The following is a 42,424-nucleotide window of genomic DNA, read 5'->3' on the forward strand; positions in this document are numbered from 1 at the left end:
GCACGACTCCCGATCTGACTTGCTGTCCGTCCCGAGAACTCGTGCTGGTGCCTTTTTCGCGGGACGATATCCGCCAGCCTCGCGTCCAGCCGCGTGAGCGCGTCGCGTTTCTCGCTCAGGTAATCGTATCGGTAGTTGACCACGCCCACGCCCGGGTCGGTGTCATGAAAATCGACTGCCAAACGACTGCCAATCACGACCGAACAGGACCGATCAGCACCGACCTCGATTCCAACAAAGTCCCCATTTCTCGCGGGTTTCGTTGCGTCGTGATCGATGGTGATCGCCTCGGAGCTCTTTCGTAATTAGCAGGTCGCCGGTTCCATGGCGCTGGCTGCGTCATCACCGCGGCCGGCCGCGGTCGCCAGCTCGGATGCTTCCTGACCGGCTCAGAGGTGTCCAACAAGTGTCCACGACCAGCCAACCTGGCATAGGCGGAGGTAACCTCGTAATCGAAAAAAGCGCGATTCTGTAAGCAAGATAACCGGACATATACCTCAGCTTACTTGCCTCGCGGGCTTCCTAATCCTGGGGCCGTGGGTTCGAATCCCTCAGGGGGCACCAAATTTTCCCGTCACCTACCTCGAGGCGCCCGGCTCTCGATTCCGTCATCCTGAGCGCAGCCGAGGGACGCCGGATCTTTTCCCGACTCCGGTTCTCTCCGATTAATGATTTGCACAACAGCGCACCGCAGCCGCGAAATCCCACCCCCGCCGCATCGACGGACGCAGGAGCGTCCGTCGAGATTCTTCGCTTCAGCAGCTTTCGCTCAGAATGACATAAAAAGGTCCGACGTTTTCTCCGTCATCTTGAGCAAAGCGAAGGATCTCGCGCGCGCAAGCGCGTGTCTCTGCAACACCGCCCTCCGCGAAATCCTGCATCGGCAGCGTGATGCGGGACAGTAGCCTTGGTCCGCGATCCGTGTCGGCATAGCCTGTCAGCATCGATCATCATGAAAAAAGCTGTACCGAAATTCAGGACCGAAGATGCCGAGCGCGAGTTTTGGGCGTCGCACGACTCGACGGATTATATTGACTGGCGCAAGGCCAAACGCGTAACGCTGCCGAACCTGAAGCCGTCGTCCCAAACCATCTCGATTCGCATCCCGAAGCCGATGCTGGATCGCTTGAAGCTCCTGGCCAACAAGCGCGACGTGCCCTATCAATCGCTGCTGAAGATGTTCGTCGCTGAGCGGCTGAAGGCCGAATTCAAATTCTGAGCTCAATCCCGGTTAATCGGAGGGAAATTCTGATGGTCGGAATGTTGCAGATTTTAACGTATTTGCTGGCTCTCTATCTGGTGATGAAGGGCTTCGAAATCCTGCAAATCGGGTTGGCTTCAGGGCGTCCGGACCGCTCTGGCGTCATCACTATCGGGGCCCTGTCGCTGATTGTGTGCATTGTCGGTGCTGTGGCTTTTACCACAATGCAGGACAGTCAAGCCCGGTCCGTGAGTAGTTCGATCTCGACGCCTCACCTTCCGTAGAGGTGTTCGGGGATTTCTGGTGAGGGGGAGCGCTAAACCGCGCGCGAAAGGCTATCGCGCCGCCGGTTACCGCGCGGAAGGCTCGACCAGGTTGCACGAGTAGGTCTTGATCACCAGCCAGACCTCTTTTCCCTCTTCGATTCGCAACGCATCGATTGCGCCCGGCGTCAGATGAACCTCGAAGGTCGCGCCCGCCGCATCGATCATGACTACTATCCTCGCGCCTTCGCGGCGCATCGATAGGACTCGTCCCGGAAAAGAGTTGCGCGCACTTAGCCCATGCGGTTGCTCGCCCGCAACGATGATATCGCCGGCGCGAATCGCGATCCGCACCCGCGCTCCCGTTTCCGCGTGGCCCAGCGGCACTTCCAGGCGAGTCGTGCTCCCGTCCAACTGACACAGCATCGTGCCCTGAGTCTCCGCGATCGATCTCACCGTCGCGTCGAAAACATTTTCGAAGCCGACTACCTGCGCGATCGTTTCGTGCCGCGGCGTCGCGAGCACGTCATGCGGCATCCCTTGAGCGAGGATGCGTCCGGCTTCGAGCACCAACACCCGCTCGCCTAGCGCGAATGCCTCCTCGGGCGAATGGGTGACGTAGAGGATTGGAATTTCGTGGGCCGCATTCCAGGCGCGCAAGTCGTCGAGAATCTTCGACCGGGTCGCGTGGTCGAGCGCGACCAGCGGCTCGTCGAGCAGGATCGCCGCCGGATTCGTCACCAGCGATCGCGCGAGCGCCACGCGCTGGCGCTCGCCGCCGGAAATCTCGCCGGGCTTACGAGCGATCAGATTCGCGATGCGAAACGACTCGAGCATCGTCATCATTCGCGCGCGCCGCTGCGCGGCCGGCATCCTCGCGATCCCGTATTGAACGTTCTGCGCGACCGTCAGATGGGGAAACAGCGCGAGATTTTGAAACACGTATCCCAATCGGCGCTCCGCCACCGGCATGTCGATGCGCGCATCCGAATCGAACAGCACTCGCGCACCGAGCGATATCCTGCCGGCATCGGGCTGCGCGAGTCCCGCAATGCAATTCAGGATGGTCGTCTTTCCGCCGCCCGACGGCCCCAGGATCATCGTGAAGCCGGCCGACGCCTCGAACTCGGCCTCGAGCATGAAGCTGTTCGAGGTCCGATACGCGATGCGGACCGACAGACGCCCGTCGCTTTCGCCACTGTTGCCGGATGCCATCTGTTGCAACCGCCCCGGCTAGCGATGCATCGGCCAGACCGCCCAGATTCGGCGGTTGAGCGAATAGGTGATCGACAGCGTGACGAACGAAAACGCCATCAGGATAAGCGCCATGCGATTGGCGCCGGCGTAGTCGAGCGCCTGCACATGATCGTAAATCGCGATCGAGACCGTGCGCGTCACGCCTGGGATGTCGCCGCCCACCATCAGCACCACGCCGAACTCGCCGAGCGTGTGCGCGAAGCTCAGCACGAAGCCGGTGACCACGCCGCCTATTGAAAGCGGGAGCACGACGCGAATGAAAGTGCGAATCCGCGAGGCGCCGAGTATCGACGACGCGTTGATCAAGTTGCGATCCACCTGCGAGAACGCCGCCGCCATCGGCTGTACCGCAAAGGGCAGGCTGTAGATGACCGACGCGATCGCCAGGCCTTCGAAGGTGAACGGCAACCCGTGGCCGGTTAAAGATTGATACCAGCGGCCAAGCGGGCTGTTCGAACCCATCGCGACCAGCACGTAGAAGCCGAGCACGGTTGGCGGGAGCACGAGCGGCAGCGCGACGATGGATTCGACGAAAAATTTCCATCGCCAGCGGGTGAAGCTGAGCCACCATGCGATCGGCGTCGCGACCACCAGCAAGATCGCGCAAACGAGCAACGCGAGTCGTAGCGTCAGGAAAATCGCGCTCCAATCCATCGGTGGTCAGCGCGGCGCGGACACTTTGCTTTCGTTGTGCCCCACAGTTGCGTCCTTCGGAATCGAGAAACCATATCGCGCCATCAGCGCCACAGTTTCGGGCTGCTTGAGAAATTTCATAAACTGATTCGCCAGTTGCTTGTTGCGCGACGATTTCAGAATCACGCCGGCCTGGATGATCGGCGGATAGTCCGTCGCCGGGATTTCGACGTATCGTCCGGCGTTCTTCATCGCCGGCGCGAGCGCGAGCGAGAGCGCGAGGATGCCGGCGTCGGCATTGCCGGATTGAACAAACTGGGCGGTCTGCGAGATATTTTCGCCGAGCACGAGCTTGCTTTTGATCTTGTCATAGACGCCCGCGTGGCGCATCGCCGCAACCGCCGCGATCCCGTACGGCGCATGTTGCGGATTGGCGATCGCAATCTTTCTGATGCCGGGATCGAGCAGCACCGCAAGACCGCGGCTCAAGTCGAGCTTCGACGCGTTGGGAGCCCACATCACGAGTTTTCCGCTCGCATATTCGTAAATAGTGCCGGGTTCAATCAAGCCCGCGGCCTCGAGCCTTTTCGGATAGTCAACGTCGGCGGAAAAGAACAAGTCGAACGGCGCGCCATTTTGAATCTGCGCGAAAAAATTTCCCGATGAACCATACGTGAGTTTAATCTTGCTCCCGGTTTGTTTCTGAAATCGGGAGGCAACGTCCTGGAACGCAAAGGTCAAATCCGACGCCGCAGCGACCTTGATTTCCGCAGCGCCGGCCTGGGCAGGGAGCCACATGCAAAGAAAAGTCGCGAGCGCGAAAAGCGCCCGCAAAACGATCCTTGCGCGCTTCCGATCAAGGATTAGGTTCACGAATTGCGCACGGTTCCCCGATTTCCGAAGGTTATGATTCGCCATAATACTTGTCATAGCGCTTGAATAATGGCACACCGCTGGACGCTCGCACAGTGGCGGCGGCGGTCTCACCAGGGCCGGGCGAGGATTGATTCACGCCGGTCCTCATCGTTAAGTAGGCAAATGGCGAACGAGAACAAAATCGCGACATTCGGCGCCGGATGCTTCTGGGGTGTGGAATCGGCTTTTCGCGCGGTCGAGGGCGTCGTCGAGGTGGTCGTGGGATACGCGGGCGGCACGGTTCCAAAGCCCACCTATCGAGCGGTTTGCAGTGGCAAGACGGGACACGCGGAAGTCGTGCAGGTGGAGTACGACCCGGCGCGGGTATCGTTCGAGCAACTGCTGGAAGTGTTCTGGCAGATTCATGACCCGACGACGCTCAACCGGCAGGGCCCCGACACCGGCACTCAATACCGCTCAATAATTTCCTATGCCGATGACCATGAGCGGATGGCCGCCGAGGAATCGAAACGGCGGCTCGAGCAGTCCGGCAAACTCGCGCGCCCGGTCGTCACACAGATAGTGCCTGCCGCGGAGTTCTACCGCGCCGAGGAGAATCACCAGCGCTATTACGAGCGGATGGGTATCGCGCCGAGCTGCGCAATACACGGACGAATCGATTGAGGCTATGATTCTGAAGGATCAGAGGAACTCCCGAACAGGCTGGCGATGGATGGTCGCGCGAAAATCGATACCGCCGGAAAATCCGTCACGGTAACGATGTCCACCACGGCCCCTGACGGTCGCTCGGGCTTTGCGCACCGGTTCACCAGCTGGCTTCGCGACCCCTCCTGGCTGACGGTTCAACGCGTCACATTTTATTCGGGCGTTCTGCTGCTTGCATATCTGGCTGCGGCGATAGCTCAACTCTTCCACGCTCATCACCTGATATTTGCGAGTGGCGCCGGCGTTGGAGGCGACTTCGTAAATCCCTACGCGGCTTCGATCGCGGCGCTTAAAGGCGATCCCGCGTCTGTTTACGACATTCATCGCCAGCACCTGCAGGAAGCGGCGGTAATGGGAGGCAAGGATTTCGGTGTCCTCGGGTTCCACTATCCGCCGATGTACCTTCTGATCGTTCTGCCGCTTTCGATGCTGCCATTCATCGCGTCATGGGTCGTGTTCGAGACCGTGACGCTTGCGGGCTATCTTGCCGTACTTCGGCGCATCGCTCCCGTTCCTCTCGGACTTTGGCTCGCGATCACATTTCCGGCGGTCATCATCAACTTCATGTGCGGGCAAAACGGCTTCCTGACCACCGCGCTTATCGGGAGCGGTCTGCTGCTTCTGGACCGATGGCCGGTGCTTGCGGGGTTGCTGTTTGGCTTGATGGCCTACAAGCCGCAATTCGCGATATTGATTCCGCTCGCACTGATCGTAGCGCGCCGATGGCGCGCACTTATTGCCACTGCCGTCAGCACGATTCTGTTCGCGGCAGCTTCGCTCGCCGTCTTTGGCGCATCGACGTGGCGCGCGTTTATCGGCAGTATCCCGTTCACACAGAAAATTGTCCTGGAACGGGGTGCGATCAATTTCCCAACCCTGCAAAGCATTTTTGGCGCGATCAGGATGTGGGGTGGCAGCGTCGAGGTTGCGTATGCGTTCCAGGCGCTGGTGGCGATATATGCGGCGTCCGCGGTGGTTTGGGTTTGGCAAACCAGCCGTCCGTTCGCGCTCAAAGCCGCCACCCTGGCGGTTGGCTGCTTGATGGTTTCCCCATACGTCCTGCAATACGACCTGGTGTTGCTCGCGCTACCGATAGCGTGGCTGGCAATGGAGGGTTTCGAGAAGGGGTTCCTGCCCTACGAGAAGGCCGTGCTTTCGGTCGCGTGGATTCTGCCCCGCGTCTCATTGCCGGTCAGTCAGGGCGCCAAAATCCCACTTGCCCCGATCGTGATCATCGCACTCATGACGGCGATCCTACGGCGCGCCAGCCGTCGCGAGCCGCCGCTCACCTGCAGCAAGCACGCCACCCCGCGCGTTTCGAGACGCCCGCCCCATTGGTCCCGCCCCGGCTTGGGCAGTCGTCCTGAGAGTTCAACTTGACACCTGACGCGGGTGCGCTCTCAAAATGATAGCGGGGAGAGACGGAGGCTGGGCAGCTACAGCAAATCTATTGGCTCGCGCTCTTGCAGTTCGCGGTCGATCGACCGGCGCGGCGTCTGGAGACCGTAGTTTCCATTCCAGAATGGGCGAAATTTAAGGAGGAAGCGGCTCAATCTTCCAGGGGGCGAGGATCTTGCCTGTCTTATCTCATGTTCCGAATGGCGGATTCCAATTGACGTCGTTGGCAGCATCCTCGCGCCCTCCCAGTGCGTTGATACCCCTCCTCCCGCTCATCCGACCCGCCCCCTCGCTAGGGCAAGCAATCAATGTGCCACGGGCGATTGAACAAAAACGCCCCGAACAGGCGGCACGCTCCCACCATCAGTCAACCAATGGCTACACATTGTAGATTCGATGCAACAATTTGTCACCGACACTGTTTCGTTCCTGAGTCAGCATAGGCGCGCATCCGCCCAATCAGCCGATTCCAAAGACTCCAGGAATCAAGCAAGCCCGGCTTGCGGCATCAAGGTCGCTTACATCGATCAGCGCCTTGGCTCCGAGCGGAGACTGCGGCACGCGAGCGACGGAATTTGCCGTGAGGCCAAATGCCTGCCAATTATCAAGCCGGCCCGGACCGCCTGCTCAGATTAAATCGGTGCCGGCCGGTTCCTCGATCACCTTGTTTTCGAGCTTGCCGATTTTCTCGATCTCGATTCGGACCACGTCGCCCGCCCTGAGCCATTTGGGAGGATTCATCCCGGCAGCCACTCCGCCGGGCGTGCCGGTCGAAACGATCGTCCCCGGCAACAAGGTAAACACCGTTGACAGCGTCTCGATCTGTGCGAAGCAATCGAAGATCAGATTCCTGGTGTTCGAATGCTGGCGCTGTTCGCCGTTGACGAACGTGCGCAGGTCGAGCTTGTGCGGATCGCCAATCTCGTCCGGCGTTACGATCCATGGGCCAACCGGCCCGTGCGTATCGAACGACTTGCCCAGCGTCATCGTCGGCGCGCGGCGCTGCCAATCGCGCACGCTTACGTCGTTTACGATCACGTAACCCGCGATTACCTCGCGGGCGCGATCGCGCGGCACGTGACGGCATCGCCGGCCGATGACGAACCCGAGTTCGCCTTCGTAATCCAGCGCCGACGAGGCGCGCGGCAGATGAATCGGATCGTACGGTCCGGTCACGCAGCTCGATTGTTTGTTGAAGAACATCGGAAACTCGGGACGCTTCATTTTCGTTTCTTCGACGTGGTCCGCGTAGTTAAGGCCGATGGCGAGAAACTCCGGGGGGCGCGCGATCGGCGCCTCGAGCTTGACGCTCGCAAGCGCAATCCGGCGGGTGGAATTCTTCGCCGCGCCAATCGCGCGCTCGGCGGCGGGCGCCCCCGCCACGATGAAGGCGGTCATGTCGCGCGGCAACTCGGGCGCCGCGGCCGCAAGGTCAACGATCGAGTCATCGACGACGACGCCGATGCGCGTCGTGCCGCCATGGGTGAATGTTGCAAGTTTCATTGGACTACAGCCGTTATTGCAATGATTGACCCGCCAGACAATGGCCGGCGAGCGTTTCAGGATGGCAACGGCGCGGCATTCGACCGATGTCCCCCGGGGGCGGATCGGGCAATCTTGTACCGGGCGTCCACAATCGGCACAGTCTTCTTAACAGGGGCGCCGGCATGGGCGGCGGATGCCGAGTAGATTGCCGCGCGGCGCCCAAGGGAAACGACGTGACCAGGAACGGAAACTTTTTCAATCTCTACAATCACGATTTCGTCAGAATCGCGGTTGGAGTGCCGTCGGTTCGGGTCGCCGATCCCGCTTACAACGCCGAACATACCGTCGCGCTGATCCGTGAAGCCGCCGAGCGCAAGGCGGTGCTCGCACTGTTTCCGGAATTGGGGCTGAGCGCCTATTCGTGCGACGATCTGTTTGGGCAGCGGGCGCTGCTCGACGCATGCCTTGACGCAATCGCCGCGGTGGCCGAGGCGACGGCGAAGCTTTCGATCGTCAGCGTGGTCGGAGCGCCGCTCCAGATCGATCATCATCTGTATAACTGCGCGATCGTGATTCATCGCGGGCGGATTCTCGGCGTGGTGCCGAAGACGAATCTGCCCAACTACCGCGAGTTCTACGAACCGCGGCAATTTGCCTCGGCCGACGCCGCGACGCGCGACGAAATCGAGCTGGCCGGGACTCGCGCGGTTGCGTTCGGCAACAACCTCATCTTCCAGCACGAGCAGCAGCCGGGACTTACGATTCACGCCGAGATTTGCGAGGACTTGTGGGTTCCGATTTCGCCGTCGTCATACGCGGCGCTGGCGGGAGCGACGGTGCTGCTGAACCTGTCGGCGTCGAACATCACGATCGGCAAGGCCGACTACCGCCGCTCGCTGGTCACCGGCCAATCCGCGCGATGCATCGCGGCGTATGCATATTGCGCCGCCGGAGCGGGTGAATCGACGACCGATCTCGCCTGGGACGGCCACGCATTGATCGCCGAGAACGGCAACCTCGTCGCCGAGTCCGAGCGCTTCAAGGATCGGCCGCAAGTGGTCACCGCGGAAATCGATCTCGAACGGCTGTCGCAGGAACGGATGCGTCAGAACACGTTCGGCGACACGGCCGAGCGCGAGCGCGAGCGAGTGCGGCGCTTTCGGCGGATTTCATTTTCGGCGGAATTGCCGCGGCGCGCGAAGATGCTGCTGCAGCGGCGCTACGAGCGGTTCCCTTACGTGCCCTCGGATCCCGCAACTCGCGACGAGCGATGCGCCGAAGTCTTCGACATCCAGGTTCAAGGCCTGGCGACGCGGCTGCGCTCGACCGGCCTGGAACGAGTCGTGATTGGAATTTCGGGCGGAATCGATTCTACCCACGCGCTGCTGGTATGCGCGCGTGCGATGGATCGGCTCGGCTCGCCGCGCAAAAATATTCTTGCCGTCACTATGCCCGGCTTTGCCACCGGCGCGCGAACGCTCGATCAGGCGCGCCGCCTGATGAAGTCGCTCGGCTGCGCGACCGATGAAATAGACATTCGGCCGAGCTGCATGCAGATGTTCAAGGACATCGGGCATCCCTATGCCAAAGGCAAGAAAGTTTACGATGTCACGTTCGAGAACGTGCAGGCGGGCGAGCGCACCAGCCATCTTTTTCGATTGGCAAACCTGCGCGGCGGGCTGGTGGTCGGCACCGGCGACTTGAGCGAGCTCGCGCTGGGATGGTGCACCTACGGCGTCGGCGATCACATGTCGCATTACAGCGTCAATGCGAGCGTGCCGAAGACATTGATCCAGCATGTGATTCGATGGCTCGCGCAAACTGAAAGCCTCGGCCGCGAAACCAGCGCGACGCTGCTCAAGATTCTCGCCACTCCAATCAGCCCCGAGCTGATCCCCGGCGCCTCGGCGGACGGACATCCCAGCCACGACACCGAAGCGACGCTGGGCCCCTACGAGCTGCACGATTTCTTTCTCTACTACACGCTGCGCTTCGGATATCCGCCGCCGAAGGTCGCGTTCCTCGCTTACAACGCGTGGCGCGACAAGGACGCGGGCGAGTGGCCGGACATTGGGCGCGATCGCCGCAACCAGTACGACATCGCGACGATCAAGGGACATCTGCATACGTTTCTCTACCGCTTTTTTCAGTTGAGCCAGTTCAAGCGCAGTTGTATCCCCAACGCGCCCAAAGTCGGTTCGGGCGGATCGCTCTCGCCGCGCGGCGACTATCGGGCGCCCTCGGACAGCGAAGCGACCGCATGGCTCGAGCAATTGAAGTCGATCCCCGACAAAGAATAATCTCGCCATCGGTTTCGCGGACGGCTTGCAGGCGCTTCGCGATTCAGTGAAAGGTGAAAAGTGAAAAGTGAAATTGATCGACGACTTGAATTTCGAGTGGCACCGTGCGTGCACTCTGCGATGAGGGAGTGAGATGCCAAAGCCTTCGGGAACAATCTTTGCCTTACTGGCGCTGGCTGGCGCCGCCGCGCTCGCCACGCCGGCCGTCGCGCAGGAGTCCGCCGCTCCACAGGAATCGCCGTGGGCGATGCGTGCGCCGGCTGCTGTGCCGCAAGGGGCGCCGACCCATTCGGCCCAGCAAGTGGCGGCTGAGAAAGAGGCTGAGAAGGGTACGCCGCAGCAGCGGGAATTGGCGCACAAGCTGGTTTACGCCATGTACGCGAAAGATTTCGCCGCGATCAAGCAGCTGATCGCGCCATCCACGATGAAATGCATCGGCCACAACCAGAATTTTCTTGACGACCGGATAAGGAAGCAACTCGACCTTCCAATCAGCAAGAACTATCACCTGACGGTTACCAAACTGCCGCCGAATTTGATCAATGCGACGAAGTACGCCACCTACCCGATGCCGCCGACTCATCTGATGGGAATGGAATTTGTCACCGAGGACGGCGGCACCGCCACGGTGAACGAAATGATCGGCCAGGAAGATGGCAAGTGGTACGAGGCGCAGCCGTGTCCGACGGAACTTGGGATGCAACGGTTTGCCAAGCAGCAGCAGATGCGCGCTGCCGGCCGCGAACGGGCCAAGGCGGCGCTGGCGCGCATCCAGGAGCCGCTCAAGTCGCAACTGCTGGCGCTTATCGCCAAGCGCGATAATGCCCAAGCGTGGACGCTCTGCATGAAATCCCTGCACGTTGACTATCCGACCGCTCGGGGAATAGTCGATTTGCTCGCCGGTGGCGAAGCAGACTGAAGCCGGGGTGAAGTTTCTCGATCGCTTCGACGCTGAAGCTCGCCCCCGGCTCGCATAAGCGAACCCGCCGACGACTTGCCCGCGGCGCGAACGCTCTGTAAACTCGTGTCGCTTTCACTAGCGATGTAAAGGGTTCTCGCGTTTAGAGCAATCATCGCATCGCTTGTGCCGCTCGGACAAGTTGCAATTCGTGAAAAAGACGATCTCGACGCGATCCGTCGTAGTCGCATCCAAGGACCAGATTTCCTGCGATCTCGAGGGTGAGGCCGCCATTCTGAATCTCAAGAGCGGGACCTACTTCGGACTGGACCCGGTTGGCGCCACGATTTGGAGCTTGATTGTGCAACCGCGCCGAGTGGCCGAGATTCGCAACGCATTAATCGATCAATTCGACGTCGAAGCCGAGCGATGCAGCCGCGATCTGCTGCAACTGCTTGGCGAACTCCACGCGCATGGCCTGATACAGGTCCTCGACGAGCTGGCGCCGGATGATCGGGGCTCGGATGAACAAAATAGCTAAGTTCTTCGCGTTGCCCGCGCCGGATCGGACGCTTCTGTTTCAGTCGCTGGCGGCGATTGTGGCGATGCGTGCCGGCGTGTGGACGTTGCCGTTTGGTCGTGCGCGCCGGCTGGCTGACGCGATGAGCCATCCGATGCGCGCAAACTCCGACGCCGCTCGCCCGTCACCTGAAAAAATCGCGTGGGCCGTCGCCACCGCCAGCCGGGCCGTCCCCAGCGGCGGCAACTGCTTGGTTCGCGCGCTCGCGACCGGCATCGTGCTCAAGCGCTACTGCTATCCCAGCGAACTCAAAATCGGGGTGATGAAACCGGCCGATGGCCATTTCGGCGCTCACGCATGGCTCGAGAGCGGCGGCGTCGTGGTGATCGGAGATTTCGAACTTGATCGATACATGCCGCTTGGCGGGCCGGACTCCGTTGGCCGATAGCCCCGCAAACCCGCCGGCGAAGGGCACGCTTGCGGCGTATCTCGCGATGCTGGTGCGGGTTTCGCGCTGGCATTTGATCGCTGTGGTCATCGTGATGGTCCTGTTTTCGTTGAGCGAGGGGATCGGCTTCGCGCTGCTGCTTCCCACCCTGCAAGTGGCCGGCTTTAATCTGGCCGGACAGGGCCAGGCCGGACGCTACGCGGCGATCGTTTCCAACGCCTTCATTGCGGTGGGGCTGCGCCCGTCGCTGATTCTTCTGCTGGGCGTATTCGTGATGCTGGTTGGCGCGCGAACGGTGCTGGGGCAGATGCAGAACGTGTGGACTTATTCGGTCCAGCAGGAAGTCGAGCATCATCTGCGCCGTCGCCTCTACCGTGCGATTGCGGATGCGAACTGGTTGTTCGTATGCCGTAGCCGGGCTTCGGATTTCACTCACGCGCTGACCTCTGAAGTCAGCCGAATCGGCAACGGCACGAATTTCGCCCTGGTATTCACCGGCGAAGTTGCGATCGGGATGCTCTACATGGCGATCGCGTTTGCGCTGTCGGCCGGAATGACGGCATTGGTGCTAATCTCCGGCGCGCTTCTGGCGTTCGCTTTTCGCGGCCGCACGCATGCGATCGAAAGCCAGGGCGAGGAGGTCTCCGCAACCAACAAGTCGCTCTACGCCGCCACCATCGAGCATTTGCAGAGCCTCAAAGCGGCCAAGACCTATGGCGCCGAAGCGCGTAATTTTTCGATTTTCTCCGAGCTGAGCGCCGACGTTGCCCGAGCCAACGTGGACGGTACGCGTCAGCAGGCGATCGCCGCGACCTGGTTCGAGCTGGGCTCGGTGGTAATCCTCGCGGTGGTGCTGTTCGTGTCGATTCAAATCCTGGCGGTGCCGCCGGCCTCAATTCTGATCCTGTTGCTGCTGTTCGCGCGCGTGATGCCGCGAATCATGAGCGGCCAGTATCACTACCGCGCCTTCGTCAACGCGCTGCCATCGTTCGCCAACCTGCTGGATATCGAAACCCGATGCGCCGCCGCCGCCGAGCCGGCGGTGCATCCGCACGATCGGCTCTCGCTCACGCGCGAACTTGCCGCTGACGGCGTATCGTTTACCTACAGCGAGGGACGCGTGCCCGCGGTCAAAGATTTGAGCCTGGTGATTCCGGCGGGGAAGATCGTCGCGCTGGTGGGGCCGTCGGGCGCCGGCAAGAGCACCATCGCCGACATTCTGATGGGCCTCGTCGCGCCCGACTCGGGGACGCTCAGACTCGACGGCCGGACGCTCGGACCCGAAGGCGTGCGCGGATGGCGCGATCAAATCGGCTACGTGGCGCCCGACACGTTTCTTTTTCACGACACGATTCGTGCAAACCTCAAATGGGCGCGCCCCGACGCCAGCGAGGAGGAAATGCTCGCGGCGCTTCGACAGGCGTCCGCTTTCGATTTCGTCGCCGGACTAAGCGACCGGCTCGATACTGTCGTCGGCGATCGTGGAATTTTGCTGTCGCAGGGAGAGCGCCAACGCCTCGCGCTGGCGCGCGCATTCCTGCGCCGCCCTTCGATGTTGATTCTCGACGAGGCGACCAACAGCCTCGATTCTGAAAACGAAGGACGGGTGCTCGATGCGATCGAAAGCCGCCGCGGCGAACTCACCGTCGTGCTGATCGCGCATCGCCTCTCGACCATCCGATGGGCCGATCTGATTTACGTCGTCGAAGGCGGGAAGGTGGTCGAGTCGGGCAATTGGTCGTCGCTTAGCGCGCTGCGCGACGGCCGTTTCCGCGCGCTATGGGAAGCGCAGAGTCTGACCGTCTGATCGAGATCCAACCCGCATTCACGTCGCATTCTATTAATCCGCGACTAATTTTTCCGACCGGTCCCTGAACCAGGATGACGCCGCTCGTGGACGTACGCGTGTGCTCGCGCGGATGCCGCTCCGCGACGGCATAGACTTGGGGTTCGCTCACTGCGGCCTGTCTTGGAGATAGGTGGTGCGAGAGGGGGGACTTGAACTCCCACGCCTTGCGGCACCGGATCCTAAGTCCTTAACCTGATGTTTTCCGAGATCAGCTCATGTCATATAATGCAGGAAATATAAGGGTTTTTGGCCAACTGACATCATCTCAGATCCTGTGGATAAATCCGGAAGTGGGCACTAAGTGGGCACTGAGCGCACTCATTTATCGAGCGCCTATACATCCAGAGATATTGACGAATGGATGGATAAACGTACATACTTAATGAGCCCAGCGGCTGAGACCTAAATGCGGATAGCGGGATTCGACTGGGATGAAGGCAACCGGTCCAAGTGCCAGAAGCACGGCGTTTCGACGGCCGCGATAGAATCCCTATTTCACAGGCCGATCGCCGTTCTACCGGATCCCCTGCACTCGAAACCTGAGGAACGCTTCAAAGCAATTGGCAAGACCGATAAAGGGCGCGGGATTTTCGTCGTGTTCACCTTGCGGACGCAGCGCGGCAAAACACTCATTCGGCCGATCAGCGCACGGTACATGCACAGGAAGGAAATGGACCACTATGAAAAAGAAACTGCCACGCTTCCGAAGCGATAAAGAAGCCGAGGACTTTGTCGAAAAGGCCGATCTGACCGAGTACGACTTGTCCGCGATGCGACCGATCCGCTTCGAGTTTCAGCCCAAGAGCGAGCGAGTCAACATGCGCGTGCCCCGGCAACTGCTCGATGCGGTGCGGGCCTCCGCGGCCAAGGCGGGAGTTCCCTACCAGCGCTTCATCCGCCAGGCGCTGGAGGACGCGGTACAGCGGAAACGTGCGTGACATCGGACACTTTTGGACACTTTTCGGCGTCGCGAAGATTGCGATTTTTGGCTCGGGTTCACGCGCACTGCGCGTAGTCTTTTCCGGTCAGCAATGCGAGCGAGCAGGACAAATGCTTGTGCGGGATCTTTTCGGAATGCACAATTGCTCCTCCAACGCCGGGAGCACAGGGAGGCTCACAGAAGGTGGCAGCGTGGGATCGCCAATTCGTAAAGAAATTGTGGGAGCGGGTTGATCGAGGAGAACGATACGACTTTCCCACTGGCCCGATGGCCCAAGAACGATTGCGCGATATCTTGCCGGCGCTTCCTGTCGATTTCTTCCAGCGATATCCAGAACAACTGAACAGACCCTTGCGCGAAGAGTTGGCACCACACCTTAAGGCGGGTGATCAACGTTCTGTGTCACTAGCTCGTTGGATCATCAGAGACTGGGGCGGCATCAAGAGAGGAGTTCAAGCGATACCGGAATGGATGGAGACATTCGGCGACTTTAACGAGATGATCATCACGGCGTTCATCGCCAATAGTGGTACTACGCGGATATCGTCCTGGAGTAAGCTGCTCGCCTTTGCCAATCACGAGAACCACGCCATTTACGATGCTCGGACATCGGTCGCACTTAATTGCGCACTCCGCAACTTGGGAGACAGCCGCCAGTTCTACATGCCGCTTGGACAAAATGAGACTATCAACGATGCGCGGCGGCGCGTATTGAACGATGTTCCTGAGCCGAGGCGACCCGTTGGGTACAAGGATTATATAGAGCTTCTGAACACTGCCGTCGCATGTAAATTGTCGAACTCCATTCTCGCCGCGGAGATGGTGCTCTTCGCGAACGCTCCGTGTGTCGCCCGACAGTTCGTTGCGGACGGAAGCGAACAGCGCACCCCGTAAACGAGCCGGACCGGCCAGTCGGACCACGCGTCGCACGCAGTTACCATCGAACTGCGCCTGACCAGACCATCTGCTGAACTTTCCCACACGGCACTAATTTTCGTGCATCCGCTTCTCCGCGACGGGCCATTCCCGACGCTGGCAAGGAACTTGCTCATCCCAAAATCGACCGAGCACGAATTTCACAACGTGTGCTCGATCGTTTAGGAGCGGGGCGTCAGCATGGAAGGCAGCGTCTATCTCAAAGCGCGGCAGGAATGGGACGAGCGTTACGCTGATCTCGTTCTCGGCAAACGCAACTGGCAGATCACGGCCGCCGGCATGATGGTGATCACCCTGGTGCTGGCTTTCGGAATGGTTTGGCTCAGCACGCGCAGCAAGTTCATTCCTTACGTCGTCGAAGTTGACAAGCTCGGCTACGCGCTGGCCGCACCCAGCGCGCTCACTGAAAACACGACTCGGATCAGCACAGACCGGATGGTGCGGTACGAGTTGGCGGCTTTCATCCGCAACGCTCGCGAGGTGATCACCGATCCGGCAGCCGAGCACCAGCTGATCGGGCAGGTGTACAGCCGCGCCCGCGGACCGGCTTACAAGTTTCTGGAGAACTACTACCACGAGAACGAACTTGAGCATGATCCGTTCAAGGTTGCTCAGCACCAATCTGTGAGCGTCCAGATCGATTCGATCCTGCCGCTGTCGAAAGCGACGTGGCAGGTGAGATGGACCGAGGAAGAATCAGGCCTCGACGGTTCTCCGGTCGCTACGACGCATTGGGAAGCGGCGCTCGACACCACGATCATTTCGGCGACCTCTGACGCCTCGATCCTGGAGAACCCGCTCGGCTTTTACGTTACGCAGCTCAATTGGACCGAGCAACGAAGTTAGGAGGGGATCACGATGAAGTGCATCGGCACATTTGGTTTCGTCGCTCTCTCGCTGACGCTTAACGCTTGCTCGGCAAAGCAAACGCCACCGCCGCCGCTGACGCTTGTCACGAAAGCGGCACCATCTCCCGAGCCGGAGCCCGCACCACTAACCGGCGCTCAGATACTCGCGCAGCAGCCCCAAGAGGTTCGGGAGGCCGTTAAACAACATCAGCAAGACGGCGCTTGGCAGGTTTATAAGATGCCGCACCGCGAGCTTTACCCGTATGAGGAAGGACAAGAGCCTGCAGTTGACTGTGCTCCATTGCGAACCACCGACATCCAGCTTGAGCCGGGCGAGACGATCACGGACGTGGCCAGCGGCGACAGCGAACGCTGGCTCGTGACGCCGGCGTCATCAGGCGATCCGCGCAATCCGACTCCGCACCTTGCGATCAAACCCACCGCGGGCGGTATCAGCACCAATCTGACGATCTACACGACGAAGCACATTTATCACCTGATGCTACGCTCGCGCGCCGGACGCGAAATGCAGGAAGTCGCCTTCTATTATCCTGAGGAACTCAAGCAGGCGATGCAGGACGCCGACCACACAGCCGCGAAGGCGCGCGATTCGCAATCGCAGCCGGACGGAGTGGTCGCTTCTCTGGCTTCGCTCGATCCGGGCGCTCTCAATTTTTCTTACGCGGTGTCTGGAGCAAAGGTGCCGTGGAAGCCGGTCCGAGCATTCGATGACGGCACGCACATCTACATCCAGATGCCCGCGACTACAAAGTCGAGCGAAGCTCCCGCGCTGTTGGTCGCCGCGGGCAACGGCAGCGAGATGGTGAACTATCGCGTCAGGGGCGACTACTACGTGGTCGACAAACTCTTCGACCAGGCGGTGCTGGTTTCGGGCGTCGGCCGCGAGCAAGACCGCGTGAACATCCGGTACACCGGCACGGCGAGGTGAATCATGGTCACGGCAGCGGCAATTGGACCGACCGGCCCGCGCGTTCACCAGCCGCGCGGGGGCGGCGCACGGCTGACACGCACTCTGGTTATTGTCGCCGGCGTCGCAATCGCGGCAGCACTGCTTGTGATGATCATCGCGCTGCATTCGGACTCGCCGGATTCGAGCCCGACAGCCCGCAGCGACGATGCAGCCGCCGTCACATCCAACGAGGAACGTGCAGCCGTCGCGGAACTGGAGGCGAAGGCGAGGAGGCCGAAGCCTGCTGAGATCAATTCTGTTCCAGTTCCGCCCGCGTTGCCCGCTATCGCGACGCAGGTTCCTGCTGCTCCCCTACCAGCGCGTCCACCGAGCAGGCTGGCCGCGTTGCAGGAGGAGGAATACGTGAAGGCGCTCTCCGCGCCCCCGATGGTCCAAGCGTTTCACCACGGCGAGACGCTGGAAGTTCCAAGCATCGCGAGTCAGGCGGGAGCAGCCAAGCCCTACGAGCTTACGATCACGCCATCTGGCCAGAGCAACGGCACCAGCGCGATCGCGAACCTCAAGCCGCCAGCGTCTCCTTTTCTGATCACGGCAGGCAGCGTGATTCCGGCGGTCCTGATCAGCGGCGTCAACTCGGAACTGCCGGGACCAATTCTCGCGCAGGTCCGCGAGAACGTCTTCGATACCGCAACCGGACGATGGGTTCTGATCCCGCAAGGCTCGAAACTCATCGGCTCGTACCAGACGAACGCAGCGTATGGACAGCAGCGCGCCCAGATCGAATGGAAGCGGCTGGTCTTCCCGAACGCGTCAAGCATGGACATCCCGGAGATGCCGGGGGCCGACCAGGCGGGCTACGCCGGATTCAGCGATGAGGTAAATAACCACTACCTGAAGACGTTCGGCACCGCGGCGCTCCTTTCCGTGATCAGCGCCGGCCAGATGGTTGGACAGATGGGAGCATTCGGCGGAGGCACCGGATTCTCCGGGCCTTACGGGTACGGCTACTCGACGCCAAACCAAATGTCATTACTCAGTGAGATGGGCGGTGCGGCGGCGAGCCAGCAACTCGGACAAGTCGCGCAGAACAGTCTTCAGCGCGGAATGAACATCCCACCCACCTTGGAGATACGGCCGGGTTACCAGTTCAACGTGATGGTGACGAACGACCTCGTACTGCCGGGGCCGTACAGGAACTGAAGAAACAGATTGAAAGGAGCTGGAGAGATGAAACTCAGACTCAAAGACAAAGACTTACCTCCCGTACAGTTGCGGCTCACATTGCCGGGCAGCCTCAAGGCGTCGCTGGACGAATACGTCGGGTATTTGCACGACAGCTTGCATCGGGAGACGGACGCCAAGGAAGTCGCGATCGAGATGCTGAAGCATTTCGTTGAGAGCGACCGTGATTTCAGAGGGTGGCGGAGCAAGCGGGAAGGAGGCGCGGAGCGGGTGGTGCAGAGAGAGGAGAGGAACGGGGCAGCAGGGGCGATGCGTTCGTAGAGCAAGATAAAGGTTTTACCGTACCGTGCGCGCTTTTGAGCATATTCCCCAGATCCGGCGCGGATTTTCTTCCCCGTACCGCATCGCCTTGCCCCGTACCCGAACAATTGCAAGACGAGCACTGTTTCCGGTCGTCCTCTGCGCAGGAATCGCAATACCAGTCTTGGGCTTCCAGATTCTGGGTTTGAGGATCGGACTCACGGACAGCGCGTGCCCGCCAGGAATCTACCGGATGGTTAACCGCGCACCATCGCGCGGCGACTTGGTGCTGGCATGTCTGCCAGATGCGATCGCACGGTTCGGGCGCGCGCGCGGCTATCTCTTGCGCGGACGCGGTTGCGGCGACGGCATCGAGCCGGTCGGCAAACGACTCAGTGCGCTGCCCGGAGACTCGGTTGAAGTCATGCGCGATTACATCGCAGTCAACGGCCAACGTTTGCAGCATTCGGCCACGCTTTCGCGCGACAGCCGCGGCGGCTCGGTACGCCACGTCGCGTGGGGCCGCTACACGGTGCAGCCGGGAGAGGTGTGGCTGTTCGGAACCAAAGACGCGCGAAGTTGGGACTCTCGTTACTTCGGGCCGGTGCCAGCGAGCTCAGTTCGAGCGGCGCTGGAGCCGGTTCTCACTTGGTGAGTTATGGCGGACGAACTGCACACCAGAGAGCAGGGACTTAGAGTCCATCATCTCGCGAATCTCGGCGGGCTGGTTGCGATTGCGGGGCTGGACCGCGAGCCGCCCGACCTGCTCCTCGGTGGTTTGCTTGAACTTGCCGCGCGTCTGCCGGACCTTCCCGCCACACGCCGCACGGCGATCGCCTTGGCAGGACGAGCGAAGCTCGACGCCCGTGCGACTTCGAAGCGTGCCTGGAAGTCGTGGAGTCGATCCAAGGAGCTGCACAGTTTAACGCTTTCGAGCGAACACATCCGGCGCATCATCGGCGCGCTGAACGGCGACGAGCCATGCAATTCCGCTGAACTTCCGCGAATGATGCTGCGGCTTTTGGGCGGGGAAACATCAGATGAGTGACCTGCTGCGCCGCGACCTTGAGATGCAGCCGCGCCCTCCGCGCTGGCGCGGAGAACAGCATCGCGCGAGGCGATGGTGGCTCGCGGCGGCGAAGCGGCATGGACGGGCAGGGCAGCCCAGCCGTATGAACACGCGGCTCGGACGGCAAGGCGCCGGCATATCGCGAGAGCCTCGCGCCTTCATGCAACGGAGCGTCGTCAAGGTTTCCTATTCGCGCAACACGAGGTCGGCATCGTGGGCCGCGCACGGACGATATCTCGCGCGGGAAGGCGCGCAGCGTGACGACGCAAAGGGATTGGGCTTCGACGCGGCCCGCGACGACATTAGCCTCTCGCAGCTCCTGGCCGGCTGGCAGAAGTCGGGCGACCCTCGGCTGTTTCGGATCATCGTTTCGCCTGAGAACGGCGCCGAGATGGATCTCAAAGATCATGCGCGCGAGCTAGTCGCCCAGATGGAACGCGATCTAGGAACGCGCCTTGAGTGGGCGGCGATCGATCATCACAACACCGACAACCCGCACGTCCACATTCTGATTCGTGGTGTCACCGAATCGGGCAAGGCGCTTTCAATTGACCGTGGATACATCAAGTCGGGGATTCGGGATCGGAGCCAGGAGATCGCGAGCCGGAAGCTTGGCCTAAGGGTGGAGCGCGACATTCTGGAATCGAGAGGCCAGGCTGTCACGCGCGACCAATTCACGGAAATAGATCGTGCGCTGCTCGGACGGGCGGACGCGCGGAACATCGTCACGTTCAATGGCGTGCAGCACCGGAACGAAGCCGCTCGCGAACGTCAGGCGCAAAACGTCGCGAGGCTAGGCTTCCTTGAAAGCGTGGGACTTGCGCGGCGCGTGGATCAACTTTCCTGGCAGATATCGCCCGACCTCGAACAGACGCTCCGTCAGCACCAGCTCTCGATCGACATCATCAAGACCAGGGCGCAGCACCTCGATCAGATTCATGACAGGCGCGCGCCGCTTCGCGTCACGGAACTCAAACCGGGCGAACGGGTGACCGGCCGGGTGATCGGCACCGGCCTCGAGAACGAGACGACCGACCGGCGTTATCTCCTCATCGAAGGCAATGACGGCAAACTCCATTACATCCGCCAAACCCCGGCAATCGAAAAGGCGCGCGGCGAGCAGCGGCTTAAAGTGGGCGCGGTCGTGACTCTCAGCGGCGCGGAGTTCGAGAAGAACGGGCGCAAGGTCATCTATGTTCAGGTTGCCGAGCGAGAGAAGGGACGAACACGATGATGGCTAATCAGTCGCTACCATACAGGACTCCGGTTTTCCGCACCGTAGCAGAGCGGGACGTACGCCTCGCCGCGACAGCGGCAGTCGCTTTCACCGCAGCGTTCTCGCTCGCGATTGCAACCCAGCACATCGCCGCGCTGTTCAGACATTCCGCAGTGTTGGGCGCACCTCTGGCGACTCTGCCCTTTGTCGGACCTTTTTACCGGCCGTGGAGCATTCTGATTTGGGCATGGGAGTGGCAACACGTGGCCGCCGCAAAGCCGATGCTAAGCGCAGGAATGCGCATATTCGAATACCCAACCTTGATCGTCACAGTCGTGGCGATGATCGCCGTTCATTTTACCCGGCGAGTCGGAGCCAGAGCAGACGATTTACACGGTTCAGCTCACTGGGCCGGCAGGAAGGAGATCAGCGCCACCGGGCTGCTCGACGCAGACAGCGGCGTCTATGTCGGGGCATGGCGAAATGGAAGGAAGACTTACTATCTGCGCGACTCGGGGCCATCGCACGTGCTCGCCTTCGCTCCGACCCGCACGGGCAAAGGCGTGGGACTGGTAATCCCAACCCTGCTCAGTTGGCCCCACAGTGTCGTGGTCCACGACATCAAGGGCGAAAACTGGAAGCTCACCGCAGGCTGGCGACAGAAAGGCCTTGGCAACCTCTGCCTGCGATTCGATCCGACATGCACTGACAGCACAGCGGCACGGTACAACCCGCTCGCTGAAATCCGCATTGGTCACGAGGAGGTCAAGGACGCGCAGAACATCGCGGACATGCTGATCGATCCGGTCGGCAACGCCCCCCGCGATCATTGGGACCTGACCGCGCATGATCTCCTCACCGGCGTGATCCTTCACGTGATCCATGCCGAGGCCGACAAGACACTCGCTGGATGTCTGAAATTCCTGAACCCGCCGGATCGCGATCAGGAGAAGGCGGTCCAGGCAATGATCGACGCCTCGCACGCCCAAGAGATCACGCACGCCGTGGTTGCCGGAGCGGCGCAAGCGGTGCTCAGCAAAAGCCCCAATGAGCGAACTTCTGTTCTCAGCACAGCGACTCGCTGCCTCACTCTGTATCGAGATCCGATCGTTGCCGCGAATACGGACGCGTCGGACTTTTCCATCGCCGATCTGACCCACCACGATCGGCCGGTGAGTCTCTATCTCACCGTGCCGCCGTCGGACCTGACGCGGACACGCCCACTGATGCGCCTTCTACTGGCGCAGATCGCTGCTCGGCTCACCGAGACTTCCCCTTCAAATGAACACGCGGTGCCGATGTGTCGCCTATTGCTGATGTTGGACGAATTTCCCGCGCTCGGACGCCTCGACTTCTTCCAGAGCTCGCTCTCTTACGCGGCAGGCTACGGAATCAAGGCGTACTTGATCGCCCAGGACCTGAGCCAGCTTTACGCCGCTTACGGCCACGACGAATCGATCGTCTCGAACTGTGCGGTTCGGGTCGCATATGCGCCTAACAAGATTGAAACCGCGCGGCTGATATCCGAGATGGCAGGCGCGGCAACGGTGCGCCACGAGCACCGCACCTACTCGGACAGCCGGACCACGGTGTCAGAACCCTCGATGCAGCGCCCATTGATCACGCCAGACGAGACGATGCGATTGCCCGAAGATGCGGCGCTGATCTTCGCTCCCGGAAGTCCCCCGATCTACGGAACCAAGATTCGCTACTACCTCGACCAGGAATTTTCGGCGCGCGCCAAGCTCGCTCCGCCCCGACACTCGGATCGCGTCGGAGCCGTTCGCGAGTGGCCAGAGACGCCGGCCTCGGGCGCCAATCATGAGAATCGATGCACCGAAGAAGCGAACGACCGACATTCAACCGCGGAGCCGGAGCGCGAGCAGGCTCTGAGGGACTCAAGCAAGGAGTGGCTATTCAAGTGAGAAACAATGCGCGAGAAGTCTCCTGCTATTTGAGTATCGAGGAAGCCGCTCATTTCAGAGAGGCGGCTTCTGCAAACAAAATCTCGCTGTCTCGTTACCTCCGGCAGTGCCTGCTCGACTACGAGCGTCTCAGCACCAACGGCAACCGAGAACCAAACGGCTTCGCGCTAGTCGAGATGGAGCAGCGACTCGGGCGCAGCATCGAAGTGCAGGGTAAGCGGCTCAATTCGATTTACCACGAGTTGCATGTCTTATTCGCGATGTTTGACCGGCTCGCGTTTGTTTCGTTGGTACACCTGCCCGAGATTCCTGCCGAACTGCGCGAAAGCGCGCTGACGGCCGGAACCCGCCTCTACAACAACTGGCGTCACGCGGTGATGGAACTGACCGAGACCGATTCTCCGACTGTACAACAGACCGAGGAGCCCGCCGACCGGCGAAACGACCAACAGGAGAATGGCGATGGGATTGGCAGCGATTCAATCCACGCGGCTGGATGAGCGGCTCAGGCGCGAGCTTGGCCCCGCCGTGCTGGCGGCTCTCGACGACCCGGACGTGATCGAGATCATCCTCAATCCGGACGGGACGCTCTGGCTTGAATCTCACGGCGGAGGAATGCGGCCCGCAGGAACAAAAATGCATGCCGTACAGGCGGAACGCCTGATCGGAACCGTGGCGTTCGCCCTCAACACCGTCGCGAACGATCAACGTCCGGTCATCGAATGTGAACTGCCATTGGACGGAAGCCGCTTCACCGGCTGGTTGCCACCCGTCGTCAGCTCCCCGTCGTTCGTCATCCGAAAACACGCTCGACTCATCTATACGCTCGACGACTATCTCGCCCACGGCATCATCGACGCCAACCAGGCCGAAGAGTTTCGAGGCGCCGTCGCCAGACGCGAGAACATCGTGCTCGCCGGCGGAACCGGCTCAGGCAAGACGACGCTGGCGAACGCCCTGCTTCACGAGATGGTCCGGCTCGGAAATCCAAACGAGCGCTTCATCATCATCGAGGACACTCTCGAACTACATTGCGACGCGCCGAACGTGATGCTGCTTCATACGACCGTCGCCGCGGACCTCACCTTCCTTACACGCACCACAATGCGAGCGCGTCCCGACCGCATAATCATCGGTGAAGTTCGCGGCGGAGAAGCGCTGGCGCTGCTCAAGGCCTGGAATACCGGCCATCCCGGCGGCGTGACTACAGTGCACGCCAATAGCGCCACTGCCGCGCTCACGCGACTGGGCAGTCTCGTTCAAGAGGCGGGAGTACCGCCCCAGCCGGATCTAATCTCACAGACCGTCAATGTTTTGGCCTTTGTCATGCGAACGCCCAAGGGGCGGCGCGTGACAGAGATGGTTCGCGTTGAAGGCTACGATCCCGCCTTTGGTTTCAAAATCAGTTCGATAGGAGGCCCTCATGAAGTTGATCATCGATAGGATTCATTCCCGTACCGACCAGTGGCTCAGCAAACTGAGCTACGCGATCGCCGTGGTAACGATTCTGTGGCCCGCACGAGCGCTCGCAACCACGGGAGTCGGTACTCTGCCGTGGGATGCACCGCTCGCGACGATTCAGGGAGACCTGCAGGGCACCGTCGCCCACGCCGCGACAACAATTGCCGTCATCGGCTGCGGGCTCACCTGGACCTTTAGCGAGCACGGCACTGGCGCGCGGAAAATGTCCGCCGTTGCCCTTGGAGGAGCGGCGGCGCTCGGAGCAACGCAGTTGATGACGGCGCTGTTTCCATTCGCGCCCGCGCTCTTCTAGTTAGGCGGTCCAGATCGGGCGATGGACACTGAGGTTCAACGAACGCTGATCCATCAGGCGCTCACGCGGCCAGTCTTGCTTGGAGGCGCGGAACGGCGGCTTGCGATTCTGAACTGGCTGATAGTCGCAGCGCTGATTTTCGGGGTCGGCCTGCATCTATACACGGTTGCGATCGCGACGATCCTGGGCACCGCGGGTCACTGGGCGCTTCGACAGGCAGCCAAGTTCGATTCGCAACTGAGCGAGGTTTACATCCGGCACTTGCATTACCAGCGGTACTATCCGCCGCGCGCCGCGATCACCGCTCCACCAGCACCCGTTCATCCGGCAGTGCCGAGGCTTAGGAAGTACTAGGGGACAGCAGTAATGTTCAAAGAATTCAGAAACCTTCGGCGCCAGTCAGATCGACTTGGAGGTTTTCCGGACCTCCTCAACTACGCGGCGCTGATAGACCCCGGCATCGTTCTGCTGAAGGATGGCTCGCTCTTGGCCGGCTGGCGCTACAGCGGCCCTGACCTGAACTCGGCAAGTCCCGAGGAAATGACGGCTCTCGTTCATCAAGTAAATGCCGGTCTCGCGCGGTTGGGCGACGGCTGGATGATGAACGTCGATCTCATCCGCAAGCCGAGCGTCGGCTATCCGGAGGCCGGAGCTTTTCCTGACCCCGTCACCGCGCTGATAGATCACGAGCGCCGACTTCACTACACGGAGGAAGGCCAGCACTTCGAGAGTCGCTTCGCGTTGACTCTCACGTGGACGCCACCCACCGAGATGCAGTCGCGAGCCGCGGGCCTGCTCTTCCAAGGCCGCAGAGCAACCGATTGGGAGGAGACGCTCGACCTCTTCAGGCGCAGTCTCGCGGAAAATGAAGATGCTCTGAGCGCCAGACTCCTGATGCAGCGCATGGACGACGTTGCGCTCCTGTCGCACCTCAACTCCTGCATCACCGCGCGCCCCGATCCCGTCAGGCCGCCTGCCGAGGGGAACTTTCTCGACGTTCTGCTCGGCAATCATGAATTCCATGCGGGCTTCCAGCCCATGCTGGATGACATTCAAATTCGCCTGATCGGCCTGACCGGCCTTCCGCTCCACTCGTGGCCCGAAGTCACCGCATTCCTGGATGAACTTGCAATTCCGTACCGCTGGTCGACACGCTTCATCTTCCTCGATGCCGCCGAAGCCGAACGGGCTCTTCGCATCCAGCGGCGCAACTGGTTCCAGAAGCGCCATGGACTGTCCGGTATGATCAAACAGGTGTTCAGCAACGGCGCGTCTCAGAGCTTCGAGAACAAAGATGCGCTGGCGATGGCTGAGGACGCGGACGACGCACTTGCCGAGGCGAGCTCGAACCGGGTCCGCTTTGGTTACTATACGAGCACCATCATCCTGATGGACGAGAATCGTTTGGCCGCCGACTCCAACGCGCGAGAGATCGCGAAGCAACTGCAACATCATGGCTTTCCCGCTGTCATCGAGCACGTCAACGCGAACGAGGCGTATCTTGGCTCCCTTCCCGGCCACGGCTATCGGAACGTCCGACGACCGCTCATCCACACGCGGAACCTCGCCGACCTCATGCCGACCACCAACGTATGGCCAGGAGAGGAAATCAACCCGTGCCCTTTCTATCCGGAAAACAGTTCCCCGCTCTGTTACGCCGCGACGACTGGCGGAACGCCGTTTCGCCTCAACCTGCACGTTGGCGACGTCGGCCACACCCTGATCTTTGGTCCGACTGGCGCCGGCAAATCGACGCTGCTCGGCCTGCTAATCGCGCAGTTCTTCCGCTATCCGGACGCGCAGGTTTTCTGCTTCGACAAAGGCCTGTCGGCATTCGTGCTGACCAAGGCCGCGGGCGGCGACCATTACGATCTCGGAGAGAGCGAAATCTCCTTCTGCCCGCTCGCGAATGTAAACGACGACAACGAGCGGATGTGGGCGCAGGACTGGCTCGAAACTCTCCTCAATCTGCAAGGCGTGACACTCCTTCCACAGCATCGGAAAGCCATCTGGCGTGCCCTCAAGCTATTGGGCGACAGCGGATCTGACGCCCGAACCATTACCGATCTGGTTCGACTGCTTCAGGATCAGACGCTACGCGACGGACTCGACTTCTATTCCCTCCACGGCCCGATGGGCCGTTTTCTCGATGCCGATAATGACGTACTTGGCAGCAGCCGCTTTCAGACTTTCGAGATCGAGGCGCTGATGGCGATGGGCGAAAAGGTTTTGTTGCCGGTCCTCACGTATCTCTTTCACCGGATCGATCAACGCCTGGACGGGAGACCGACCCTCATAGTGCTCGATGAAGCATGGGTGATGCTCGCCAACGGTGCGTTTGGTGCGAAGATCGAAGACTGGTTGCGAACGCTGCGCAAGAAGAACGCCGCCGTCGTGCTTTCCACCCAAAGTCTGGTTGAAGTCGCCAACTCGCCGCAACGCGATGTGATTCTCGAGTCGTGTCCAACCAAGATTCTGCTACCCAATCCCGAGGCGCAGAATCCCGTTACTGCCGACCTCTATCGCAAGTTCGGCCTGACCAGCCGACAGATCGACATGCTGTCGCTCGCGATACCGAAGCGCCAGTACTACTACCTCTCGCCCGCCGGCCGACGCCTTTTCGATCTCGGACTGGGACCGGCCACGCTGGCTTTCATCGGATCTGGATCGAAGCCGGACATCCTTCAGGCCCGTCAGCTGATCGCAAAACACGGAGATTGCTGGGCGAGCGAATGGCTCCGCGTCAGAGGATTCGGCGACTGGGCGGAATACCTCGGCAGAATCTGTGCTCGTGTCGAAGCGCCCGGCAGGCCCTTGCTCAGCACTAACCGCGTGCCCCCGCTCTATACTAACGGCACGGCAAATCAAGCGGAGATAAATCAATGAAGAGGAAAAGATTCTTCGAATTCTTGTCAACAATCGTGGTCGTCATCGCTTGGCTGTCGTTCACGTGTCTTCCTGCGCACGCTCTGTTCGGAGCCGGCGACGTGGTGTTCGATCCGACGATGTATGCGAGCCAGCTTCAGCAGCTTCAGCAAGAGACTCAAACGGTCCTTACCGAAGCGCAGCAGCTCCAGTACATGATCAGGAACACCACCGGCGGATACGCAGGCGTGTGGCAATCAAGCCAGTCCATGCTCGACGAACTGGGCGGGATCATTGAGCAGCAGGGCGGACTTTCTTACACGCTCAGTAATCTGCAAGCGCAATTCCAGCAACAATTTCCCGGCTACACGGTGCCATCCAATCCGGACCAACAGGAAGCAAAGAACATCGCCACCACCTTGAACACCCTCAACGGCACTCTGGCAGCCGCTCAATTGCAGGCGCAGAATTTTGCCAACGAGCAGGCGCAACTCACCGGGCTCGAAGGTATGAACAAGACCGCTGCGGGAAACTTGCAGGCAATCCAGGTGGGCAACGAAATCGCCTTGCAGCAGGTGCAGCAGATTCAGATGCTGAGGCAGTTGGTAGTCTCCATGATCAACGCGCAGAACGTAGCTGCTGCGAATGCGGTCAATCGGCAGGGCGCCGAAGACGCCAGCACCCAGCAGTGGCTTGGTGCCGGCCCGACCATCCCATTTTCAGTGGCGCCGACCGGCGGCCAATAGAACCGAGAGGCCCCCCATGAAACGTGTAGTACTCTGTTTGTTGGTCGCCGCCTTCATCGTTACCGCATGCCACAAGAACAATACTGACCAAACGCATGACGCGCTTGCGGCCCTAGAGTCGAACAGTCCCAGTCAGCAATATGGTCCCGCCTTCTGGAGCGACGAGTTCCAGCGGAAGACTGATCTATGGCAGCGCGCCTTCGATTTCTGCAGCCAGCCCGCGCATCAGGATTATGCGAACTGTGCAGCAGTCCTCAGCCAAACGGAGAATCCCAGCGCGAAAAACTGGTTGGGAGGAGGCACCAACGTTCCCTTCGGACTGCAGCCGCAACCAACTGGAAGCCCAAGCCACTAGAGGCAGCGAATATGAACAACCTCGACAATATAGGCCAGACATTTCAATGGGCCGGTCAGCGATACATGGCGATCATGCAGCCCTTTGCGGAGAAGATTTTTCTGGGTTTGGTACTCATCGAGATAATCATAACGTGCGTGCACTTCCTCGCCGACCAAGATGAGCCCACCCGCCTTCTCGCCGAGTTAGTTAAAAAGTCACTCGCTCTAGGCTTTCTGTACGCGATGATCGTCAACGCGCCAATATGGTTCAGCGCTATTATCCAGGGCTTCCAGCAAATAGGTGGACAAGCCGCAGGTATACCTGGGCTCAGCCCCAGCTCCGCTTTCAACAGTGGGCTCGCACTTTTTCAGATCATTTATCGTGGCTTCGGGAGCCTCGGTTGGTTTCACGTAACGCTGGCAGCTCTGATCGCATTGATCGCCGGGTTGATCATGTTCTTATCGTTCGCCCTCATAGCCGCCCAAATGCTGCTGGCTCTTTGCGAGGCATACGTTGGCGCTGGAGGTGGTGTGCTTCTTCTGGGATTTAGCGGGTCACGCTGGACGATCAAGTTTGCGGAAGGCTTCTTAGGCTGGATCGTGGGAGTGGGGATCAAACTGTTTTTCCTATATCTGATGGTCGGGATTGGACTGACTATCACGGCGGGTTGGAACACCGCTCTGATCGGTTGGACAGCCGGCGACCCATCCCTCCCCCTAACGATCGCAGGCGGAGCGATGATATTCGCGCTTCTCGCTTGGACCATTCCAAACACCGCCGCATCGATCGTCGGAGGTGCGGTTTCGCTTAATTTAAGCCACGCATTCGAAGCCGCGATGGCCGGCTATGGCTTGGGGCGAATTCTGACAAGTCAGAAAACTGCCGGAGCTGAATCCGGTTCTTCAACTCAAGGCGCCCACTCGCTGGGCGCAAGCCTCGAAGCTGGCGACAGAGCCGCCGCCAACAACCACGGCAGTTCGGCCTCGTCCCGGCCCACGGTACGGATGCCCGCAAGCGGTAACGTGATTTCCTCGCCCACCCCGAACTGAAGCCAAACGGTCCGTGCTGGTCGCGGCTCGGCTACTCAACAGGCCAATCACACCGCCCAGACCGGTCTTCTGTGAGGATCACAAGCTCGCCCGGATTTCGCGATCCCCGGCTGGATACAAAATCTGAAGGGCATAGCCACGGGCTATCGTCTGCGCAACTGGTTTCACCGTTTGGTGGAAGCGTCATTTTCTGATGAAAGGCCCCGACGGCATGGACAGGCGCCGTTCGCACCGGCCCTCTTTACAAATGGCAACTCGGTGACTACTATTCGCAATGAAGGAAATCAGTGAAGACTTGACGCAAAGGGTGAATACTTTTCGCACAGAACCGACTCAGGCCAAGAACGAACATGACTAGGTATGTGACGAAATATCACGAAATTTCTGATGAGTGAAGGGGATTCTCATCTAGTGATAGATTTTCGCGGGCGCTCGTTGCCCGAACCAGCGCGTCCCGTGGGCTATGCGGCCTTGATCGAACGCTACAATCTGCAGATTCCATTGCCTTCTCGACTCGCCGCGACGGCATCCCGACATCACCCCGCGTCAACAGAAGCTTGGCAGCTCTTCACTCCCCGACATGCACCAGAGAACACCCTGAGCGGGCACCTCGAGTTCGCCCTCAAATGGGAGGGCGTGGACCTCAGTGTTCTGGCCGCGCTGTTCAAGGTCGTACCGGACGAGGAGATCGCCGGCGCCGTTCGCTCCAAACCCACCGGCGCTTATGCCCGGCGCCTCTGGTATTTGCATGAGTGGTTGACCGGCCGGCAGCTCGACATAAGGGATCCGGGAAAAGTGCGAGCGGTAGCAGTCGTCGACCCGACCAAACAATTCGCCATCGCAGGCGGGAAGGTCTCGTCGCGGCACAAAGTAATCGACAACCTTCCAGGCACGCGCGCGTTCTGCCCAATGGTGCGGCGCACCAAAGCGCTCGAAGAGTATGCGGCGAAAGGCCTCAACAAAATTGCCCGCGACGTGGTGGGTCGCATTCACGCCGATATAATGGCCCGCGCAGCTGCCTTCCTGCTCCTCAGTGACAGCAAGTCGTCATTTTCGATCGAGGGCGAACGGCCATCTCCGAAGCGTGCCGTGCGTTGGGGTCAGATCATAGGTGAGGCGGGTTCGCGCAAGCTGAGCATCGCCGAGTTGGAGAGATTGCAACAGATCGTGATTGGCGACGCACGCTTCGTGCATCTTGGACTGCGTGCCGAAGGTGGATTCGTGGGGACGCACGACCGCACGAATAACGAACCGATTCCGGACCACATCAGCGCGCGTCCCGAGGATCTCACGAGTCTCGTTGAAGGAGTGATTACGTATGCGGCGCGTGGGGTCGCTGGCCGGGTCGATCCAGTGGTAGTCGCGGCGGCTGTGGCGTTCGGATTTGTTTACGTCCATCCGTTCAGCGACGGAAACGGAAGACTGCATCGATGGCTCATCCATCAGGTGCTCGCAGCCGCGGGTTATAATCCGCCAGGGGTGGTCTTTCCGGTGAGTGCGGCGATCCTGCGGAACATCGACAGTTATCGTAGCGTTCTGGAGTCGTACTCACGGCCTCTGTTGGATTGCATCGACTGGCGGCCTGCGCCGAATGGGAACATCGAGGTTCTGAACGACACTGTCGACTATTACCGGTATTTTGATGCTACCGCACACGCCGAGTTCCTCTATCGATGCGTGGAGCAGACGATTGAGCATGACCTTCCGGAGGAGGTTGCCTATTTGCACGCCTACGATCGATTCGCGCATGGCATCCAGGAAATCGCCGACATGCCCGCCGAGAAGATTGAGCTCCTGCATCGATTCCTGCGCCAGGAGAACGGGCGGCTATCCAAACGCGCTCGGGAGAATGAATTTGCCGCCCTCACGGACCGGGAAGCCGAGCGAATAGAGGCGTTGTACCGGGCTTCCTTCGAGGAAAAGCAATCGACGGCAGAAGCGTAAGTGAAGCGAGTCGCCCCTTGCACGCTGGCAGATGGTCGATAACGGCGGCCAATGCGCCGTGATACCGGTTCACCACCATATGCGTGGGGACACCGTGGCCACGGTGATCGCGTGCCGCGCGCGCGGCGGTTCACTCCCCGGCGAGATGCTGAAAGAGGAATTTTTGGCAGAATATGATGGCCCCGTCACCCAACCGCCGCCCAATCGGGTTTACCCAGAAATAACCGCTGATCCCGCGCAGACTAAGGACGTCGTTTTTTCCTGCCCGGCCAAGGAAGCGTCCCGTCTAATTCCTTGAGCTCCTGCTCCTCCTCTGAATCTTGATGTTCACCGTCCAGCAATGGAACCTCATCGTCATCGAACCACAACAGGGTCAGCGTCTGTTTCCAGCGTGGCAGATAGCGCGCCTCTTCGAGCAACATTCCCCCGCGGCGCCAATCCGTGAACCACTGATCCGCTTGAATCTCACCCGACTCAATTCCTGCCGCGCTGTTTGCTTTGGCGGAAACCGAGCCAGGGGGTAGACCGCTACCCGGTGCGATCCACGCTTCGGACTCACGAAGACTTTTCGACCTTGAGGCATATCGAACAATCCGCTCTTGCGAGATGACGAACGCGCATGGCACATCCACAGCCGCGGCGAAACGCGATCCCGTCGCCATCACTGACGCCGAAAAACTCTCCGCGAGATCGTCCAGCGCTGCAAACCCGATTAGTGCATCGTCTGCCAGGGGCTTGAAGAGTCGATAAGGGAGCAGCAGCTCCGCCGCAAAAACATCGCAAAAGATTTCATTCAGAGGCCGCTTCGAATAGCTCCAGAGAGGGACCCCTCCATGTTGCGACGGCAGCTTCAGAACGACGTGGCCGAGCTCGTGACAGATGGTAAAGCGCTGCCGCTCGACGCTGTCCCTACTGTTTACGACGATATGTTCCTTACCGCCGATGGTCACCGAGAAACCGGGCTCATCAGCCGAAAGATCAGAATCGACTCGCAGAACGCAACCTACCTCGGCAAGGTACGATTCGAGCGGGACAGGAATCTTGGCCGGGTTGACGCGCCCGACCAGTTCGCGCGCCCTGAGTATTGCCGTGAACTCATCCACCTTCCATGTCTTCCCGCAGCTTGCGAATTTTCCGGATCACCCTCTTCCAGTCCGGCCGGGCATTTCCGCGAAAGCGCATTCCAGCCGCTGATTGAAATAGCTCTGGATCGATTGCCGGATCGCCCCAAGTGTCTTCCACTAGCGCCGGATCAGTCTCGGGGGCTTTTGCCAAAAAATGAAGAATTCCGCCGACGCTGTCACTCGGCTTTAGGACTTTGATCAGCTGCTCTACCACATTTTCTGACGGTGATTCTTTTTCGCCAGTCTCGAGGCGATAAATGTATGCGTGATCGACTTCGCTCAGTTGCGAAAGTTCCCGAAGCGTAAGACGTCGCTCCTCGCGGAGCCGACGTAAGAGAGTTCCAAAGGCAGACTGCGCCACCGCGCCTCCTTGACAGGACCGAGTTAGGTCGTTAGATTGTTGTCTGTATGGACAACGACCGTTCAGATTGCTACGGCCAGTCTTGGCTGTGGCGCGTTCTTGAACTTCGGCGCGACGTTGTCTCCATGGGCATGCAAGTATGTCACTGAACGTGGATAAAGGCAAGATCAACCGGCGCCCGGAGCGCCACGATGAGGTAAACGAAAGTGAGTAACAATGAATTCGAGGTTTTCGTTCATGCGCAGGGCGCCAAGCCAAAGCTTGTCATGGCGTCGCCAGCCGAGCCGCTGAAAGAGGTCCTGGCGAGAGCAGGAATTTCCCTCGGAGGCATTGATCCGATGCTTGTCTTCGTCGGCGAGTGCCTGGAGGCGCTGCAAGAATCGAACGCCGTGGATAACGGCGAGGATGGCCACGCACCTGTCGATCCAAGTTTCAGCGTGGAGCAGGTGGGGCTACGAGGACACAAACACATACATTGCCATCGGTGCCGACATGTCGCGGTTGAGGTCAATTACAACGGCCGGACAAAACACCATCGGTTTTCGCCCGCTACCACGATTGCGGTCGTAACCAAATGGGCGACCAAAAAGTTTGACCTCACGGACGCCGCCGCTGCCGACTATGTTTTGCAGATCTGCCACAACAAGCAAGTGCCAAGGCCAAACGAGCACTTGGGGGAATTAGTGCATGCCCCGGACTGCCGCGTTTGCTTCGACCTCGTAAAGGAAGTTACGCCGCAGGGCTGATGAAACCACCCGATCAGCGGGCCTTCGAGGCCGATTTGTGCGAGGCCGAATTTCGGATTGGGGTCGCCGAGGGGCAATGGGGCACCGCCACCGAGGAAGTTGTCTCAGACGACATCCAATGGCCGCGAGTCGTCCTCTGGATTGCGTCGGCCAAACGGCCTGCGGCCCCAGACCGGTTTTACGTGCTACTTGATTGCGCGAATTACAAGAGCGTGCCGCCCACGGGAACGTTTTGGGATCCGGTTATTAAGCAAATGGCGACGGTCGCCAAACGACCGAAAGGGAAGTCAAACAGCCGAGTCGCACGAGTCTTTCGGACTGACTGGAATAACGGGACCGCCTTCTACCATCCCTATGATCGTGTCGCAGCTCAAACACACCCAAACTGGGCGAACGAACAGCCTCATCTGATCTGGGGTCCGGATCACACCATTGTGAACCTGCTGGTTGAATTACACGTACTGCTGAACTCCGAGGACTACGTTGGAATCTCCTAATTGTCCACAAATCATCGTAATCCCCTTGCTTCGATGGGCTGGGTTGGTCCGTACTCTACGCGCGCGCGGTGCGGGCAAGCGCGAGAGCGGTGCGTTTCTGCTGGGCCGTCGAAAACCGCATCACGGGAGAGTTCTCGACTATCGGATGTACGATGACCTCGACCCGCACGCTCTCGATTCCGGCGCAATTGATTTCCATGCGGCAGGATTTTCCACACTTTGGGCGTATTGCCGCGTAAATGACTTAGAAGTTCTAGCCGACGTTCACACGCACCCCGGTGGAGCTGCCCGACAAAGTGGGATAGATCGAAGGAATCCTATGATGCCCATACGCGGGCACGTCGCCATCATCCTGCCTCACTTCGCGAACATATCGAGTTGGTCCCTGAGCCGCGCCGGTATCTACGAGTACCAGGGCAACTATGAATGGCAGCAGTGCAACAACGACGGGTGCCCGCAAAGAGTCAAGCTGAGTCTGTGGTGAGGCAAAAGTGACCGGTCAAACCAATCCAGAGGAATTCTCTCGCATATCGAAGCTCTTTGTGGACAAGGATCAAGAGGACCCTGATCGCTCGCTGGTACGTCGTCGCCGCCAACGCGTTACCCTCGCGTGTGGCTCGGGAATCGAGCACTCCTTCACGCTGCAATTGGCTTTGCTTACGGCCGCGAACATCGCAAACCGCTGCTTCCCGGGTGGGGTTCGAATCGATATCGACGAAAGGGGGATCGGCTCGCGGTTGCTCATATGCCCCACGGCCGATGAGACGTTGGGTCGCGCCTTAGCCAGCTTACTCGGACATCGCGCGTTAAGAATCCGAACGCCTTCACGCGTTGGCGACCATACTATCCTCTTTGGTGATGCCCCGGCCGTTGATCAATCTCTGCGCGTCACCTTCGACGGATGGATCGCAAAAACCGGTCCCGCCGCCACCGTCTCCCGCCTTCCCGAGCGTGAATTCTGCACCCTCGTCGGTGTTCTCGCCGGCGCCTTGGCTGTGTCCGAAATCTTCCTTTCGTTCGGGCAGGTAAGCGTTGAGGCCGGCCACCGACCAGTTTCCCTCTCGCTTTGGAGACCGGATCTGGAGACCGACAACCCGGCCGCGCTAGGAGTTCCCGTTGAGTTCCTGCCCACCCAGTTGTGGGCCCTCGGATTGGGACACTTGGGGCAGGCCTACCTGTGGGCCTTGGGGACTCTGCCGTACCTTGAACGCGAATCCACCCAAATCATTTTGAACGACTTCGACAAGGTTGCGGCCGCCAACGTTGAGACCGGCCTACTACTTGGCAACGAGCATGTGGGCTCATACAAAACGAGAGTCTGTTCGAAGTGGCTTGAGCAACGAGGGTTCAAGACGAGGCTGGTCGAACGGCGATTCGGCCCAGACTTCCGCTGCGAATTGAGGGAGCCACGTCTCGCTCTATGCGGCTTCGACTCCAACATTGCGCGCCAATCGCTTGAGTCAGCCCAGTTCCATAGAGTCGTCGAGTGTGGCTTAGGCGGTACCGCTTCCAACTTCGACACGATTAGCCTGCATACGCTGCCCAATCCGAGAACTGCCAGTGATCTCTGGCCTGCAGATGATGACCTCGAAAATCGAGCGCAACAGATCGCGCGCGAGAATCGGGCTTATGGCCAACTCATCAAGGGCAAGGACGCTGAATGCGGGCGCGTTCAGCTTGCGGGGAAGGCTGTGGCGGTGCCATTCGTTGGAGCCGTCGCGGCCAGCTTTGTTGTCGCGGAGGTACTGAGACTCCTACATGGGGGGCCAAACTTCACATCGCTGAAGCTTCGTCTCGCTAGCCCCGGCAGCGGCTCGATATCCGAGACAAAGAATTATCAGGCTGGCGACATAGGCGCCATACCGTACGGTCGCGTCCGCATTCTCTGATTCGGGACACCTCTCTGCTCACGATCACCTCGAACCGACCGTCACTCCGGGCGCTCTCACGAGGAGTACAGCAGGGCTTCCAGATAAGGGCGCATCACTTTTTCCACGCGGCACACGCGGGCGAATTTCATCAGATCATCGACATTGGGTCGTTTCCGGCTTCGATAGAGCCTCAGGGCTTCGAGAACAGTGTCGAGCCCAATCTTGTTCCGGTATTTGAAGCAGTCGGCCAGCGTCTTTTCGGGACTGTACACGCGAAGCCTGATGCCATCTACCTTGTGCGTTTCAATGCCTTCCGTAAACGAGCGACCCGTGAACCAAAACACGCGGAGTGGAGGATGCTTGAGTCGCGGCGGCTCGGTACCGCGCGGCAGCGCAACGTGAACTTCGTGCGGAATCTGAGTAGTAATCTCGTGGTAGGCCAAGGCGGAGATAAGGCATATCACCCCGGTTGGGACCTTCAGCGCAACAGTCACGAGGTCGGGATTGCTGAGCGCAGGCAGACCTGCCAGACGGTAGAGGCCCCGACTGAGTCGTTCGACGATGCCTTGGTCGCGCATCTGGTACAACACGCGAGGATGCACGCCGGCACGAAGTGCGGCGCTGGTTCGAAGCAACCCGCCGCCTCGTTCAAAAGCTCTCTTTTCCTTATCGAAGGGCATTGATAGAATTACCAGCAATATTTAATATATGCTGGTACGTCTGACCCGGTCAACTGTAATTTTCCAAGTTCGCGGGAGGCTGGAGAAGGGACCTTTGTATCGCGTCTGCGATATCGCGTTTTTCAGTTCACACGACGACCCTACTGTCTTGTTTGAGGTGGAGCGCGGTGTTATACGAAGCGAATGCCGTTCAACCCAGACTCGGCGTTGCCACGCGGTTTCGGCGACCGCATCCGGCGACTCCGCGGCAAGCTGGGACTGACGCAGACCCAATTTGCCCAATCGCTGGGTGTTTCATTCGCTTCGGTCAATCGTTGGGAGAACAGCCAGTCGCGTCCTTCTGCTCTAGCGTGGCGCCGGATCCTCGCGGCCGAGGAGCACGGGATCGACGCTCTCACCGTAGCAGCGCCTTCAGCAGCTAACTCGAACGGCCCCGCACCGGTCGCACAGATTCCAGCGGAACCGCTTCCTAGAATCGATTTCTCCAGCGACTCCCGGACGGTTCGAGCCGTAGCCGAGGGGGAAAGGTTGGCGCACGGCTACCTCTTCAACCCCGCCTTTGCGACCGAAACATCCCTTATCGATCCGCTGCCACATCAACGCATCGCCGTCTATGAGCACATGCTCGCTCAACCGCGGCTCCGCTTTCTCTTGGCTGACGACGCGGGCGCGGGCAAAACGATCATGGCCGGGCTGTATATCCGCGAGATGCTAACGCGGCGGCTTCTCCGTCGAATCATCATCGTTCCGCCCGCCGGCCTGATCGGGAATTGGGAAAGCGAACTCCGAAAGCTGTTCGGATTGCGCTTCAGAATTGTCATGGGTGCCGACGCCCGCAACTCGAATCCATTCTCCGGCCCCGAGGGTGATCTCGTTATCGTCAGCATCGACACTCTCACCGGCGAGAAAATGTTTTCCCGGCTCCGCGAATCAGGTGTCGCCCCATACGACCTCGCGGTCTTCGACGAGGCCCACAAGCTGTCTGCCCGGCTGGATGCCGACCTAACGTTTCGGCGTACCGATCGCTACCGAGCCGCCGAAGCGCTTGCCGGTGTTCGCAACAGCGACCCGGAATACCGCCTCGGATGGAGTTGCCGCCATCTTCTCCTCCTTACAGCCACGCCACACATGGGCAAGGACTATCCATACTACTGTTTATGGCGGCTTCTGGAGCCGGAGGTCCTTTCCACCAAAGAGGCCTTCGATGCGTATCCGCCCGATTCCCGCCGCCGCCACTTCATCCGCCGCACTAAGGAGGAGATGGTCACATTCGATGGCTCGCGCATTTTTCCTAGTCGTGTCTCTGACACTCTGAGCTACGATCTCTCTGCGGGCGAGACCGGCGAGCAAGCTCTCTACGACCGGACCACCGACTACATCCGGGATTACTACAACCGCGCTCGCTTTCTGAACCGCTCCGCCGCGCATCTCGCAATGAGCGTCTTTCAGCGGCGCCTCGCCAGTTCCACTTATTCGATGATGCGCTCGTTCGAACGACGCCTCGCCAAGCTCGACAATTGGATCGACGACATTCGAAGCGGGCGCCTCGACCAGGAACAGTTACTCGCACTTCAACGCGATCTCGCTGACTTGCGCGACGTGCTCGCCGACGAGACCGGAGACGAAGAGCAGCCGCAGGACGAATTGGAGGAAAACGAGGCGGTCGAGGCGCGCGCCATGGGCGGTGTGGTCGGCGTCACACTCGGCGAGCTTCAGGCCGAGCGCAACAAGGTCGCTGAGTTGCTCGACCTTGCCCGCAAGGTTTATGAACGCGGCGAAGACTCGAAGTTTGAGAAGCTCCGCGAGGTCATTCGCGACCCGCAATGGCGGAACGAGAAGATCATCGTATTCACCGAGCATCGCGACACACTGGATTTCATCGTGCGAAGCCTTGAAGGGATGGGCTTCGCCGGCAAGGTCGCTCGAATCCACGGCGCGATGGATTATCTCGAACGCCAGGAGCAGGTCGAGTTCTTCCGCCGCCCCATCGATCAAGGCGGCGCGATGTACATGATCTGTACCGACGCCGCCGCCGAAGGAATCAATCTTCAGTTCTGCTGGATCATGGTGAACTACGACATCCCGTGGAACCCGGCGCGCCTCGAACAGCGCATGGGGCGCATCCACCGGTACAAGCAGCAGCACGAGGTCAGAATCGTCAATCTGGTGGCCGGCAAGACCCGCGAAGGGCGCGTTCTCAAGACGCTGCTTGAAAAGCTCGAACGCATCCGCCGCGAGTTGGGCTCCGACAAGGTGTTTGATGTGATCGGCCGCTTGTTCGAGGGCGTAAGCCTCAAGCAATACATGGAGGATTGCATCACCGAGGAAGGTGCGCAGGAATCCGAGCGAAAGTTCGAAGGCACGCTCACGCCCGAGCAAGTGCGTGCTCAGCAGGAGCGCGATAATCACCTGTTCGGCGAGGGTGGCAAGGTGAAGTCCAAGCTCCCTGAGCAACGCGCTGAACTCGCGCGCGAACAACTCCGCAGGTTGCTGCCAGGTTATGTGCGGAACTTTATCGAGCAAGCCGCCCCGTTGCTGGGTCTTCGGATTGACGGCGACATCGACGGGTTTTTTTCATTCGCCGAGGCGAGGCCGAATGCACTCGACCCGTTCTGGTTGACCCTCGATTTCTATCCTCCGGAGAGCCGCAACCGCCTCACCCTGCACAAGCCCAAAGAAGACGATCATGCGATCTTTCTCCATCCGGGCGAGCCGCTTTTCGAGCGATTCCGTGAATTGGTATGCGCGCGGTTCGCGCGCGACGCGCTCCGCGGCGGCGTCTTCATCGATGCTTATGCACCGCGCCCCTACTTCTTTCACCTGGCGCTGGTTCAGGTCATACGGAAGGCAGACTCGAACTTTGAGGCATTCGGCGCGGACGCCCCAGTTGAGTATCGGCTCGTCGGAATGCGACAGGAGGAAGGCGGACAGATCGAAGAATGCCCGGTTGAGCATCTGCTCTTGCTTCGGGGCGCCAATGAAGGAATCGGCGGCGGTGTTCCGCTCGCAGTGCGCGCGTTTGCAAGTACGATCGGTGCCGCGTGCGAGCATGCCGAGGCGTACGCGCTGCAAGGAATTGCGCGGCCGATCGCCGATCGCCACCGGCAGGCCTTGCTCGACAGCCTCCCGGAAAGGGAAGGCTTCCTTACCGCAGGCTACCGCTACGAGGAAGACCAACTGCTGGCCCAACGCGTGATGAAAGCGGCGCAGGCGCGCGAGGGCGACGCGAAGGCCGCCGCTGACCTCGCAACGATCAAGGAACGCCAGCGCGCGCTGGAGACCCTGAAGGAGCAGGCGCTTGCGACAATTCACCGCGAGCCCGAGCTAATCGCTCCGGGTGAAGTCCAGTTCCTTGTCCACGCCCTGGTAGTTCCATCCACCGATCCAGAAGATCGCAAACGGCACGACGACGAAATCGAGAAGATCGCAGTCAGAATAGCGTCGGAGTACGAACGCGAGCAGGGATGGACCGCGCGCGACGTATCGACCCCGCCGCTCGCACGAGCCGCTGGACTCTCCGATAATCCCGGTTTCGATATTCTGTCGAACCGACCGGCCTTCGGGGCAACCAGCGCGAAGTCCACGATCCTCGACGAACGAGCGATCGAGGTAAAGGGCCGCGCTGGCGTCGGTGACATAGAGCTTACCGAGAACGAGTGGAGCCGCAGCTGCAATTTGCGCGATCGCTACTGGCTCTATGTGGTCTTCGATTGCGGCAGTAGTTCTCCACGCTTGCTTCGCGTCCAGGATCCCTTTCGCAAGCTGGTCACCACCGCCAAGGGCGGTGTCATCATCGACGAAGGAGAGATCATCTGTGCGGCCGACGATAGATAGGTGGACCACGCCATGACTACTCATTTGAAATGCCTGTACTGTGAAAACCCGCTAGATGGCTCCGGCGAGCACGTTATCCTCAGTGCTTTGGGTGGTAAGAAACAAACCCACAATGCATGTTGTAATCCGTGCAACAATAGGCTTGGCACGGAAATCGACAAACCCTTCGCCGATTCGCTTCAGGTCTTTTCCAATCAGGTCGGTATCACCACAGGGCGCGGCAAACCGGCCCCAACGCTGAGGAAACTCGATTCCGGACTCGGATATGAAGTCAATCTTCGCGGCCAGAAGCCTGAAGTGGCAAAGGCGTCAGTCAAAACGGAAACGCTTCCCAATGGCCAAATCAGGGTCAACATACAGGCACGTAATGAGGAGGAAGCTCGGAGACTTCTTGCGGCCCAGCTGGAGCGCTTCAAAGGTAAAGGCGAGATCGGAGCCGTCACGGCCGAGAGCGTCTCCCAGTATCTGCCCCAAATGAGATTCAGCCTCAAGCTCGGTGGCAGCCTTGGACTTCGGTCAGTAGCCAAGATGATGCTCAACTACCTCTGCATTAACGTCCGACCCGATCAAGTCAGGTTGGGCGTCTCTGCTGAAATTATCAAGTTCATATCGGCGGGCGAGCGCCCACCCGAGCCTTGGGTGGACTTTGACCATCGGTGTGTCTTCCCAGCAACGCCGAATCCACAGCCCTTTCAGCATCGTCTTTTCGTCTTCGCGTCACCGAATCGTGGGCTCGTGTTCGGGTTGCTAGAGCTCTTTGGCGCGCTACGATTTTCTGGCTTGCTCGCCGAAACGTGGAGTGGCCCGGAGATAAACCGCGCGTATGTGATTGATCCAATAACAAACGAGGCCTTCGACGCGACTGTTGTACCGCCCGCGGAGATTGGTCGTGAGTATTTCGCGACGCGACGATTCGATCTTGGCGTCGCGAGCAAACAGTTGCAGGCGTTTTTCTCTACGCTCGGAGACCTGCAGCGACGACAAAATCTCAACGAAATGATCGAGTCTTCGTACCACTCTCAAATGCCAGGTGAGGGCGAGGTGATCACGAACGATCACATTCAAAAGCTAGCACGTGACTTAGCTGGGAGATTCGTTGTGAGTCTTTACCGAATAGATTCGAGAGAGCCGCTCGATCCAACGACACTTATGCCTTCGCCAGAAGAGGATAAGAAGTGATCGATCAGATCCGACTCATTGAGCGGGGGTTTCCGCTGAAGCAGGCGTCCCTCGACTCCGTGCATGAGAAGAACGTGCGGCACGGGCATATAACGACGTGGCCTGCTCCCCAATTTCCCGCCAATCATAAGTAGAGTCCGCCGGTTTTTTCGCCCTCCTCGGGCGGTTGCGTTTCCCGTCTTTTTAACGCTGCGAACTCGGCTGGCGTCAAGGCGCCGAGACTGCCGTGCGGTCGCA

General features: G+C 59.9%; 44 protein-coding genes and 1 pseudogene. 36 read left to right on the forward strand and 9 right to left on the reverse strand.

Features of this window, described 5'->3' with window-relative positions; translation table 11 throughout:
• Nucleotides 1–197, reverse strand: a 197-nt coding sequence (locus VIO10_RS02405) for a hypothetical protein (protein WP_331958780.1), incomplete at its 3' end; no start/stop codon positions are given.
• Between the two features lie 558 nt (nt 198–755).
• Nucleotides 756–944 (reverse strand): hypothetical protein, encoded by a 189-nt coding sequence (locus VIO10_RS02410; RefSeq protein WP_331958783.1) that lies wholly within the window; start codon nt 942–944, stop codon nt 756–758.
• Nucleotides 945–952: 8 nt separating this feature from the next.
• Between VIO10_RS02410 and VIO10_RS02415 the strand changes: the two genes are divergently transcribed.
• Nucleotides 953–1,219 (forward strand): BrnA antitoxin family protein, encoded by a 267-nt coding sequence (locus VIO10_RS02415; RefSeq protein WP_331958786.1) that lies wholly within the window; start codon nt 953–955, stop codon nt 1,217–1,219.
• A 32-nt stretch (nt 1,220–1,251) separates the two neighbouring features.
• Entirely contained in the window at nt 1,252–1,485 is a 234-nt protein-coding gene (locus VIO10_RS02420; protein WP_331958789.1) for a hypothetical protein, read from the forward strand.
• Between the two features lie 66 nt (nt 1,486–1,551).
• Here VIO10_RS02420 and modC read toward each other — a convergent pair whose 3' ends face one another.
• The 3 genes from modC to modA are packed head-to-tail and all read right to left on the reverse strand — an operon-like array spanning nt 1,552 to nt 4,152.
• Nucleotides 1,552–2,679: a molybdenum ABC transporter ATP-binding protein gene (modC, locus tag VIO10_RS02425; RefSeq protein ID WP_331958792.1), complete on the reverse strand. Its 1,128-nt coding sequence runs from the start codon at nt 2,677–2,679 to the stop codon at nt 1,552–1,554.
• An 18-nt stretch (nt 2,680–2,697) separates the two neighbouring features.
• Nucleotides 2,698–3,375 (reverse strand): molybdate ABC transporter permease subunit, encoded by a 678-nt coding sequence (gene modB, locus VIO10_RS02430; RefSeq protein ID WP_331958795.1) that lies wholly within the window; start codon nt 3,373–3,375, stop codon nt 2,698–2,700.
• Between the two features lie 6 nt (nt 3,376–3,381).
• Entirely contained in the window at nt 3,382–4,152 is a 771-nt protein-coding gene (gene modA, locus VIO10_RS02435) for a molybdate ABC transporter substrate-binding protein (RefSeq protein ID WP_331958798.1), read from the reverse strand.
• A 240-nt stretch (nt 4,153–4,392) separates the two neighbouring features.
• Here modA and msrA point away from each other — a divergent pair, with 240 nt between their 5' ends.
• On the forward strand, nt 4,393–4,893 hold the full coding sequence (msrA, locus tag VIO10_RS02440; RefSeq protein ID WP_331958801.1) for a peptide-methionine (S)-S-oxide reductase MsrA: 501 nt from the start codon (nt 4,393–4,395) through the stop codon (nt 4,891–4,893).
• A 45-nt stretch (nt 4,894–4,938) separates the two neighbouring features.
• Nucleotides 4,939–6,315, forward strand: a complete 1,377-nt coding sequence (locus VIO10_RS02445; RefSeq protein WP_331958804.1) for a glycosyltransferase family 87 protein — start codon at nt 4,939–4,941, stop codon at nt 6,313–6,315.
• Nucleotides 6,316–6,960: 645 nt separating this feature from the next.
• Here the strand turns inward: VIO10_RS02445 and VIO10_RS02450 are convergent.
• Complete coding sequence (locus tag VIO10_RS02450) at nt 6,961–7,836, reverse strand: fumarylacetoacetate hydrolase family protein (protein ID WP_331958807.1); 876 nt, start codon at nt 7,834–7,836, stop codon at nt 6,961–6,963.
• A 164-nt stretch (nt 7,837–8,000) separates the two neighbouring features.
• On the opposite strand from VIO10_RS02450, the gene VIO10_RS02455 reads away from it, so the two are divergent.
• The 25 genes from VIO10_RS02455 to VIO10_RS02570 all read left to right on the forward strand — a co-directional run bounded on the left by VIO10_RS02455 (nt 8,001) and on the right by VIO10_RS02570 (nt 31,895).
• Nucleotides 8,001–10,118, forward strand: a complete 2,118-nt coding sequence (locus tag VIO10_RS02455; RefSeq protein ID WP_414645308.1) for an NAD(+) synthase — start codon at nt 8,001–8,003, stop codon at nt 10,116–10,118.
• Between the two features lie 133 nt (nt 10,119–10,251).
• Nucleotides 10,252–11,037 (forward strand): hypothetical protein, encoded by a 786-nt coding sequence (locus VIO10_RS02460; protein WP_331958813.1) that lies wholly within the window; start codon nt 10,252–10,254, stop codon nt 11,035–11,037.
• Between the two features lie 190 nt (nt 11,038–11,227).
• Nucleotides 11,228–11,557 carry a PqqD family protein gene (locus tag VIO10_RS02465; RefSeq protein WP_331958816.1) on the forward strand — a complete coding sequence of 110 codons (330 nt, stop codon included), beginning with the start codon at nt 11,228–11,230 and terminating at the stop codon, nt 11,555–11,557.
• A complete protein-coding gene (locus tag VIO10_RS02470; RefSeq protein WP_331958819.1) occupies nt 11,541–11,984 on the forward strand; it encodes a lasso peptide biosynthesis B2 protein in 444 nt (147 codons plus the stop codon). Before VIO10_RS02465 ends, VIO10_RS02470 begins: the two co-directional genes overlap by 17 nt.
• Complete coding sequence (locus VIO10_RS02475; RefSeq protein WP_331958822.1) at nt 11,974–13,791, forward strand: ABC transporter ATP-binding protein; 1,818 nt, start codon at nt 11,974–11,976, stop codon at nt 13,789–13,791. The genes VIO10_RS02470 and VIO10_RS02475 overlap by 11 nt, the downstream gene beginning before the upstream one ends.
• A 448-nt stretch (nt 13,792–14,239) precedes the next feature.
• On the forward strand, nt 14,240–14,548 hold the full coding sequence (locus VIO10_RS16160) for a BrnT family toxin (protein ID WP_349259215.1): 309 nt from the start codon (nt 14,240–14,242) through the stop codon (nt 14,546–14,548).
• On the forward strand, nt 14,514–14,771 hold the full coding sequence (locus VIO10_RS02480) for a BrnA antitoxin family protein (RefSeq protein ID WP_331958825.1): 258 nt from the start codon (nt 14,514–14,516) through the stop codon (nt 14,769–14,771). Before VIO10_RS16160 ends, VIO10_RS02480 begins: the two co-directional genes overlap by 35 nt.
• Nucleotides 14,772–15,040: 269 nt before the next feature.
• The gene (locus VIO10_RS02485) at nt 15,041–15,667 is read left to right on the forward strand and encodes a hypothetical protein (RefSeq protein WP_331958828.1); all 627 of its coding nucleotides are present in this window, start codon (nt 15,041–15,043) and stop codon (nt 15,665–15,667) included.
• Between the two features lie 222 nt (nt 15,668–15,889).
• Nucleotides 15,890–16,555 (forward strand): VirB8/TrbF family protein, encoded by a 666-nt coding sequence (locus VIO10_RS02490; protein ID WP_331958831.1) that lies wholly within the window; start codon nt 15,890–15,892, stop codon nt 16,553–16,555.
• Between the two features lie 240 nt (nt 16,556–16,795).
• Nucleotides 16,796–17,506: a P-type conjugative transfer protein TrbG gene (gene trbG, locus VIO10_RS02495; protein WP_331958835.1), complete on the forward strand. Its 711-nt coding sequence runs from the start codon at nt 16,796–16,798 to the stop codon at nt 17,504–17,506.
• A gap of 3 nt (nt 17,507–17,509) precedes the next feature.
• Nucleotides 17,510–18,688 (forward strand): TrbI/VirB10 family protein, encoded by a 1,179-nt coding sequence (locus VIO10_RS02500; protein ID WP_331958838.1) that lies wholly within the window; start codon nt 17,510–17,512, stop codon nt 18,686–18,688.
• Nucleotides 18,689–18,715: 27 nt separating this feature from the next.
• The gene (locus tag VIO10_RS02505; RefSeq protein WP_331958841.1) at nt 18,716–18,991 is read left to right on the forward strand and encodes a DUF2274 domain-containing protein; all 276 of its coding nucleotides are present in this window, start codon (nt 18,716–18,718) and stop codon (nt 18,989–18,991) included.
• A gap of 25 nt (nt 18,992–19,016) precedes the next feature.
• Nucleotides 19,017–19,625, forward strand: a complete 609-nt coding sequence (locus VIO10_RS02510) for a S26 family signal peptidase (RefSeq protein ID WP_331958844.1) — start codon at nt 19,017–19,019, stop codon at nt 19,623–19,625.
• 3 nt (nt 19,626–19,628) lie between these two features.
• Nucleotides 19,629–20,018 (forward strand): conjugal transfer protein TraD, encoded by a 390-nt coding sequence (traD, locus tag VIO10_RS02515; protein WP_331958847.1) that lies wholly within the window; start codon nt 19,629–19,631, stop codon nt 20,016–20,018.
• Nucleotides 20,011–21,273 (forward strand): DUF3363 domain-containing protein, encoded by a 1,263-nt coding sequence (locus VIO10_RS02520; protein ID WP_331958850.1) that lies wholly within the window; start codon nt 20,011–20,013, stop codon nt 21,271–21,273. The genes traD and VIO10_RS02520 overlap by 8 nt, the downstream gene beginning before the upstream one ends.
• A 278-nt stretch (nt 21,274–21,551) precedes the next feature.
• The gene (locus tag VIO10_RS02525) at nt 21,552–23,180 is read left to right on the forward strand and encodes a type IV secretory system conjugative DNA transfer family protein (RefSeq protein ID WP_331958853.1); all 1,629 of its coding nucleotides are present in this window, start codon (nt 21,552–21,554) and stop codon (nt 23,178–23,180) included.
• Nucleotides 23,177–23,680, forward strand: a complete 504-nt coding sequence (locus tag VIO10_RS02530) for a hypothetical protein (protein ID WP_331958856.1) — start codon at nt 23,177–23,179, stop codon at nt 23,678–23,680. Before VIO10_RS02525 ends, VIO10_RS02530 begins: the two co-directional genes overlap by 4 nt.
• Nucleotides 23,643–24,623, forward strand: a complete 981-nt coding sequence (trbB, locus tag VIO10_RS02535; RefSeq protein WP_331958859.1) for a P-type conjugative transfer ATPase TrbB — start codon at nt 23,643–23,645, stop codon at nt 24,621–24,623. The genes VIO10_RS02530 and trbB overlap by 38 nt, the downstream gene beginning before the upstream one ends.
• A complete protein-coding gene (locus tag VIO10_RS02540; protein ID WP_331958862.1) occupies nt 24,604–24,954 on the forward strand; it encodes a TrbC/VirB2 family protein in 351 nt (116 codons plus the stop codon). The genes trbB and VIO10_RS02540 overlap by 20 nt, the downstream gene beginning before the upstream one ends.
• 21 nt (nt 24,955–24,975) lie before the next feature.
• Entirely contained in the window at nt 24,976–25,308 is a 333-nt protein-coding gene (trbD, locus tag VIO10_RS02545; protein WP_331958865.1) for a conjugal transfer protein TrbD, read from the forward strand.
• 12 nt (nt 25,309–25,320) lie between these two features.
• On the forward strand, nt 25,321–27,840 hold the full coding sequence (locus VIO10_RS02550) for a conjugal transfer protein TrbE (protein WP_331958868.1): 2,520 nt from the start codon (nt 25,321–25,323) through the stop codon (nt 27,838–27,840).
• Nucleotides 27,837–28,565 (forward strand): P-type conjugative transfer protein TrbJ, encoded by a 729-nt coding sequence (gene trbJ, locus VIO10_RS02555; protein ID WP_331958871.1) that lies wholly within the window; start codon nt 27,837–27,839, stop codon nt 28,563–28,565. The genes VIO10_RS02550 and trbJ overlap by 4 nt, the downstream gene beginning before the upstream one ends.
• Nucleotides 28,566–28,581: 16 nt before the next feature.
• Nucleotides 28,582–28,920, forward strand: a complete 339-nt coding sequence (locus VIO10_RS02560) for a hypothetical protein (RefSeq protein WP_331958874.1) — start codon at nt 28,582–28,584, stop codon at nt 28,918–28,920.
• Nucleotides 28,921–28,931: 11 nt separating this feature from the next.
• Complete coding sequence (trbL, locus tag VIO10_RS02565) at nt 28,932–29,951, forward strand: P-type conjugative transfer protein TrbL (protein ID WP_331958877.1); 1,020 nt, start codon at nt 28,932–28,934, stop codon at nt 29,949–29,951.
• Nucleotides 29,952–30,338: 387 nt separating this feature from the next.
• Complete coding sequence (locus tag VIO10_RS02570; protein ID WP_349259216.1) at nt 30,339–31,895, forward strand: Fic family protein; 1,557 nt, start codon at nt 30,339–30,341, stop codon at nt 31,893–31,895.
• 242 nt (nt 31,896–32,137) lie between these two features.
• Here VIO10_RS02570 and VIO10_RS02575 read toward each other — a convergent pair whose 3' ends face one another.
• Complete coding sequence (locus VIO10_RS02575; protein WP_331958883.1) at nt 32,138–32,998, reverse strand: ImmA/IrrE family metallo-endopeptidase; 861 nt, start codon at nt 32,996–32,998, stop codon at nt 32,138–32,140.
• Nucleotides 32,991–33,380 carry a helix-turn-helix domain-containing protein gene (locus VIO10_RS02580; RefSeq protein ID WP_331958886.1) on the reverse strand — a complete coding sequence of 130 codons (390 nt, stop codon included), beginning with the start codon at nt 33,378–33,380 and terminating at the stop codon, nt 32,991–32,993. Before VIO10_RS02580 ends, VIO10_RS02575 begins: the two co-directional genes overlap by 8 nt.
• A 206-nt stretch (nt 33,381–33,586) precedes the next feature.
• Here VIO10_RS02580 and VIO10_RS02585 point away from each other — a divergent pair, with 206 nt between their 5' ends.
• Genes VIO10_RS02585 through VIO10_RS02600 form a run of 4 tightly spaced genes read left to right on the forward strand, consistent with a single transcriptional unit; the run spans nt 33,587 to nt 36,512 of the window.
• The gene (locus VIO10_RS02585) at nt 33,587–34,126 is read left to right on the forward strand and encodes a hypothetical protein (RefSeq protein WP_331958889.1); all 540 of its coding nucleotides are present in this window, start codon (nt 33,587–33,589) and stop codon (nt 34,124–34,126) included.
• Entirely contained in the window at nt 34,126–34,623 is a 498-nt protein-coding gene (locus VIO10_RS02590; protein WP_331958892.1) for a DUF7665 family protein, read from the forward strand. Before VIO10_RS02585 ends, VIO10_RS02590 begins: the two co-directional genes overlap by 1 nt.
• Nucleotides 34,624–34,666: 43 nt before the next feature.
• Nucleotides 34,667–35,107 carry a Mov34/MPN/PAD-1 family protein gene (locus VIO10_RS02595; protein ID WP_331958895.1) on the forward strand — a complete coding sequence of 147 codons (441 nt, stop codon included), beginning with the start codon at nt 34,667–34,669 and terminating at the stop codon, nt 35,105–35,107.
• A 7-nt stretch (nt 35,108–35,114) separates the two neighbouring features.
• The gene (locus VIO10_RS02600) at nt 35,115–36,512 is read left to right on the forward strand and encodes a hypothetical protein (RefSeq protein ID WP_331958898.1); all 1,398 of its coding nucleotides are present in this window, start codon (nt 35,115–35,117) and stop codon (nt 36,510–36,512) included.
• Nucleotides 36,513–36,568: 56 nt separating this feature from the next.
• On the opposite strand, the gene VIO10_RS02605 is transcribed toward VIO10_RS02600, so the two are convergent.
• Nucleotides 36,569–37,174 (reverse strand): type IV toxin-antitoxin system AbiEi family antitoxin domain-containing protein, encoded by a 606-nt coding sequence (locus VIO10_RS02605; RefSeq protein WP_331958901.1) that lies wholly within the window; start codon nt 37,172–37,174, stop codon nt 36,569–36,571.
• A gap of 183 nt (nt 37,175–37,357) precedes the next feature.
• Here VIO10_RS02605 and VIO10_RS16265 point away from each other — a divergent pair.
• The 3 genes and pseudogenes from VIO10_RS16265 to VIO10_RS02615 all read left to right on the forward strand — a co-directional run.
• Nucleotides 37,358–37,531 (forward strand): annotated as a pseudogene (locus tag VIO10_RS16265) (helix-turn-helix domain-containing protein); the annotation flags it as partial.
• Nucleotides 37,532–37,702: 171 nt separating this feature from the next.
• Entirely contained in the window at nt 37,703–41,008 is a 3,306-nt protein-coding gene (locus VIO10_RS02610; RefSeq protein WP_331958904.1) for a helicase-related protein, read from the forward strand.
• A 12-nt stretch (nt 41,009–41,020) separates the two neighbouring features.
• Nucleotides 41,021–42,187, forward strand: a complete 1,167-nt coding sequence (locus VIO10_RS02615; protein ID WP_331958907.1) for an HNH endonuclease — start codon at nt 41,021–41,023, stop codon at nt 42,185–42,187.
• The last annotated feature ends 237 nt before the right edge of the window (nt 42,188–42,424 follow it).

The sequence above is a fragment of the Candidatus Binatus sp. genome (genome assembly GCF_036567905.1).
GTDB lineage: Bacteria > Desulfobacterota > Binatia > Binatales > Binataceae > Binatus.

What these genes read in the sequence shown, in the direction of transcription:
- VIO10_RS02500 (WP_331958838.1), top strand. Translation starts at nt 17,510, where the DNA reads ATGGTCACGGCAGCGGCAATTGGACCGACCGGCCCGCGCGTTCACCAG.
- VIO10_RS02410 (WP_331958783.1), bottom strand. Translation starts at nt 944, where the DNA reads ATGCTGACAGGCTATGCCGACACGGATCGCGGACCAAGGCTACTGTCC.
- VIO10_RS02590 (WP_331958892.1), top strand. Translation starts at nt 34,126, where the DNA reads ATGAAACCACCCGATCAGCGGGCCTTCGAGGCCGATTTGTGCGAGGCC.
- VIO10_RS02540 (WP_331958862.1), top strand. Translation starts at nt 24,604, where the DNA reads ATGAAGTTGATCATCGATAGGATTCATTCCCGTACCGACCAGTGGCTC.
- VIO10_RS02605 (WP_331958901.1), bottom strand. Translation starts at nt 37,174, where the DNA reads ATGCCCTTCGATAAGGAAAAGAGAGCTTTTGAACGAGGCGGCGGGTTG.
- traD (WP_331958847.1), top strand. Translation starts at nt 19,629, where the DNA reads ATGGCGGACGAACTGCACACCAGAGAGCAGGGACTTAGAGTCCATCAT.
- modB (WP_331958795.1), bottom strand. Translation starts at nt 3,375, where the DNA reads ATGGATTGGAGCGCGATTTTCCTGACGCTACGACTCGCGTTGCTCGTT.
- trbD (WP_331958865.1), top strand. Translation starts at nt 24,976, where the DNA reads ATGGACACTGAGGTTCAACGAACGCTGATCCATCAGGCGCTCACGCGG.
- VIO10_RS02560 (WP_331958874.1), top strand. Translation starts at nt 28,582, where the DNA reads ATGAAACGTGTAGTACTCTGTTTGTTGGTCGCCGCCTTCATCGTTACC.
- VIO10_RS02490 (WP_331958831.1), top strand. Translation starts at nt 15,890, where the DNA reads ATGGAAGGCAGCGTCTATCTCAAAGCGCGGCAGGAATGGGACGAGCGT.
- VIO10_RS02415 (WP_331958786.1), top strand. Translation starts at nt 953, where the DNA reads ATGAAAAAAGCTGTACCGAAATTCAGGACCGAAGATGCCGAGCGCGAG.
- trbG (WP_331958835.1), top strand. Translation starts at nt 16,796, where the DNA reads ATGCCGCACCGCGAGCTTTACCCGTATGAGGAAGGACAAGAGCCTGCA.
- VIO10_RS02550 (WP_331958868.1), top strand. Translation starts at nt 25,321, where the DNA reads ATGTTCAAAGAATTCAGAAACCTTCGGCGCCAGTCAGATCGACTTGGA.
- VIO10_RS02445 (WP_331958804.1), top strand. Translation starts at nt 4,939, where the DNA reads ATGGATGGTCGCGCGAAAATCGATACCGCCGGAAAATCCGTCACGGTA.
- VIO10_RS02615 (WP_331958907.1), top strand. Translation starts at nt 41,021, where the DNA reads ATGACTACTCATTTGAAATGCCTGTACTGTGAAAACCCGCTAGATGGC.
- modC (WP_331958792.1), bottom strand. Translation starts at nt 2,679, where the DNA reads ATGGCATCCGGCAACAGTGGCGAAAGCGACGGGCGTCTGTCGGTCCGC.
- VIO10_RS02450 (WP_331958807.1), bottom strand. Translation starts at nt 7,836, where the DNA reads ATGAAACTTGCAACATTCACCCATGGCGGCACGACGCGCATCGGCGTC.
- VIO10_RS02505 (WP_331958841.1), top strand. Translation starts at nt 18,716, where the DNA reads ATGAAACTCAGACTCAAAGACAAAGACTTACCTCCCGTACAGTTGCGG.
- trbB (WP_331958859.1), top strand. Translation starts at nt 23,643, where the DNA reads ATGGGATTGGCAGCGATTCAATCCACGCGGCTGGATGAGCGGCTCAGG.
- VIO10_RS02455 (WP_414645308.1), top strand. Translation starts at nt 8,001, where the DNA reads ATGGGCGGCGGATGCCGAGTAGATTGCCGCGCGGCGCCCAAGGGAAAC.
- VIO10_RS02520 (WP_331958850.1), top strand. Translation starts at nt 20,011, where the DNA reads ATGAGTGACCTGCTGCGCCGCGACCTTGAGATGCAGCCGCGCCCTCCG.
- trbJ (WP_331958871.1), top strand. Translation starts at nt 27,837, where the DNA reads ATGAAGAGGAAAAGATTCTTCGAATTCTTGTCAACAATCGTGGTCGTC.
- msrA (WP_331958801.1), top strand. Translation starts at nt 4,393, where the DNA reads ATGGCGAACGAGAACAAAATCGCGACATTCGGCGCCGGATGCTTCTGG.
- trbL (WP_331958877.1), top strand. Translation starts at nt 28,932, where the DNA reads ATGAACAACCTCGACAATATAGGCCAGACATTTCAATGGGCCGGTCAG.
- VIO10_RS02420 (WP_331958789.1), top strand. Translation starts at nt 1,252, where the DNA reads ATGGTCGGAATGTTGCAGATTTTAACGTATTTGCTGGCTCTCTATCTG.
- VIO10_RS02525 (WP_331958853.1), top strand. Translation starts at nt 21,552, where the DNA reads ATGCGCATATTCGAATACCCAACCTTGATCGTCACAGTCGTGGCGATG.
- VIO10_RS02480 (WP_331958825.1), top strand. Translation starts at nt 14,514, where the DNA reads ATGAAAAAGAAACTGCCACGCTTCCGAAGCGATAAAGAAGCCGAGGAC.
- VIO10_RS02460 (WP_331958813.1), top strand. Translation starts at nt 10,252, where the DNA reads ATGCCAAAGCCTTCGGGAACAATCTTTGCCTTACTGGCGCTGGCTGGC.
- VIO10_RS02485 (WP_331958828.1), top strand. Translation starts at nt 15,041, where the DNA reads ATGGCCCAAGAACGATTGCGCGATATCTTGCCGGCGCTTCCTGTCGAT.
- VIO10_RS02570 (WP_349259216.1), top strand. Translation starts at nt 30,339, where the DNA reads ATGAGTGAAGGGGATTCTCATCTAGTGATAGATTTTCGCGGGCGCTCG.
- VIO10_RS02470 (WP_331958819.1), top strand. Translation starts at nt 11,541, where the DNA reads ATGAACAAAATAGCTAAGTTCTTCGCGTTGCCCGCGCCGGATCGGACG.
- VIO10_RS16160 (WP_349259215.1), top strand. Translation starts at nt 14,240, where the DNA reads ATGCGGATAGCGGGATTCGACTGGGATGAAGGCAACCGGTCCAAGTGC.
- modA (WP_331958798.1), bottom strand. Translation starts at nt 4,152, where the DNA reads ATGTGGCTCCCTGCCCAGGCCGGCGCTGCGGAAATCAAGGTCGCTGCG.